We start from the raw sequence: 57,671 nt of genomic DNA on the forward strand, positions 1-57,671 counted from the left end.
AGTCGTCACCACCCGACGTACCGCCCGTGGTGTCACCGCCCGTGGTGCCACCGGTCGCATCGCCAGTCGTCGCACCGCCGATGATCGCGCCGCCGGTCGTATCGCCGGTCGTCGCACCGACCGTGGTGTCCCCACCGCCGGTCGTGTCACCAGTCGTCGTACCAACGATGGTGTCGCCACCGGTCGTCGTGCCACCGTCGTCACCGGCGCCGTCGTTCACGTTGACACTGATCGGCCCTGCTTCGATGTCGACGTCCAGAGCCGAAGCGGCTCCTGCGGCGGTCAGCGAGGCGCCGGCGGCGATCACGGCACCAGCGGCTATCCGTGCCACACGGATCCGCGTCTTCTTCGTCATTCGGCTGCTACCCCCAGTAGCTAAATCGTCAATGGAGCAGCGCCCGGGGCCACGGCGTCACAGGTGGCTTCACTCAAGCCCCCCGGTTCACATGCGCCCCAGAGATACGCATGCCACGCGCCACCATCCCCACTTTTCAAAGTAACGTCAAGGTCGTTGCGTACGCGATGTCCGGATCAACATCATTTGACTGGCGTGAGTCATGGGACTGTGATGTAAAACCCAGACATCCCACACACAAAAGGCAACTGCCGTCTGCGTGACGGCAGTTGCCTTGTCGACAAAGCGGTGCTAAAGCTCCCGCTTACTTCTCCTGCTGCTTGCGCCAGCGAATTCCGGCCTCGAGGAAACCGTCGATCTCGCCGTTGAACACACCCTCGGGGTTACCGACTTCGAACTCGGTGCGCAGGTCCTTGACCATCTGGTACGGGTGCAGGACGTACGAACGCATCTGGTTTCCCCAGGAGTTGCCGCCGTCGCCCTTCAGGGCGTCCATCCTGGCCTGCTCCTCCTGGCGGCGCCGCTCGAGCAGCTTGGCCTGGAGGACGTTCATCGCGCTGGCCTTGTTCTGGATCTGGGAGCGCTCGTTCTGGCAGGAGACCACGATCCCGGTGGGGAGGTGGGTGAGGCGGACCGCGGAGTCGGTCGTGTTGACACCCTGGCCGCCGGGACCGGACGAGCGGTAGACATCCACCCGCAGCTCGGACTCGTCGATCTCGATGTGGTCGGTCTGCTCGACGACGGGCAGGATCTCGACACCGGCGAACGACGTCTGGCGGCGTCCCTGGTTGTCGAAGGGGGAGATCCGGACGAGCCGGTGGGTGCCCTGCTCCACGGAGAGCGTTCCGTAGGCGTACGGGACGTGCACGGCGAAGGTGGTCGACTTGATGCCGGCCTCTTCCGCGTACGAGGTCTCGTAGAGCTCCGTCTTGTAGTTGTGGCGCTCCGCCCAGCGCAGGTACATGCGCTGCAGTTTCTCGGCGAAGTCGGAGGCGTCGACGCCGCCGGCCTCGGCACGGATGGTGACGACGGCCTCGCGGGAGTCGTACTCGCCGGAGAGGAGGGTCCGGACCTCCATCTCGTCCAGCGCCTTCTTGACGGCCGTGAGTTCGGTCTCGGCCTCGGCGCGGGTGTCCGGGTCGTCCTCCTCCTCGGCCATCTCGAAGAGCACGCTCAGATCGTCGATACGCCCGCGCAGCGCCTCGGCCTTCCTGACCTCCGCCTGGAGGTGGCTCAGCTTGCTGGTGATCTTCTGCGCCTCGTCCGGGTCGTCCCACAGGGACGGCGCGGCCGCCTGCTCCTCGAGCACGGCGACATCTGCCCTCATCGTGTCGAGGTCCAGGACGGCCTCGATCGACTCCATGGTCGAGGAGAGGGACTTGAGCTCTTCGGATACATCGACGACTGCCACGCCTCCAGCGTAACGGCAACGACAACCGGGGCCGCCCCCTCGGTCCGGGGGCTGCTTTTCAGCCCGTCGGGCGCGGGAGGTTTTCAGCCTGTCCGCTGCTGGACATCTTCCGCCCGTCCGGCGTTTGAGGACGAGGCCCTTCAGGCCGAAGCGGGGGTCTGGGGGCGGCAGCCCCCAGGTACGGGACGGGCAGGGGCGGAGGGGGCGAAGAAGACCACGGTCACGGAGCCGAGGGCGCCGAGTTCTTCGTGTCCGGCGACGGCGTGGACCCGGCGTCATCCCCCGAGGTGGCGAGCCAGGTACCGACACCCACGGCGGCCACCAGCACGGCAGCCGCCGTCCCCAGGGTGATCCGGCGCCGCCGAGCCGAGGCACGATGCCGCGCGGACCCCGGCCGCGCCGCACCCGCGGCCCGCGGCACCCGAGCCGTCCCCCGCGCGCCCCCCGCCAGCTCATCAGGACCCGGCACGCGCATCGACGTATGGGTGTCCCGGTTCGAGTCGGACACAGCCCCGGGCACGAGCGGCACGGCCCCCCGCCGCACCGGCGACGGATCCCGCGGCGCAGCCGGCTCCGCCTCCTCGTACCCCTCGTCCTCCCCGGACTCCGCGTCCGGCGAATCGACGTCCAGCGGCGGCATACCCGCCAGCGTGGGGAGCTGCTCCCGCAACCGCGCCGCCAGCTCGGACGCCCGCAGCCGCGAGGCCGGCGCCTTCGCCAGACACTGCACGAGCAGTTGCCACAGCTCGTCCGGGATCCCGGGCAGCGGAGCGACCGTCTCGGTCACGTGCCGTCGCAGCACCGCCCCGGGATGCCCGCCCCCGAAGGGCGTGAACCCGGCGAGCAGTTCGTACAGCACCGTCGCCAAGGCATAGATGTCGACGGCCGCCCGGGGCGGCAGCCCCTCGATGATCTCGGGCGCGAGATAGTCCGGCGTACCGATGATCTTCGTCGCCCGGGTCCGCCGGGGCGAGTCGATGAGCTTGGCCACCCCGAAGTCGGTCAGCAGCGCGGGGTGCGAGCCGCCGGGCCCGAGCGGTCCCTGCATGTCGAGCAGGACGTTCTCCGGCTTCACATCCCGGTGGACGACGCCCGCGGCGTGCGCGGCCGCGAGCCCGTCCGCGATGTCGGCGACGATCGCGACGGCGGCCTCGGGGGCGAGCCGCCGCTCCCGGTCCAGCCGGGTCCGCAGATCTGTGCCGCGTACGAGATCCATGACGAGCGCGAGGTCGTTGCCGTCCACGACGAGATCCCGCACCGCGACCACGTGCGGATGATCGAGCCCGAGCAGCGCCGTGCGCTCCTGCACGAAGCGGCCCACGAGCTCCTGGTCGGAGGCGAGGTCCTCGCGCAGCAGCTTGACGGCGACGGGCCCGTCGGGCCCCTCACCCAGCCACACCGTGCCGGCGCTACCCCGCCCAAGAATCTGGTTCGCGGTGTACCGGCTACCGATTTTCCGTGCCAAGGCTGCTCCTACGGACGCGTGTTGTCGCTAAAAGTACGCGTCCGAAGAGCCAACCTTCACGCCGGAGCCGGAAATCACCCGCCAGGTGTCGACAAATCTCCAGACTCGGCTCCCGTAGCCCGGGAATTACGGCTGGGTGTCCCCAGAAGTCCCGCCGAGATCCCCGACCCACCCGGAGACGGTCTTGTACATCTCATTCAGCTGGCCCCAGAAACTCCTGGTGGTCCCGATCCAATCCTGAAGGGGACTGAACTCCCAGATCAGCCAGGCGGCGACAAAAAGGATGACGATGGTGAACAGGCACCCCTTGAGGCAGCCGAGTCCGGGAATCCTCATCGGGTTGGCACTGCGCCGCCGCGGCTCGCGGGGTTCACGCGCGGGCTGCTGCGGCTGCTGCGGCGCGGGAGCGTACCTCTGGGGCTGCTGCTGTGAAGGCTGCTGACGCCGGGGCTGCTGCTGAGGCTGCTGCTGAGGCGCGTACTGCTGCGGCTGTTGCTGCGGATATCCGTACCCGGGCGGCGGCTGCTGCCCCTGCTGCGGTCGCTGTTGGGGCCGCGCGACCTGCCGCTGGGGGCGGCGGCGCAGCGGGTCCTGGTTCGGGTCGAGGTACTGGACCTGCGTCGGCTCGTTGCGGTCGCGGGCCGCGCGGAGCTGGTTCTGCCAGGGGTGCGGGTCCTCGGGTCCGCCCGGCTGGTTCTGCGGCACGGGCGGCATGACGGCGGTCGGGTCGGCCGCGCCACGGTTCGGGAGTACGGAGGTGGGGTCGGCGGCGCCGGTGTGCGGGAGGTAGCTGGTCGCAGCGTTCGGGTCGTACGAGCCCGCGCCCTGCGGCAGCACCTGGGTGGGGTCGGCGGCGCCGGGCATGCCGGGGACGGTCGCCGGGGACGGGTCGGGGGCGAGCAGCGCCCCCACGCCCTCCGCGGCCATGATCTGCGCGGAGTTCGCGTGCACTCCGACGCCCGCGGCGACCGTACGCAGCCCGCGCGCGAGGTTCTCGGCGCTGGGCCGCTCGTCCGGGTTCTTGCGCAGGCAGCGCTCGATGACGGTCCACAGGGGGTCAGGGACGGTCGACGGGCGGCGCGGCTCGGCGCTCAGGTGCTGGTGCAGCACTTCGAGCGCGGACCCGCCGCCGAACGGCGGACGCCCGGTGACCAGCTCGTACATCAGAATGCCCGCCCCGTAGATGTCGACGGCGGACGTCTGCGGACGGCCTTCCGCGGACTCGGGCGCGACATACGCGGGCGTGCCGACGAACTCGTGGGTCCGGGTCAGCCCCGGGGAGTCCGCGAGCCGGGCGATACCGAAGTCCGTCAGCATCGGGTGCATCTGGCCTGCGTGCTGGGTGAGCAGGACGTTGGCCGGCTTCAGGTCGCGGTGGACGACGCCGTCGGCATGGCTGGCGGCGAGCGCGTCGGCGACCTGGGCGGTCAGCAGGGCGGCGGCGACGGGACTGAAGGGGCCGTTCTCGCGGAGGTAGCGGTGCAGGTCGGGGCCGTCGATCAGGTCCATGACGAGCGCGAGCAGATCGCCCTCGACGACGAGGTCCCGTACGCGCACGATGTTCGGGTGGGTCAGCCGCAGGAGGACGGAGCGCTCCCGCAGGAACCGCATCACGATGTCGGGGTCGCTCGCGAGCTCTTCCTTGAGGACCTTGATCGCCACGGTCTCGCCGGGCTGGCCCTGGACCGCCGCCTCGGCGCCTGCCGTCTCCCGCTGGCGGGCGCGCCAGACGGTGCCGGTGGCACCGCGCCCCAGCGGTTCCTCAAGGAGGTACTTGCTCCCTACCGGCCGCACGTCATGCGCTCCCTGTTGCTTGCTTCTCGCCTGCTGATTCCGACCCACTCTAGTGCCGAGGTACATAGCACCGGGCTGTCGTCCTCCTGTGCGGCCCCCCTCGTCCCGTGCGCCTCACAGTCGCTTACGTACCAGTTGCCGTAGATGTTCGATGGAAAGACGCTCGGTCCGGTCGGTTGGTTGCCGAGACCCGAGCGTGACCGATCTCAAGCGGGTACCGGTCGGACACAGGTAGGGCACTGGTCAGGAACTTTTACGGGCAGAGCCGACCAATCAAGATCACTTGCCGCTGGGGGGCGGGCGTGTTGTCAGTGGCAGGTGCGAGGATGCTTTCACTACTGGCCGACGTGCCCGTGGGCGGTGGGGGAATCTGCGGTGGAGGGACCACAGCGCAGCCTCGTCCTCGTCGCGGACACCCGCGCGGAAGGGACCTCTGACGGCGATGCAGATCCGGCTGACCGTCGTAGACCCGCTGGGCCCGCCCTCGGAGCCGCGGGGGCGTGCCGCGGCCTGCGATGTGCTGGTCACCGCCCCCGCAGGGACGGCACTGGCGGCGGTGGCGTCCGGTCTCGCCTCGGCGGTAGGCGCAAGCGACAGCCAGGTCGTGCTGTACGCGGGCGCCGAGCGCCTCGACGCCCAGCGCTGCACGGTGGGCGAGCCGCCGCTGACCGACGGCGCCGTACTGTCCCTGGGCTCTCCCGCGGAGCCCGGTCCGGACGTGGACGAAGTCGCGGCCCAGCTCCAGGTGATCGCGGGCCCCGACGCGGGCGGCGTCCACCTGTTGCACGGCGGCCAGATCCGCATCGGCCGCTCCGCCGACGCTGACGTACCGCTGGACGACCCCGACGTCTCCCGCCTGCACTGCGCCATCACGGTCACCCCCGAGGGCCGCGTCTCGGTCGCCGACCTCGGCTCCACGAACGGCACCGTGCTCAACGGCACCCGCGTGGGCGCCCGCCCGGTCCGCCTCGCCCCGGGCGCGCTCCTGCGCGTCGGCGAGTCGGCCCTCAGGCTCGCCCCGCCCGGGGGTACGAAATCGGTGGCAACGACACCCGATGGGGAAGGCCATGTCCGGGTACCCGTCCAGGTCGATGCCGGCAGTGTCGGTACGCGCGGCGACGGCGTCGGACAGGCACGGTCCGTGCCGACGGCGAGCGTGCCCCACGCGCGCGTGGGAGACGCCGGCCCGGAGGCAGGCGGCGCAGTCCCGCCCAACGGGGAGACGCATCACGCCTACGCATCGGCGGAGCGGGGGTCCGCGGCCGACGTCACCGCGGCCCAGGAGCACGGCCCGGTGGTCGTCCCGGTACAGGGCAGGTCCCCCCGGATCGAGAACAGCGAACTCTCCGATACGGCCACCGCCCCTCACCCCCAAGGCACGGACACCGCGGCCGAAGCCGCTGCTCCCACGACCGCGGAGGGCGCGGGCACGCGGAAAGGCACTCCGCCCAGAGGTACGGACATCCCCTCGGGCGCTCGCAAGCGAGCCGGACTCGGCGCCTGGGCCAGGCGGCTGGCCCAGGGACGCGGCGAGCCTGCGGAGTCCGGGCAGGACCCGTACGACGGAGAAGAGGAATCCGCAGAGGAGAAGGACTTCCTTCCGGTGACACAGTCACCGGAGAGCTGGCCCGACCCGGCGACACTGCTGCTCACGGCGCTGGGACCGGGACCCCGGCTGTGGGAACGGGGACCCGGGCACCCGGAGACACTGACGGTCCGGCTGGGTACGGCCGACCGGGCCGCGCCGGACGGTTCCGGCCTGCTGCCCGCCGTGCCGGTCACCGCCGACCTGCGGGAGGCCGGTGCACTGGGCCTCGCCGGCCCACGGGACCGCCTCATGGGGCTGGCCCGCGCGGTCGTGGCGCAGCTCGCCGCGTTGCACTCGCCCGACGTGCTGGAGATCGTCCTGCTCAGTACGGACCGTTCCCGCACAGTGGAGGACCGCACCGCCGAGTGGTCCTGGCTCGGCTGGCTCCCCCACCTCCGCCCCGCACACGGGCAGGACTGCCGCCTCCTCCTCGCCTACGACCGCGAACAGGCCACGGCCCGCACCGACGAACTCCTCCGCCGCCTGGACGACCACCCGCCGACGCCCGAGGCTCCCCGTACCGGCCATACCGTCGAAGCCCGCGGCGGAGTCCGACGCCCCGCGTGGGCCCGCGACGAGGACCCGGCGGACGGCGCCTTCGACGGCCCGTACACGGTCGTCGTCGTGGACGGCGACCCCGGAGGCGCCGACGTAAGGGAGTCCGTGGCACGGCTGGCCCACCACGGTTCACGGGCCGGTATCCATGTCATCTGCCTCGCCGAGACGGCATCGGCGTCACCCGCGTCGCCGGTGACGGACACCTACGAGGCGGCGTGCGAGGCGTCACCACCGTTCCGGGAGTGCGGGGCGGTCGCGCTGCTCAGCGGGGATGTCGCGACGGCGCTACGGCTTCTGCGGGTGGCCCCGGGTGAACGACCGAAGGCGACGATTCCGGGCGGGGGCGAGACCTCGTATTCGGGGTCCGGGAGTTCGGGACCCGCGAGTTCGGGACCCACGCATTCGGGGTCCGCGCATTCGGGGTCCGCTCATCCCGGCGTCCAGCACGCCGGGTCCGCCCTTCCCGGGTCCGCCCATCCCGGCTCCACGCACGCCGGGTCCCCCCTCTCCGGCTCCACGCACGCCGGGTCCGCACGTTTTGGATCCATCCATGGCGGGCCCCGGGACAGCGGCACCGCGGGGAGCGGGCCCGCCCAGGCCGGCCTTTCACACGGTGAACCGTCCCAGGGCGACGGCTCGGCGGCACCACACTCGGGTCGCGCCCACGGCGAAGCCGCGCACGGGGGCTCGGCACGCACCGGATCCCCCACCGGCCCCGGAGCGCTCCATCCCGCTTCCCCTGCCTCTGTGCCCACGGAGCCGGTGTCCGGGGGCCCGATGACCCGTGGGCCCGTGGGCCATGGCACGGTCGCCGCGGTCGACGCGGTGTCGGTGGCGTGGGCGGAGCGGTTCGCCCGGGCGTTGGCTCCCTTGCGCACGGATGGTGCTGGTCCTCAAGGGGGACGGCATGCGCGGGTGTCCGTGCCACTGCCCCAGATGGCAAGGCTGCTGGACGAGTTGGGGCTGGCACGGGCCACCCCGGCTTCCCTGATGGCCCGTTGGGCCGACGCGGGGGACGACGTGGAGACGCTGGGCGGGCGCGGCCGGGCCGTGCTCGGTGCCGGCCCCCGCGGGCCCGTCTGCGTGGACCTCGCGGCCGACGGCCCGCATCTGCTGATCGAAGGCCCGACCGGCAGCGGCCGTACGGAACTGCTGCGCTCCATCGCCGCCTCCCTCGCCGCCGCCGAGCGCCCGGACCGGCTCGGGATCGTCCTGATAGACGGGCGTGACGCCACCGGGGGCAACGCCGCCGGGCAGGGCGAGGGACTGCGCGTCTGTACGGACCTTCCCCACGTCACCACGCACCTCACCGCCAACGACCCCGTACGGATGCGGGAGTTCGCCCAGTCCCTGAGCGCAGAGCTGAAGCGGCGGGCAGAGTTGCTCGGCCGCCTCGACTTCACGCAGTGGCACACCCGGCGCGAGGTGTCGGGGCGGATCGTCACGCAGCGTTCGGCGGGCGGGGGCTCGTCCGGTGCCGGGGATCTCGACGCGCCGCCCAGTTCGACGCTGCGGTTGCGGCCGACGGCGCGGGAGGGTGCGGAGCCGGGGCCGCCACTGGCCCGTCTCGTCGTGGTGGTCGATGACCTGGACGCACTGCTTTCCCCGGCGTTGGGGTCGCTGGGGCGGCCTTCGGCCGGGTCGGTCGTGCGTGCTCTGGAGGCGGTTGCCCGTGAGGGGCAGCGGCTCGGTGTGCATCTCGTGGCGGCGGCCGGTGTGGAGGGACGTACCGCGGATTCCGAGCTGGGTCGTTCCGCGGCGCTACGGGTCATTCTTGACGCGGTGTCGGCGGCGCCCGGGCCGGACGAACCGGCGCCCGGGCGGGGGCGACTGCTCGGCCCCGAGGGCCAGGTCACGCCCTTCCAGGCCGGGCGGGTCACGGGGCGCATCCCCCGTACGGCGACCCTGCGGCCCACGGTCGTTCCCCTGGAGTGGCACCGCATGGGCGATCCTCCGGCGCGCCGGCCCGTCCGCGAGCTCGGCAACGGCCCCACTGACCTGGCCCTCCTGGCCAGCGCCTTGGAACGCGCCGCCCGCTCGGTCTCCGCCACCGAAGTCCCCTCCCTCCTCTGACCCCGGCGCAGGTACCGCCCGACCTTCTTTCGCCCCCTCCGCCCCTACCCGTCCCGTATCTGGGGGCTGCAGCCACCCACCCGGACACCCACCGGCACGCACCCGCACCCACCCGCACAAGGCGCCCCCGCCAGGAAACATCACGACGCGGTCACGATCGCTCACTTGACAGCGTCGGCGCTCTTGCCGCCCTCACAGACACGGGCGTAGACCAGATCGCACGGGACAAGCGCCGGACGTTCGACGAGGAACGATGAACGGGGCAAAGATGCGCAGCACTCTTCGTACACGCAGGTCGCCCAAGAACTCAGCACGCCAGAGCTCAGCACGCCACAGGGCACCCCGAGCCGCACAAACCGCCGCAGCCGCGGTAACCGCAGGCGTACTCGCCCTCGCACTCACCGCATGCGGCGGCGACGGCGACAGCGACGACACGGGCGGCACGGAAAGCAACGGCACGGACAGCTCCGCCTCCGTCCAGCTCCCCAAGCTGAACGGGCAGACCCTCGAGGTCGCGGCCGTCTGGACGGGCCCGGAGCAGGCCAACTTCACCAAGGTCCTCGACGAGTTCGAGAAGCGCACCGGCGCCACCGTCAACTTCGTGCCGACCGGCAACAACACCTCCACCTTCCTCGGGACCAAGATCGAGGGCGGCAAGCCGCCGGACGTGGCGTTCCTCCCCCAGGTCGGCGTCCTGCACCAGTTCGCCGAGAAGGGCTGGCTGAAGGACGTCGGCACCGACGCCCAGGCGCAGCTCGACAAGAACTTCTCAGCGGGCTGGCAGGACCTGGGCGCGTACGAGGGCAAGCAGTACGGCATCTATGTGAAGGCCGCCAACAAGTCGCTGGTCTGGTACAACACCGCGGCGTTCGAGGCCGCGGGCATCACCGAGACGCCCACCACGTGGGCGGACTTCATCTCCACCGCGCAGACACTGTCCGACGCCGGTTCCCCCGCCGTCTCCATCGGCGGAGCCGACGGCTGGACGCTCACGGACTGGTTCGAGAACGTGTACCTCTCCCAGGCGGGCCCGGAGAAGTACGACCAGTTGGCCACGCACGAGATCAAGTGGACGGACCCGTCCGTCAAGGACGCGCTCACCACGCTCGCCGAGCTGTGGGGCAAGGACGACCTGATCGCGGGCGGCCGCTCGGGCGCGCTGCAGACGGAGTTCCCGAAGTCGGTGACGCAGACGTTCTCCGGCGACACCCCGGCGGGGATGGTCTTCGAGGGCGACTTCGTGACGGCGAACATCAACGCGGACACCGACGCGAAGGTCGGCACGGACGCCAAGGTCTTCCCGTTCCCCGCGGTCGGTGACAAGGCCCCGGTGGTCAGTGGCGGCGACGTGGCCGTGGCGCTGAAGGACGGCGCAGGCGCCCAGGCGCTGCTGACCTTCCTCGCCTCGACGGACGCGGCGGAGATCTGGGCGGCCCAGGGCGGTTTCCTCTCCCCCAACAAGGAGATGGACCAGGGGACCTACAAGGACGCGGTCACCCGGGACATCGCCAAGGCGCTGCTCGCCGCGGGTGACGACTTCCGCTTCGACATGTCGGACCAGGCCCCGGCGGCCTTCGGCGGCACGCAGGGCATCGGCGAGTGGAAGGACCTGCAGGACTTCCTGAAGAACCCCTCCGACATCGCGGGCGCCCAGAAACAGCTAGAGGCCGACGCCGCCAAGGCGTACAAGAGCAGCTGACGGCACGCGGGATGTCGTCTTCGACGCTGAAGGTGGGCGGTGCCGGCGGACTGCCGGCGCCCTCCGCCGCGAAAACGCGCAAGAGCGTGACCGGGACCAAGCTGTGGGTGGCGGTGCTTTTTCTGCTCCCCGCGCTGATCCTGCTCGGCGCGCTCGTGGTCTACCCGATCGGGTACTCGATCTGGCGGAGTCTCTACGACGCCGGAGGTTCGGGCTTCGTGGGCCTGGACAACTACATCGACATCTTCACCACCGACTCGACGCTGACCGCGGTGCGGAACACCGCGATCTGGGTCGCCGTGGCCCCGGCGGTCGTCACGGTCCTCGGCCTGATCTTCGCCGTGCTGACCGAACGGGTGCGCTGGGGTACGGCGTTCAAGCTGATCGTCTTCATGCCGATGGCGATCTCGATGCTCGCCGCGGGCATCATCTTCCGGCTGGTGTACGAGCAGGACCCGGACCAGGGTGTCGCCAACGCGGTCGTCACGTCGGTGCACGACGCCTTCGTCGACTCCTCGGTCTATCCGAAGGCGAGGCCGAACGCCCAGGTGAGCGACCTGAAGGCGTCGGGCGGCGGTTCCTTCACGAGTACGGGCACCGTCCAGGCGGGCTCTCCGGCCCTGCTCCCGCTGGTCGGCATCGCACCGAACACGCTCCCCGGCACCCCCGAGGACGCCAGGACACCGGCGGCCGGCAACGGCATCACCGGCACGGTCTGGCTCGACTTCAAGCTCGGCGGCGGCGGTGAGAAAGGCAAGATCGACCCGGGCGAGAAGGCCCTGAAGGGCGTCAAGGTCGAGGCGGTGAAGGACGGCAGAACCGTCGCCTCCGCGACCACCGGCGCCGACGGCACCTTCACGCTCCCCCAGGAGGCGGACGGAGCCCAACTCCGGCTCCCGGGCTCGAACTTCGCCGCCCCCTACAACGGCATCGACTGGCTCGGCCCGACGCTCGTGACACCGTCCATCATCCTCAGTTACGTCTGGATGTGGGCGGGCTTCGCGATGGTGCTGATCGCCGCGGGGCTCGCGGGGGTCGACCGCAACCTCCTCGAAGCGGCGAGGGTGGACGGCGCGAACGAGTGGCAGGTGTTCAGAAGAGTCACCGTTCCCCTCCTCGCACCGGTCCTGATCGTCGTCCTGGTCACGCTGATGATCAACGTGATGAAGATCTTCGACCTGATCTACATCATCGCGCCGCAGCCCAGTCAGGACGACGCCAACGTGCTCGCCCTGCAGCTGTTCCAGTCCTCCTTCGGCGGCGGCGGCAACTACGGCGTGGGCAGCGCGATCGGCGTCATCCTGCTGCTGCTCGTGCTGCCGATGATGTATGTCAACCTCCGCCGTCTCAGGAAGGAGCGCCAGCGGTGACCGCACTCGACACATCCGTACGCGCCAAGCGCTCCCTCGCCGCCCGGGTGGCGAGCGGGGCGGCCGGCGGAGCACTGCGCGTCTTCCTGCTCCTGGTCGCGCTGTTCTGGCTGGTGCCCGCCTTCGGCCTGCTGGTCTCGTCGTTCCGCGACCCGACCGACATCGCCGCGTCGGGCTGGTGGAAGGTCTTCACGGCCCCCGCCCAGCTGACCACCAAGAGCTACCAGTCGCTCCTGGAGAACGACGACGTCACCAGCGCCCTGGTCAACACCATCTACATCACCGTCCCGGCGACCCTGCTGGTCGTCATCATCGGCGCGATGGCCGGATACGCCTTCGCGTGGATGGACTTCAAGGGCCGCGACTGGTGGTTCATGGCAGTGGTGGCGCTGCTCGTCGTACCCGTGCAGGTGGCGCTGATCCCGCTCTCCAACCTGTTCGGAAAGATCGGGATCTTCGGCGACATCATCGGTGTCGTCCTCTTCCACGTGGGCTTCGGACTCCCCTTCTCGATCTTCCTGCTGCGCAACTTCTTCGCGGAGATCCCGCGTGAACTCCTGGAGGCGGCACGCCTGGACGGTGCGGGAGAGGCCCGGCTCTTCGCGACCGTGGTCCTGCCGCTGGGCGCGCCCGCGATCGCGTCCCTGGGGATCTTCCAGTTCCTGTGGGTGTGGAACGACATGCTGGTCGCCCTGGTGTTCTCGGACTCCAACTCGCAGCCGCTGACAGTCGCCCTGCAGCAGCAGGTTCGGCAGTTCGGCAGCAACATCGAGGTCCTGGCGCCAGGCGCGTTCATCTCGATGGTGATCCCGCTCGCCGTGTTCTTCGCGTTCCAGCGGCAGTTCGTGTCGGGGGTGATGGCGGGCGCGGTGAAGTAGGGGCGAAACCTTCGAGTTGCGGCACCCAGCGTTCCCCCGGATGCCGCAACTCGCGTAACCAGGTCACCCCTTGGGCCGTTCCCGGGCGTAATGCCGCGCCGACCCATGGATGTGCCTTGCCCAGGTTCAGTGTCATCATCCCCGCGTACAAGGTTCAGGCGTACTTGAGCCAATGCCTGGAATCCGTCCTCGGGCAGTCCTGCCCTGACCTCGAACTGATCGCGGTGGACGACTGTTCGCCCGACGCCTGCGGCGCGCTCATCGACGAGTTCGCGGCCCGCGACGCGCGCGTACACCCCGTCCACCTGCCGGAGAACGTGGGCTGTGGCCGCGCCCGCAACGCCGGCCTGAAGCACGCGAGTGGCGACTACCTGATCTTCCTGGACGGCGACGACATCCTCACCCCGGACGCGTTGCGCACCATCGCCGACCGTCTGAAGGAGACCTCCGAACCGGACGTCCTGGTCTACGACTTCGCACGCACGGACTGGTCGGGCGAGGCCGTCCGCAACCAACTCGCGCAGCAGCTCACGGAGGAGGGCACGGCCCCCTTCCGGCTGGACGACCGGCCGGGGCTGCTCAGGGTCCTGCCGGTGGCGTGGAACAAGGCGTACCGCCGGGAGTTCGTCGAGGGCGAGGGCCTCGCCTTCCCACCCGGCCACCACGCGGACACTCCCTGGACGTATCCGGTACTGCTGTCCGCGGAGACGATCGCCACCCTGGACCGGGTCTGTGTCAACCACCGCAGGCGCCGACAGGGCAGCGTCCTCACCACGAGCACCGTCGGGCACTTCGACGTCTTCGACATCTTCGAGCAGTACGACCGTGTCTTCGCGCATCTCGACTCGCACCCGGAGCTGGCCCACTGGCGCCCGGTCCTGTTCCGGCGCATGGTCGACCACCTCTCCTCGGTGTTCGTCACGCGCGGCCGGCTGCCGCGCGGCTCGCGCGCCGGGTTCCTGCGCAAGTCCCGTGCCCACTACCGCCGTTACCGCACACCGGGCGCCCAGATCCGCGTCGGCATCCGCGCGCGGCACGCCCTGGTCCGGTTCGGCGCCCACCGCACGTACCGGCTCCTGTCACTGGCCTCGCACCTCAACAGGCGCTTCCTGAAGCTCGGTTCAAAGACCCTCCGCGCAGCCCACGTCGCCGCCCTCCGCCTCCATTACCGCGTCCAGCGCAGCCTCCCCCTGCGCGCCGACCGCGCCGTCTTCTCCAGTCACCGTGGCCGCGGGCACGGCTGCAACCCGGGCGCCCTGGAATCCGCGTTCCGTGCCCTGGCGCCGCACATCCGCACCGCGTGGATCGCGCGCCCCGAGCACCACCACACGGTCCCGGCCTCGACGCGCCGGATCCGCCCCGGCTCGGCCGCGTACTGGACGGCGCTCGCCCGCTCCAAGTACCTCGTGAACAACGTCGACTTCGACGACAGGCTGGTCAAGCGACCCGGCCAGATCCTGATCCAGACACAGCACGGCACCCCGCTCAAGTTCATGGGCCTCGACCTCCAGGACCGTCCGGCGGCAGCCCGCGACACCGACTTCGCCGAGCTGCTGCGAGACGCCGACAAGTGGGACTACTGCCTGTCCGCCAACCGCCACTCCACCCTGATCTGGGAGCGCGTGTTCCCGGCCTCGTACACGACGCTGGAGTACGGCCTCCCGCGCAACGACGTTTTCCAGCAGGCCACTTCGGCCGACGTGACCCGGCTGCGCGAGTCGCTCGGCATCCCCGCGGGCACGGTCGCCGTCCTGTACGCACCGACGTACCGCGACTACCGCCGCACCCAGCGCCACACTCTCGACCTGGAGCGCGTCCTGCGCCAACTCGGCCCGCGTTTCGTGGTGTTGACCCGCGCCCACCACTCCTACGACGCCCCGCTCACCCAGGCCTCGGGCGGCCGTCTCATCGATGTCTCCGACCACCCGAGCATCGAGTCCCTTTGTCTCGCCTCGGACGCGCTGGTCACCGACTACTCGTCCCTGATGTTCGACTACGCGGGCCTGGACCGCCCGATCGTCGTGCACGCCGACGACTGGGAGGCGTACGAGGCGGCCCGCGGCACCTACTTCGACCTGCGCGCCTTCCCGCCGGGCGCGGTGGCCCGCAGCGAGGACGAGCTGATCGACATCTTCGCGACGGGGCACTGGCGCGGCTCGCGCTCCACCCAGCTGCGGGCCGCGTTCCGGGAGCGTTTCTGCCCGTACGAGGACGGGCGCGCCGCCGAGCGAGTCGTACGCCGGGTCGTGCTGGGCGAAGGTGAGACGCCGGTCGTGCCGCTGTCCGAACGGCATCCCGTCCCGTCGGCCGCCGCGGCCCGTCCGCTCACGCCCCTGCCCACCGTGCCACGGCCCGTTGGGCCGGTGCCCGTCCCCGTCTCCCAGACTCTCTGAACCGGATCGCCGATGTCTTCCAGCAGGCCCACGCCAAGTCGCCCCGTCACCTGGAGACCGGCCGGACGCCCCGGCCGCGTGCACGCCTAGAACCTGGGGACTACTCGAACCTGGGGACTACTCGATGACGAGGTCGACCGGGATGTTGCCGCGGGTCGCGTTGGAGTAGGGGCAGACCTGGTGGGCCTGCTCGACCAGCTTGCGGCCGGTGGCCTCGTCCAGGGTGTCGGGCAGCTCGATGCGGAGTGTGACCTTCAGAGCGAAGCCCTCGCCCTGCTTGCCGATGCCGACCTCGCCGGTCACGGCGGCCTCGGAGACGTCGACCTTCGCGATGCGGCCGACGACGGCCAGGGCGCTGGCGAAACAGGCGGCGTAACCGGCGGCGAAGAGCTGCTCGGGGTTGGTGCCCTGGCCGTTGCCGCCCATCTCCAGCGGGATGCCGAGCTGGAGGTCGAGCTTGCCGTCGGAGCTGACGGCACGACCGTCGCGGCCGTGGGTGGCGGTGGCAACGGCGGTGTAGAGCGCGTCCATGGGGACCATCCCTCTCAAGTCAATGTCCTGCCCTGGCGGCCGGTCCGGCCGCCTCACGGCATTGATTAGAGCACGCAATTCAGTTGTACACAACTGAATGACGGACAGCTTGCTATCCTGGGCCCATGACCGCCACCCCGACACCGACCTCGAGTCCGCCGGCCCCGAGACCCCAGGGCCCGGCCGGCGGGGAGTTCCTGCGTCTCGACAACCAGATCTGCTTCTCCCTGAACGCCGCGTCGCGCGCCTTCGGCGCCGTCTACCGCGTACTCCTCAAGGACCTCGGCCTCACCTACCCCCAGTACCTGGTGATGCTGGTGCTGTGGGAGCACGGCGAAACGCCCGTGAAGAAGCTCGGCGAGCACCTGCGGCTCGACTCCGGGACGCTGTCACCGCTGCTGAAGCGGCTGGAGGCGGCCGGTCTGGTACGGCGTGAGCGCAGCGCCCGCGACGAGCGTTCCGTGCACGTCCAGCTCACCGACGAGGGCGTCGCGCTGCGCGAGCGCGCAATGGCCGTACCCCGCCGGATCGCCGCCGCGACGGGCGCGAGCCTGGAGGAGATCCAGGAGCTCCGGACCCGCCTCGACCACCTGACGGCGGCCCTGGACGCGGCGGCACTGGACGCGGGGGCACTGGACGCGGGGGCACTGGAGGAGACGCCGAGCGGCGACGTGCTCCGGAGCGGGTCCTAGTCGGCGGCCCTGGAGCAGGTCCCATCCGGCCGCTCAGGAACAGGTCTCGGCCCGTCGACCCGTCGGCCCGCCGCCCCGGAACCAGTCCTAGTCAGCCGCCCACCCCATGACGGGGTGCGGTGGCCTGCGCACGTACAGCCGCAGGGTCACGCCCTTGCGGGCGACCTCTTGGCGCGGCACGAACTGCTCTCCGACCACGGTGAGTTTGACCCGCTCGGTGGCGCTCCCCGGATACCAGGTCGGCCTCAGCGCGAACGGCTCCGCCACCACCCACACCCGGTCGAGGCGGTCGAGCCGCCGCCGCAGTTCGCCCGGGTCCGTCTCCTGCCCGTACAGGGTCCCGGACGCCGGCCCGGGCTCCCTGAGCGCGATGTCCCGCACTCCGCGGAAGCCGTTCGGATACGCCAGCGCCGAGCGCCGCACGATCGACGGCAGGAACAGCACCGGGTCCCCGGGCCGCAGTTCCCGCCCGGCGAGGGCGGAGACGGCGGCGAGGTTGTCGGGGCGGCGGTCGGGAGTGCGGTCCTGGCGGAGGACGGGGAGCTGCCAGACGAAGACGAGGGCGATGGCGAGGACGCCGGTGAGCGAAGTGACGGCCGGCCTCGGCACCAGCTGCACCAGGCGTTCGGCTCCGGCCGCGGCCAGCAGCGGCGCCCCGGCGAGGGCGTACAGCACATAACGCTCGTCGTACAGCGGCCAGAAGCGGGACACGGTCATCAGTACCGCGGGCGGCACGACCATCAGGGGCAGGGCGACCGAGCGGAGCGCCAGCTCGGCGCGCCGCTCACCCTCCTTCTCGCCGCGCCGCTCACCCTCCCGTTCGCCGCGCCGCTCTCCCTCCAGCTCGCCCTGCCGCTCACCCTCCCGCTCGCCCTGCCGCTCGGCCTCCGGCTCGCCCTCCCGCGCTCCTCGCCGCGCGAGCGGGAAACACAGGGCCAGCGCGATGAGGGCGAGGTACGGCACGAGAACCAGCCGCTTCGGCCCCGCGAACGCCCGCACCAGGTGGTCCACGCTGTCGAGGCCGGGCGCCGACAGCCACGCGACCTGCGCGGACTGCCCCTTGGAGACGACGGCGAGCGGCAGCAGCACCAGTACCGCGGCGCCGGCCGCCTGTCCCCACCCCCGCCACACCCGCGGCGGCACCCGCGTGAGCGCCAGGGTCACCGCGTGCGCGAGCAGCGCAAGCACCGCGAACTCGTGCAGCAGGCACGTGACGGCGACCGTCCCGCCGTACGCCCACCAGACTCCCGTCCGCACGGCTCGCACCAGCAGCAGCGTCGCTCCCGCGACGCCGGCGGCGACCAGCGCGTAGGACCGTCCCTCCTGCGCGAAGTACCCGGCCATGGGCGTGACGGCGTACAGCAGGCCCGCCCACAGACCGACCCTCGGGCTGCCGAGGCGGACGCCGAGGGCGGCGACGAGGCCCGCGGTCGCGGCGGCCCCGCAGACCGAGGGAAGTCGCAGGGCGACCTCGCCGGGGTGCGGGGCGAGAACGACGTGCATGAGGAGGTAGTACAGGCCGTGCACCGCGTCCACGCTGTGCAGCAGTTGCCAGATCTGCGGGACCGAACGCCGCGCGACCTGGAACGTGACGGCCTCGTCGCGCCACATGCCGCCGCGGTCCAAGCCCCAGAGTCCGATCGCGAACATGACGGTCACGGGCACGAGCACGGCCACGACCTCGGTACGTCCGATTCCCGACCGCCTCGCCCACGAGCTCACCATGAGCAAGATCTTGTGCGATTAAACAACCTTTGAGGGGTATTGACGGCGTATCAACCCTTTTGCCCCATCCATGCGGCTTACGATCCGGCCTTGATGAGCACCCTGAAGAGCACACTGATGCGCACCCTGCTGCGCACATTGATGAGCACGTTGATGAGCACCTGGACGAAACACCGCCGCGCGCTCCTCCTGGCCGCCGGCTGGCTCGCCGGCCGGGCCCTGATGCTGGAGCTGCTCGCCCACGACCACCTCCGCCTGCTCGGGCGGGGCGGGGTCTCACGCGAGGTCAGCAACCTCTACTTCCGCTGGTACGGCGTGCTGTCCCACGGCACCTTTCCGGCGGACGACCGGCTGTGGCAGTACCCACCGGGCGCCGGCCCCGTACTGCTCGCGCCGGCGCTGCTGCCGGCCCTGACGTACTTCACGGCCTTCGTGGCGTTCGCCCTCGCCTCGGACGCCGTGATCATGATCGCCCTCACGCGCGCGGGCACCCGCCCCGGCCGCACGCTGGCCGGCGCGACCCTGTGGGCGGCGGCGCTGCCCCTCCTCCTCCATCTCCCGCTCGTTCGCTACGACGTCCAGGTCACGGCGCTCGCCGTCATCTCTCTGTTGACGTTGTCGCGCTCCACGCGCGCGTGCGGTGCGTTCGCGGCGCTGGGGGCACTGGTGAAGGTGTGGCCCGCACTGACGCTCATCGGCACGCCGAAAGGCCGTACGACACGGCAGGCCTGGACGTCGGCGGTGGTCACAGCGGCCGCCATGCTCCTGGTGCTGGTCGCCGCGTTCAGCAACCCCTTCGGCTTCCTGCGCCAGCAGGGCGGCCGGGGCGTGCAGATCGAGTCACTCGGCGGCACGGTCCTCGGCTTCGCGCGCCACGCCGGGTGGCCGGGCACCGCGCGCTACCAGTACGGCGCGATGGAGTTCGTGGGCCCCTACGTCTCCTCCGTCGCGGCCGTCTCGCTCGCCCTCACCGTCGCCTCCTTCGGGCTCCTGCTGCTGTGGCGGGTACGCGCGCGGCACTGGACGGCTGCGACACCGTACGACGCCGCCCTCACCGCCGTGCTCCTCTTCACCGTGACGAGCCGGGTGATCAGTCCCCAGTACATGGTGTGGCTGCTCGGCCTGGCCGCCGTGTGCCTGACCTCACGGCACACCACCCAACGCCCGGTGGCGGCGCTGATCGTGGCGGCGACGGCGGTCAGCTCCGTCGTGTACCCCGTCATGTACGGGGAGGTCATCCACAGCACGTGGACCGGCTGCCTGCTGATGCTCGTACGCAACGGTCTGCTGGCGGCTGCCGCGGCGCTGTCCTTCATGCGACTGTGGCGGTCGGGCTCGACCGTGCCCGCTGGAATCGCCTCGGATGTTTCCTACCGGAATCCGCTCCCCGTTCCCGCCGCCTCCCGCGCCAGGAACTGAGGGCGCCTGATTCACTGATACGCGACCGCAGGACACGGGCGGGACCACGGGTTTCACGGGCCCATCGAGTTCACCAAGCTCACCGAACTCACCGAGTTCGCCGAGTTCACCGAGTTCACCAAGCTCACTTCACGAGGGGACGGCCGCACATGACCTGGCTGATCACCGGCGGCGCCGGTTACATCGGGGCGCATGTCGTCCGCGCGATGCTCGACGCGGGCGAACAGGCCGTGGTCTACGACGACCTGTCCACGGGCATCGAGGAGCGGGTGCCCTCCGGTGTCCCGCTGGTGGTCGGCTCGACGCTGGACGCCGGACGCCTGGCCCGCACGCTCAAGGAGCACTCCGTCACCGGCGTCGTCCACCTGGCGGCGAAGAAGCAGGTCGGCGAGTCGGTGGACCTCCCTCTGCACTACTACCGGGAGAACGTCGAGGGCCTGCGGGTGCTGCTGGAGGCGGCGACCGCCGCGTCCGTCGCCTCCTTCGTCTTCTCGTCCTCGGCGGCGGTGTACGGGATGCCGGATGTGGACCTGGTGACGGAGGAGACGCCGTGCGCGCCGATGAGTCCGTACGGCGAGACGAAACTGGCGGGCGAGTGGCTGGTCCGCGCGACGGGCCGCGCCACCGGTCTGTCCACCGCGTCCCTCCGCTACTTCAACGTGGCGGGCGCGGCGACGCCCGAACTCGCGGACGTCGGTGTCTACAACCTGGTCCCCATGATCTTCGAGAAGCTCACCGAGGGCGCGCCGCCGCGTATCTTCGGCGACGACTACCCCACCCCTGACGGGACCTGCGTCCGCGACTACATCCACGTGGTGGACCTGGCCGAGGCGCATGTGGCCACGGCCCGCGCCCTGGAAGCGTCGCCGGGGAAGAACCTGACCCTCAACATCGGCCGCGGGGAGGGCGTTTCGGTCCGCGAGATGATCGACCTCGTCAACGCGGTCACCGGCTACGACCGCCCTCCGGTGACCACTCCCCGCCGTCCCGGCGACCCCGCCCGCGTGGTGGCCTCGGCCGACCGCATCGCCGTGGAACTGGGCTGGAAGGCGAAGTACGGCGTCCAGGACATGATCACGTCGGCGTGGGCGGGGTGGGTGCGGCTGCATCCGGAGGCGGAGCGCGGTTAGACGCTCAGCGCCCGGGTGAGCTGGGGGAAGGTGACGCCGGTCAGTTGCTCGGAGGCCAGCCACAGGCGGACGGCGGACTCGGGGTCACTGGCCGCGGCCGACCGGCCGACGAGCGCCGGACCGCCGCGCATCTCGGCGAAACCGTCCGGTCCGACGTAGCTGGCGCCGGGCAGATCCTGGGTGGCGGCGTACAGCGTGGGCAGGGCGCCGGCCGCGCTGTCCTGGGCGATGAACCGGTTGCCCACCGCCATGAAGACCCGCCGCGCGATGCTCGCGTCGTGACCCTGGAGGTTGGTGGCGGCCCAGCCGGGGTGCGCGGCGAGGGCCCGTACGGACGATCCCTCGGCGGCCAGCCGGCTCTGGAGTTCCAGGGTGAACAGCAGATTGGCGAGCTTGGACTGGCTGTAGGCGGCCATGGGTGAGTACTCGCCGGTCAGGTTCAGGTTGTCGAAGCGCATGTGGTTGCTGCTGGGGATCTTGTGGGCGCCGGACGCGACGGTGACCACGCGGTCGGTGACGTACGGCAGCAGCAGGTTGGTCAGGGCGAAGTGCCCCAGATGGTTCGTCCCGAACTGCATCTCGAAGCCGTCCTTGGTGGCGGCCTCGGGGATGTTCATCACACCCGCGTTGTTGATCAGCAGGTCCAGGTCCCCGTGCCACCCCTCGGCGAACTCCCGCACGGAGGAGAGGTCCGCGAGGTCGAGACGGCGCACCTCCACGGTGCCCTTGGCGCCCTGGACGGTACGGGCGGCGGCCTCGCCGCGCTTCGGGTCCCGTACGGCGAGCACGACGTGCGCGCCCGCCCGGGCCAGGGCGTCGACGGTCGCGATACCCAGCCCGCTGTTGGCGCCGGTCACGACGGCGGTACGGCCGGTCTGGTCGACGAGGTCGCTTGCGTTCCACTTCTGACTGGTAGCCATGCCCATGAATGTAGGCGTCGCCAACAATGCTGTCAATGCCAACAATGGTGTCGGCGTCAACAATGGTGTCGGCGTCAACAATGCTGTCGATGCCAACAAAGTTGGCGTCGACAACAATGTAGCCAGCAGTCACATGGCCATTACACTGAGGGCCATGCAGACACGCCAGACACGCCGCTACCACCACGGAGACCTGCGCGCCGCGCTGCTGACCCGCGCCGAGGAGACCCTCCGGGAGAAGGGCCCCGGGGCCCTGTCCCTGCGCGAACTGGCCCGTGACCTGGGCGTCAGCCACGCCGCGCCGAGCCGTCACTTCAAGGACAAGCAGGCCCTGCTGGACGCGCTGGCGCAGGTCGGTTTCGAGCGGATGAGCGACGCGCTGGCCGTGTCGCAGGCGGCGGCGGGCGAGACCTTCGCCGACCGCATCGCCGCACTGGCCCGTGCCCACGTCGGCTTCGCCACCGCCAACGCGGAACTCCTCGACCTGATGTTCTCGATCAAGCATGACCCTGCGGCCTCCGAAGCCCTCGTCGAGGCCTCGCAGAACATGTCCGTACTGGCCATCCGCCTCATCGAGGAGGGCCAGCGGCGGGGCGAGGTCCGCGCGGGCCCCGTCGAGAGCGTCGCCGTCCCGCTCTTCACCACCATCCACGGCTTCGCGAGCCTCGCCGTGAGCGGCACCCTCTCCACCGAGGCCGCGGACTCGGACCTGGAGAACGTCATCGCCTACGCCCTCAGGGGCTGCGCCCCGGACGCCCGCCATCCGACCGAACACCTCCGCACGCCCGCCCAGTGACCACCGCCCGCGCCGTCGGAGCGATCCTCGGCTCCGCCGTGGGCGACGCCCTCGGCGCCCCTTTCGAGTTCGGCCCCGAAGGCGCGTTCACGGAACGCTTCCCCGCCCCCTGCCACGGCGGGGAGATGTGCGGAGGAGGTGGCTGGGACCCGGGCGAGGCCACCGACGACACGCAGATGGCGATCCTGGTCGGCGAGTCGCTCATCGACCACGCAGGCCTCGAACTCCCGGACATGTTCAGCAGGTTCCAGCGATGGGCGGCAGCCGACCCCAAGGACATCGGCCTGCAGACGGAGGCGGTCCTGACGAGCGGGGGCCCTGGGACCTGGCCTCCGCGATCCACTTCCAGCACAACCAACGAGCGGCGGGGAACGGCTCCTTGATGCGGGCGGCCACCTCCGCCGTGTACTTCGCCCCACACGGCCGTACGGCCACCATGGCCGCCGCCCGCCGCATCGCCGCCCTCACCCACGGCGACCGGGCGGCCTGGGAAGGCACCGCGATCCTCCACGAGTTGATCCGGGTCGCGCTGGAGGGCCACGACTCCCTCACCGCGATTCCGGAAACCCTCACCGCCACTCACCCGGACCACCGGGCCCGCTATGCCACCGTCCTCGCCCCCGACTGGCGTCCCGACCAGGCCACCGAGTTCAACGGTGCGGTGTGGCCCTGCCTGGGCTCCGCCGTGTGGGCGCTGCGGACGACCGGGTCGTACGAGGAGGCCGTGCGCGCCGCGATCGACCTCGGCGGTGACACGGACACCGTCGCGGCGGTGACGGGCGCGCTGGCAGGAGCCGCGTACGGAGCAGATGCCATTCCGGCCCGCTGGACCGAGCCCCTGCACGTACCTCTGCCTGGCTCCGGCGGACGGATACTCCGGGCGGCAGAACTCACCCTCCTGGCAAACAAGTTGGCGTGCTGAAGCCCTGGATTCCTGGCAGTGCAGGCCTAGAGCGGCGGCAGGGCAGGACTCCAACGCCAAGCCCTGCGCCGACGCCAAGCCCCGCCCCGATGCCAACTCCGGCACCGGCACCCGCCCTCACAACGCCTTGAGCGCCGCCGCCGTTGCCCTGGCCAGGCTCGCCAGATATCCCTTGGGCAGCTTCGGGCTGCGTACCACCACCGCCCGCCAGTACAGCGGCCCGGACATCAGGTCGAGCGCGAGGTCGAGGCTGATTCCCTCGCGGACCTCTCCCCGCGCGGCCGCCGCCTCGACGATCCCGTTCGCCACACCCTGCTGGCCCTCGCGCAGGGCCTTCTGCATGGCGTCGGCGATCTCGGGGTTGCGTGCCGCCTCGGCCTGGAGGTCGGGGATGATCTGGCCGGCCACCGGATGGCGCAGGGCACGTGAGGTGACCTCGTACAACAGCCGCAGGTCGCCCTCCAGGGAGCCCGTGTCCGGCGCGGGCAGGCCCTGGACGGCTACGGCCGAGACCAGGTCGAGGACGAGGTGGAGTTTCGAGCGCCAGCGCCGGTACACCGCCGTCTTGCCGACGCCCGCGCGACGGGCGATGCCCTCGATGGACATCCGGGCGTAGCCGACGGCCGCGAGTTCCTCGAAGACGGCGGCGCGGATGGCTTCGGTCACATCCTCCCGGAGGACGGCCGCGCCCGCGGGGGCCCGGCGGCGCGGGGCCTTCCCCGGGGCAGACCCGGCCCCGGCCTCGGCTCCGGCCCCGGCCCGGGTCGCGGTGCCGGTCACGGTCCCGGTGGCATCGGCGTTCGTCGTCATGCGTTCCAGCATAGGGCGTGACGACGAAACGGTTGCGTCCCGACGTGGAAAAGGCCTAGGCTCGCGTTGCGACGATACGGTCCCGTCCCGACGTAAGAAGACGGCAAAGACGACGTAAGAGTCAGGTCAAGGACGAATCGGACCGCTTCGCCCCCCACCCCCGAGCGAAAGCAGCGGATGTGAGCCAGGTCCTCGACACACCGCCCCCCGTGTCGGCCTCCCCCGCCGACAAGACAGCCGGCCGGCCCGCCGCGGAGAGCGCCGAGGCGCTCGCCGCCAGGTACGGCCTCACTGTCAGCGGCGCACGCCCCTCCCTGCCCGAGTACATCCGCCAACTGTGGGCGCGGCGCCACTTCATCACCGCCTTCGCCACCGCCAGGCTCACCGCGCAGTACAGCCAGGCGAAGCTCGGCCAGATCTGGCAGGTGGCGACCCCGCTGCTGAACGCGGCGGTCTACTACTTCATCTTCGGCATCCTGATGGGCACCAGTAAGGGGATCCCGGACTACATCCCGTTCCTGGTCACCGGGGTCTTCGTGTGGACCTTCACACAGAGTTCGATCATGGCGGGGACGCGGGCCATCTCCGGCAGCATCGGACTCGTACGGGCCCTGCACTTCCCGCGGGCCGCGCTGCCGGTGTCGTACTGCCTCCAGCAGCTCCAGCAGCTGCTGTTCTCGATGTGCGCGCTGGTCGTGATCCTGCTCGCCTTCGGTGTGCCGGTCAGCATGTCCTGGCTGCTCGTCGTCCCCGCCCTCACGCTCCAGTTCGTCTTCAACGCGGGCGTGGCGATGATCATGGCCCGGATGGGCGCGAAGTTCCCCGACATCTCGCAGCTCATGCCGTTCCTGCTGCGCACCTGGATGTACATGTCGGGCGTCATGTGGAGCATCGAGCATGTCCTGAAGAACAAGGACCTGCCCGGCTGGGTCCTGATCGCGCTCCAGTCCAACCCCGCCGCCGTCTACATCGACCTGATGCGGTTCGCGCTGATCGACAGCTTCCACGCCAGTCAGCTGCCGCCGCATGTGTGGGCGGTCGCGACAGGCTGGGCGCTGGTCGCCGGCGTGGGCGGGTTCCTGTACTTCTGGAAGGCTGAGGAGACGTACGGCCGTGGCTGACATCATCACGAAGAGCGCCCCAGAGAGCGCACCCGTCGACACCTCCGTCGACACCTCCGTCGACACTGTCGGCGAGCTGATCCCCACGGTCGTCGTCGACCAGGTCGACATCGTCTACCGCGTCAACGGCACCGGCGGCGGCCGCGGCTCCGCCACCGCCGCGCTCAACCGCATCCTGCGCCGCGAGAAGTCCGAGAAGGCCGCCGGCGTCCGCAAGGTGCACGCCGTCAAGAACGTGTCCTTCACCGCGTACCGGGGCGAGGCCATCGGCCTCATCGGCACCAACGGCTCGGGCAAGTCCACGCTGCTCAAGGCGTGCGCGGGTCTCCTCCCCGTGGAGAACGGCAGGATCTACACCGACGGCCAGCCCTCGCTCCTCGGCGTCAACGCGGCCCTGATGGGCGACCTCACCGGCGAGCGCAACGTCTACCTCGGCGGCCTCGCGATGGGCATGTCCAAGGAACAGGTGCGCGAGCGCTACCAGGAGATCGTCGACTTCTCCGGCATCAACGAGAAGGGCGACTTCATCACGCTGCCGATGCGGACGTACTCCTCCGGCATGTCGGCCCGTCTCCGGTTCTCCATCGCCGCAGCGAAGGACCACGACGTCCTGATGATCGACGAGGCTCTCGCGACCGGCGACCGCTCCTTCCAGAAGCGCTCCGAGGCCCGCATCCGCGAGCTGCGCAAGACCGCGGGCACCGTCTTCCTGGTCAGCCACAACAACAAGTCGATCCGGGACACCTGCGACCGGGTGCTGTGGCTGGAGCGCGGCGAGCTGCGCCTGGACGGGCCGACCGAGGAAGTCCTCAAGGAGTACGAGAAGTTCACGGGGAAGTAGAGCCCGGCGCAGACGGAACGGGGGCGCCCCCAGCCATCACGGCTGGGGGCGCCCCCTTCGGCGTACCGCCTGAAGAGCGGGTTACGAGTGCGTCCGCAGCAGCGTCCGCATCGTCCGCATGGCCACCGACAGATTCGCCAGGTCGAACGCGTCCGAGCTGCGGATCTCCTCCAGGGTCGTGCGGGCCCGGGTGAGGATCGCCGCGTTCTTCTCCTCCCAGGCCTTGAAGCGCTGCTCGGGGGTCGAGGTGTCGTTGCCCACCGTCAGGACGTCGGCGGTGAGGGCGGCGTGGGCCGCGTACAGGTCCTCGCGGATGGAGGCGCGGGCCATGGACTGCCAGCGGTCGGCACGCGGGAGCTCGATGATCCGGTCCATGAGCTGGGTGATGCCGAGGCGGTCACTGATGTCGTAGTAGACCTCGGCGACGGCCAGCGGGTCCTTGCCGGTGCGGTCGGCCACCGCGACGATGTCCAGCGTCGGGAAGGCGGAGGAGAACCCGGCCACCCGGGTGGCGAGTTCGTCCGGGACGCCGGCGCCCGACAGCTCGTCGTAGATCCGCTGGTACCACTCCGAGTCCGCGCCGCGCAGCAGCTTGGGCAGCTGGGACCAGACCTGCTCGACCCCGGCGCTGAAGAAGCTGATCGTCTCGGCGAGCTGGAGCGGCTGCGGCCGGTTGTTGAGCAGCCAGCGCGTGCCACGCTCGACGAGACGGCGGGAGTGGAGGCGGATCCGGGTCTGGACGTCGGCGGCGACGACATTGTCGAGCGCCTCCACCGCGTCCCACACCTGGCTCGACTCGAAGATCGCGCGGGCCGCGGTCTGCGCCCGGACGATCTCCTCCAGCGAAGCGCCGGTCTCCTCGCGCAGGCGGTGCAGGAAGCTCGTACCGCCCGTGTTGACCGTGTCGTTGACCAGGACGGTCGTCACGATCTCGCGGCGCAGTGCATGCCCGTCGATCTGTTCGCGGAACTTCTCGCGCAACGCGGTCGGGAAGTACGCGTGCAGCAGGCGCTGGAGATAGGGGTCGTCGGGCAGCGAGGTGGCGAGCAGCGCGTCGGAGACGGTGATCTTCGTGTAGGCGAGGAGGACGGCCGTCTCCGGACCGGTCAGCCCCTGCCCGGCGGCCAGCCGCTCGCGGATCTGCCGGTCGGTGGGCAGGAACTCCAGGGCGCGGTCGAGGTGGCCCTCCCTGACCAGGGTGCGCAGGAAGCGCTGCTGGGCGTGGAGCATGTCGGGCGACTGGGCCAGCGCGTTGGCGATCGCCACGTTCTGTGCGTAGTTGTTGCGCAGGACCAGGGCACCGACCTCGTCGGTCATCTCGGCGAGCAGCTTGTTGCGCTGCTTGACGGTCAGGTCGCCGTTGGTCACCACCGCGTTGAGCAGGATCTTGATGTTCACCTCGTGGTCGGAGGTGTCCACGCCCGCGCTGTTGTCGATGGCATCGGTGTTGAGCCTGCCGCCGTGCTGCGCGAACTCGATCCGGCCGAGCTGGGTGAGCCCCAGGTTGCCGCCCTCGCCGACGACCTTGACCCGCAGGTCGGCGCCGTCGACGCGGATGGCGTCGTTGGCCTTGTCGCCGACGTCCGCGTGGGTCTCGGTGGACGCCTTCACATACGTACCGATGCCGCCGTTCCACAACAGGTCGACCTGCGCCTGGAGGATCGCCCGCATCAGGTCGGCCGGGGTCATCTTGGCGACGCGGGACTCGATGCCGAGGGCCTCGCGGATGTGCGCGTTGATCGGGATGGCCTTGGCGGTACGCGGGAAGATGCCGCCGCCGGACGAGATCAACTGGCTGTTGTAGTCGGCCCACGAGGAGCGCGGCAGCTCGAAGAGACGGCGGCGCTCGGCGTACGACGTCGCGGCGTCCGGCGTCGGGTCGATGAAGATGTGCCGGTGGTCGAAGGCGGCGACGAGGCGGATGTGCTCGCTGAGCAGCATTCCATTGCCAAAAACATCTCCTGACATGTCCCCGACGCCGACCACGGTGAAGTCCTGCGTCTGGGTGTTCACGCCCAGCTCCCGGAAGTGCCGCTTCACGGACTCCCAGGCACCGCGCGCGGTGATGCCCATCTTCTTGTGGTCGTAACCGGCCGAGCCGCCGGAGGCGAAGGCGTCGCCGAGCCAGAAGTTGTAGCTCTCCGCGACCCCGTTGGCGATGTCCGAGAAGGTCGCGGTGCCCTTGTCGGCGGCGACGACGAGGTAGGTGTCGTCCTCGTCGTGCCGTACGACGTCCGCGGGCGGGACGACCTCACCGGCCACCATGTTGTCGGTGATGTCGAGCAGCGCGGAGATGAAGGTCTTGTAGCTCGCGATCCCCTCGGCGAGCCACGCGTCGCGGTCCACGGACGGGTCGGGCAGCTGCTTGGCGACGAACCCGCCCTTGGCCCCGACGGGCACGATGACGGTGTTCTTCACCATCTGCGCCTTCACAAGACCGAGGATCTCTGTCCGGAAGTCCTCCTTCCGGTCGGACCAGCGCAGGCCACCACGTGCCACCTTGCCGAACCGCAGGTGAACGCCCTCCACGCGCGGCGAGTACACCCAGATCTCGTACGCCGGCCGCGGCGCCGGAAGGTCCGGGATGGCCTGCGGGTCGAACTTCATGGAGACGTACTCATGGGGCTTCGCGCCCAGCGCCTCCTGGAAGAAGTTCGTGCGCAGGGTCGCCTTGATGACGGTGAGGAAAGAACGCAGGATCCGGTCCTCGTCCAGGCTGGCGACCTGGTCGAGCGCGGCGTCCAGCTCCTCTTTCAGCGCGTCGGTCAGCTCGACACCCGCGCGCTGGCGGTCCGGCGACATCCGCGCCTCGAAGAGCGAGACGAGCAGCCGGGTGGTGTGGACGTTGTTGCGGAGGGTGTCCTCCATGTAGTCCTGGCTGAAGGTCGAACCCGCCTGGCGCAGGTACTTGGCGTACGCGCGCAGCACCATCGCCTGGCGCCAGCTGAGCCCGGCGCTCAGCACGAGCGCGTTGAAGCCGTCGTTCTCGGCCGCGCCGGTCCAGGTGGCGGCGAAGGCCTGCTGGAAACGCTCGCGGCCGTCTTCACCGAGGGAGTCCCCGTTGCCGTTCAGGGACTTGGGCAGGCGCAGCCCGAAGTCGTAGATCCAGGCGGTCGTCCGGTCCGAGCAGCGCAGCTCGTACGGACGTTCGTCGGTGACCTCGACGCCCATGCGGTTGATCGCGGGCAGCACCGCGGAGAGCGAGACCTGCTCGCCGGTGCGGTAGATCTTGAAGCGGCGCTCGCCGGGTCCTGCGCCGACCGGCTCGTACAGGCTGAGCGCGAAGTCCTTGGTGTCGTCCTTGGTCAGCGCTTCGAGGTGGACCAGGTCGGCGACGGCGGCGCGCGGGTTGTGGTCGGCCTTGTAGCCCTCGGGGAACGCACCCCCGTACCGGCGTACCAGCTCGGCGGCGCGCTCCTCGCCCAGCTCGGCGGTCAGCGCCTCCCCGAAACCGTCGGCCCAGGAGCGGGCGGCCTCGACTAGCCGCGCCTCGATGCGCTCCTTGTCTACGTCGGACAGCTGCGGCAGCTCGGTGCCCGGCTCGACCCGGACCACGAAGTGCAGCCGGGACAGGATCGACTCGGTGTTCCAGGCCGTGAAGTCGACGCTGGTGCCGTTCAGTTCTTCCTTGAGGATGTCGATGATCCGCAGGCGTACGCCGGTGGTGTAGCGGTCGCGCGGGAGGTAGACGAGCGCGGAGTAGTAACGCCCGTACTCGTCCTGGCGCAGGTACAGCCGCAGTCGGCGCCGCTCCTGGAGGTACAGGACGGAGGTGACGATGGACCGCAGCTCGTCCGCCGGGGTCTGGAACAGCTCGTCGCGCGGGTACGTCTCCAGGATCTGGAGCAGGTCGCGCCCGTCGTGGCTGTTGGGCGAGAACCCGGCGCCGCGCAGGACTTCCTCCACCTTGCGGCGCACCACGGGAACCCGCCGCACCGACTCGGTGTACGCGGCCGAGGAGAAGAGCCCGAGGAAGCGCCGCTCGCCGACCACATTGCCCTCGGCGTCGAACTTCTTCACACCGACGTAGTCGAGGTACGACGGCCGGTGCACGGTGGACCGGCTGTTGGCCTTGGTCAGCACCAGCAGCTTGTGCTCACGGGCCTTGGCGCGGGCGTCCGCGGGCAGCCGCTCGAAGGAAGGGCTGACCGGGTGGCTGTCCTCGCCGGTGTGGTGCGGGTCGGAGCGCAGAAGGCCGAGACCGGTACCGGCCACGGCGGCGAGCGAGTCGTCGTTCCGCAGCTCGTACTCCCGGTATCCCAGGAAGGTGAAGTGGTCGTCCGCGAGCCAGCGCAGCAGCTCCCGGGCCTCCTCGACCTCCTGGTCGCGCAGGTCGTCCGCGGTGGGCTCCTTGGGCAGCTCCTCCGCGATGCGCAGCGCGGCGTCGCGCATCTTCTCCCAGTCCTCGACGGTCTCGCGGACGTCGGAGAGCACGCGCAGCAGATCGGCGGTCATCTGCTTCAGATCCGCGCGGTCGGTCTCGCGGTCCACCTCGACGTGGATCCAGGACTCGACGGCGGCGTCGTGCGGGAGGTCGCCGGTGGGCCGGGTCGGCAGCACCTCGATGAGCTTGCCGGTCAGGTCACGCCGTACGACGACCTGCGGGTGGATGACGAGGTGGATGCCGCGCCCCTGGCGCGAAAGCTCGTTGGTGACCGAGTCGACGAGGAAGGGCATGTCATCGGTCACGACCTCGACGACGGAGTGGCTGCACGTCCAGCCGTTCTCCTCGACGGTCGGTGTGTGGACCCTGACGTTGGCCGTGCCCTGGGGGCGGTTCTCGGCCAGTCGGTAGTGCGAGAAGGCGGCTCCGAAGACGTCGACCGGGTCACGGTCGGTCAGGTCCTCCGCTGCGGTGTGCAGGTAGTAGCGCTGGAGGAACGCGAGCACGGTGTCCCGGTCAGGGGTGCCCTCATCCGTCGTCCCAGTCGGTAGGTGCGCCCCGACCGGGCTGTTCTCAGCTACCCGTGCGGCCCGTTCGAGCAGCTCGGCCTTGGCTTCGTCCAGCTTGGTCTGCATTGTCCTCTGGCTCCTGTCGCGCGCCATTGCGTGACGTAGAAGGAAGTACGGTCTCTTCTCCGACGTAGCGCCGTGACGCGGGGTGTCCGGTCTGGTCCGACGCTATGCCGCACGGAGAGATGAGCGGGGGGTTATCAGCCATTCTCGGCACGCGCGGCGACTGTGACGCTGCTCTCCGCACCGCCGGTGCCTCAGGCGCCCCAGGCGCTGCCTCGGGTGCCCTCGGCGCTCTGGATGTCGCTCCGGGTGTCCGTGCTGTCCTTGACTCCCCGACCCGCCCGCGAAGATCAACGACCGCCGCCCGGTGACGGATGTCGTCCGTGCTGTCCGGGCGCGAAGCAGGGGCGTCAAGGCCCCCGCGAGATATCGCGCTGATCACGCCCCCAGGCTATCGCTCTCCACCCGGGGGTCGTCATGAGCCGTATGTGTACAAAAGCAGGGGTCGAACTTTGACACTCTGCACAGGGACGAAAGGGACGCAGGCGTGCAGTGCGGGCGGCCCCCTGCCTGGCGGGCGACTTCCCTGCGGGGCGGGCGACCTCCCTGCGGGGCGGGCGACTTCCCTGCGGGGCGGGCGCGTTGACGGCCCCTCCCACAAGAACGGGATGCCTGTTGGTGGTTGCCTGCTGCCGCTCCCCGCTGGGGTTGCCCGCTCCCTGCTGCCCGCTGGTCGCTTCCCGCTTCCCGCTGGTCGTTGCCGCCGCCCGCTGGTCGCTTCCCGTGCCGGCGGGCAGCGGCTGCCCCGCCGACGAGGGCAGCCGCCATGACACCACCCGGGACGAGACGGCCGGGCGCCTGCCATGACAGCCAAGGCCCGTGGGGACGGGAACCAACACTGCCGACACCCAACCGCCCTACGGATCCCTCACCCCGGACAGCTCCACCAGAGACTCCCCCACCACCGATGCCCCCACGGCCGGTACCCACGAAGATCCGTATACCTATAGGGGGATCGGGCCAAGGGATAGGGATACCTAGCGATGCCGCGGTGGTTACGGGCATGCATGCCGCTGCAACCGCCTCCGCTGAGGGCATGCGTGCCCAGTGAACTGTCGTAGCTGAGGGCATGCGTGCCCAGTGAACTGTCGTAGCTGAGGGCATGCGTGCCCAGTGAGCTGTCGTAGCTGTGGGCATGCGTGCCGCCAGGGGCGGCACGGGTGGGCACAGCGGCACCCCGCAAGCGCCGGGCTACGCGACCCACCCCGACCCCAGCCGCCACACCGGGCACCTGGTCAACGCCGGCAAGCAGACCGCACCCCCACCCCGGGCCCCGGCCAACGCCGGTAAGCGCACCCCCAGCACCCAGGCACCCAGGCACCCAGGCACCCAGACACCCAGACACCCGGGCATCCAGGCACCCGGGGCCCAGCAACACCCCCCCAGCCCGCCGCTAGGCGTCCGGCACCGCAGGAATCTCCCCCCGGGAACCCACCCCCAACTTCGCCAGAATGTGCTCGACATGCGCATCGGCGGTCCGCTTGGAGATGACAAGCCGCTCAGCAATCTCCCGATTGGAGAGCCCCTGCGCCACCAGCGCGGCGACCTCCCGCTCGCGCCGGGTCAACGCATCCGCCCCACCCCGCCGGACCCCGCCCCGGGGCCCCGGCACCGACCCCGGCGTATCCACATCCCCCCGCACCGCCTCCAGCACCTCCGGCCCGCTCAGCCGCGCCCCCACCAGCCGCCACCGCTCGAACTGCGGGCCCCCCAGCGCGCCCCTGATCTTCCTGCGCACCGACTCCTGTTCCTGCAGCACCGAGGGCAACAGCCCGATCGGCGCACTGTGCAACCGCTGCGCGTTCTCCGCGTAGCCAAGTAACCAGGCAGCCCTGACATACCGCTTCTCGTACGCCGCCGACCAGGAGAGCCCCAGGCAGCACAACCCCGCCACCAGCACCTCGCCGATCCCGGCCACTTCTTCGAATGCCTGCCGCAGCCGGGCGGGGCTCTCCGTCCGGTCCCCGGCGAGCCACGAAATCAGCCCGTACGCCCCGAGCGTCGAAGCGTGCATCTGCCGCTCACCGGTCTCCTCCAGCCGGGCGAGCCCCACCTCGCACAGCTCCAGCGCGCCGGGAACATCGCCGAGTACGGCCCGCACGAGCGCCCCCTCGTAGTGGTGCAGCGCGATGCCCAACAGGTCGTCGCGCGCGAGCAGAACCCGCCGCTCCGCCTCCACCATGGCCAGCCCCTCCTCGTAACTCACCTCCCCGCACAAGGCCCGCAGCCCGCCGATGTAACCGCGCGCGATCGGCCCCACCGTCTCCGTCTCCGCACCGATGCGCGCGGCGACCTCGTCGGCCTGCCGTGTCCGCTCCAGCGCGAGCGCCAGATCGGAGTTCCACACCCCGAACATGCCGGTCACCAGCAGCCCCCAGGCCCGCGCCGGGCAGTCCCCGGGGACCCGCTCCAGCCCCTTCTCGATCCAGTACCTCCCTTCGGACAGGGCTCCGCGCGCCCGCCAGTGCGGCCACAGCCGGGCCGCGAGCCACAGCCCCTCCGCCGCCGTGCCGGGCACCCCGCTCCCGTACGCGTACTCCAGCGCGGCCCGCAGATCGGCGATCCCGGCGCGCACCTCGTGGTGCAACTCCGTCTGGCGTGGCGTGAAGAAGCCGTCCTCGAAGCGGACTCCCAGGTCCCGCAGGTAGGCGAAGTGCCGCTCCCGTACGGCTGCCCCGCCACCCGACTCCTCCAGCCGGTCGGCGCCGTACTCCCGAAGGGTGTCCAGGAGCCGATAGCGCCCGCCGGCCTGCCCGACCCGCTGCACCACCGACTTGTCGACGAGCCCGATCAGCGGCTCAAGGACGCCGCCCGCCTGCAACTCGCCTCCCGCGCACACCTGCTCCGCCGCCGCCAGCTCGAAGGAACCCGCGAATACGGACAGCCGCGCCCACAGCGTCCGCTCCTCGGGGGTGCACAGCTCATGCGACCAGCCGATGGCCGTACGCAGTGTCTGGTGCCGTGTCAGCGCGGTGCGCCGCCCGCCGGTGAGCACCTCGAACCGGCGGTCGAGCCGGGCCACCAGCTCCGCCAGCGGCACCGCGCGCAGCCGCACCGCGGCCAGCTCCAGCGCCAGCGGAATCCCGTCGAGCCGGTCGACGAGCGCCGCCAACTGCTCCTGGTCGCCGTCCACCACGGCGAACCCCGGCACCACCGCCCGCGCCCGCTGCACGAACAGTTCCAGCGCGTCGTCATGGGCGAGCGGCGCGATCTGCAGGCAGTGCTCGCCCGGTACGTCCAGGGGCTGTCTGCTGGTGGCGAGGATGCTCACGCCCCCGGCCTCCCGCAGCAGGATCTCGGAGAGCGTCGCGCAGCCGTCGATCAGGTGCTCGCAGGTGTCGAGGACGATCAGCAGACGGCGTCCCTGGAGATGGGCGACCACCGCGTCGAGCGGCTTCATGCCGGACTGCTCGGGCAGTTCGAGCACCGCGGCGAGCGTCGCCGGTATCAGCTCCGGGTCGCGCAGCTCCGACAGCTCGGCCAGCCATACCCCGTCGGGGAACCGCTCCCCGACCCCGGCCGCCACCCGCAACGCGGTACGGCTCTTGCCGACCCCGCCGGGCCCCACCAGCGTGACGAGCCGCGCCCGCTCCAACGCGCCCCGCGCCAGAGCGAGTTCCTCGGTCCGCCCGACGAAACTGGTGAGTTCGACGGGAAGGTGACCACCCCGCCGCTGCCCGAATCCGAACCCGAATCCCATCGCGCCCCCCGCAGCACGCGCCACCGTTCACACCAGGACCCTGGTCCCGCACAGCGTACGCACTCAGATGCGGAGCGTTAACGTCTTCGCCTCAAGTCCCCACCCCTCTCGCAGCACACCCCGCCGCACCGCCCGGCTCACCCCGCCACACTCTCGGCTCACTCCCCCACACGCCCGGCTCACCCCGCCGCACACGCCCGGCTCACCCTGGCGCCCAGTCCCGAGGATCACCAGTGAGACCACGGGACCACGGCCCACCCTGGTCAGGCCGCCAGCCGCTGCGCCTCCACGACCGCTTCCTCCAGGCTGTCCACCACGGGCACGCCCACCTCCTCCAGGCTGGCGCGGCCGTGCGAACCGCCGGTGTAGAGGACCGCCTGCGCTCCCACATGGCGGGCGGCTATCGCGTCGTCGGCGGCGTCACCGATCACCACCACGCGGGCCGGCTCCAGGCCGGCGAGCGCGCCCAGGTGCCGCACCATGTGCTCGGCCTTGCTGCCGCCGGAGGGGCCGGTCCGCCCGTCGACCCGCAAGAAGTGCGGCTCGATCCCGAACCCCCTCACCAGCGGGACCAGTTCGTCATGCCCGTACATGCTGAGGATCGACTGGCTGTGCCCCGCCGACCCCCACTCCGTCAGGAGCGTCGGCACACCCGTGGTGAGCTCGCACACCGCCCGCTGCTCCGCGTAGTACCGATGGAAGGTCTCGTCCATGATCTGCCACTCGGCGTCGGTCGGCAGTCGCCCCATGAGCCGCTCGTAGAACTTCGGCACCGGAACGCAGTACAGCGCCCTGTACCGCTCCAGCGTGATCGGCTCAAGACCCAGCTCGGCGAACGCGGCATTCGTCGCCCCGATGATTGCGGCATTGTCGTGGAACAGAGTCCCGTTCCAGTCCCACACAATGTGCGCTGCTCCGTACTTCCCCATGACAAGAAAGTACCCGCCCCCACTGACAACGCTCCAGACAGCCCGTCCGCAGCACGCCTCTGCCGCCGCGGCCACCGCGGCCACCACGCAAGGACCGCGCAAGGAGCAGCGAAGCCTCAGTCCCCCAGGCCCACCAGATTGGGGATCTCCTGCGTGGCGAACCACAGCAGCTCGTGGTCCTCCGCCCCGTCCACGATGAACTGGGCGTCGTCGTCCCCGTGGTCGGCCGCCCCCAGCGCCTCCACCGCCGCGGTGATGTCCACCTCCGCGTCCGCCAGGTCGACATGGACGGCAGCCGCCTTGGCCAGGGACACGGCCCCGGAAACCCGCACCTCGCCGAGCGCCGCCGGTTCCAGCCCCCGGTCGGGGTCGGCGACCGCGTCCCGGTCGGCCACGTCGACCGCGACGACCACCCGGCGGCGCACGGCACCCGGATCGACCGCGAGCAGCCGCAGCGACGCCAGCGCGGCACGGTTCAGCGCCGCGTACTCGAGCTCCTCGATGTCGTCGGAGAGATACCACTCCCGCAAGGCGGGCGTGACGGCGTAGGCGACGAACGGTCCCGACCCCAGTTCCCCCGTCTTGTACGCCTCGGCGAGACCGGAGAGGGTCAGGGGGACGTAGACGCGCATGGCTGGCCGCTTTCGTAGTCGGAGAGCTCCGGGAAGGGCGGTCCGGCGCCTCCCTGGAGGACCTTCAGGATACGTGCGGGCGTCCCCTTTCGAGTCCCCGGCCGCACCCTCCGGAGCGTCCACCCCCGGGCCGCGATTCACCCGGTACATCCCGGCCCCGCCAAGGCTCCCGCACCGCCCGGCCACTCTGATGAGTGAACATTCCGGACGCCCCGACGCGGGCCTCACGTCCTTGCGGAGGTCCGCCCCCGCCTCGTACAAGATCCCCAACGCAAAAGTTACCGCCCGGTATCGAGCCGGGCCCAGCGAGCGGGGACCCACGCATGAACAAGGTGATGACCAGGACGACGCGCTACCCGGGCACCCGCCCGCCCGGTCGCCAGGACCCCCGCCGCCCGGGTAACACGTCACCGCGCACACCGGGCGGAGGCACCACACCTCGTACGCCCCCGGGAGGCAGCCCGCCACCGACGCCTCCCGGCGGACGCGCGTCCCGCACCACTCCACCCGCGTCCCGAACCACAGCGCTCCCCTCCCGCACCACACCACCCGCGTCCCGAACCACAGCGCCCCCCTCCCGCACCACACCACCCGCGTCCCGAACCGCGCCACCCGCAAGCCGCCCACCCGCGGCCCAGGCCGGAGCCGTGCCGCTCTCCGCGCCGCTCTCCGCGCCCCATGAGGCTCCCCACAGGCCGGTTCCGGCTCAGGCCCTTCACAGGCCCGCTCCCCGCCCCCGGCCCACCGACCTCTTCGCCGACCTCCTCCTCGCCGTCCTGAGCGGCCAGCGCCCCGTCCACTGCATGCTGCGCCACACCGCGGGCCGCGCGTACGACGAACTTGCCTGGCTCGCCGAACGCGGCCTCCTGCGCACCCGCGGAACCCGCCCGGTCGTCCGCGACATCGGCTACTACGTGCCGCGCCCGGGCGCGATCGAGGCCTTCGCGCGCATCGGCGCCGGCGAGCAGCTCCGCGCCATGGCCTTCCGCCTGGAACAGGCCGCCGACCTCCGCTGGCGCTGCACAGCGGTCGAACTGGGCGGCCCCCGCATGCCGCACACCAACGACGACTGAGCCGGGGGCAGCGCAAAGGGCCGAACACCCAAAGGTGCCCGGCCCTCAGCCGACTTCTGAACCGCTCAAGCCGCGGTCACTTCTTGCGGCGACGCGTGCCCTTCTGCTGCTTACGGCGCTCCGCGCGCGTAAGGCCGTCCGACTCGGAGCGCACGGGCTCGTCGTCGTCGTTGGCGAAGTCGCCCTCGATGATGCCGCCCTCGCCGTCCACGGTGGGGGCGGAGAAGTGCAGCCGGTCCGGGCGCTGCGGGGCGTCGAGCCCCTTGGCACGGATCTCGGGACGCGCACCCGCGGGAACGGCATCCGACTTCTTGTCCAGCGAAGGCGCGGCGTCCGCGACCGGGACCTCCTCGACCTGCTGCTCGACCTGGACCTCCAGGTTGAACAGGTAGCCGACGGACTCCTCCTTGATGCCGTCCATCATGGCGGTGAACATGTCGAAGCCCTCGCGCTGGTACTCGACCAGGGGGTCCTTCTGCGCCATGGCGCGCAGGCCGATGCCCTCCTGGAGGTAGTCCATCTCGTAGAGGTGCTCACGCCACTTGCGGTCCAGGACCGACAGCACGACCCGGCGCTCCAGCTCACGCATGATCTCGGAGCCGAGCTGCTCCTCGCGGGCCGCGTACTGCTCGTGGACGTCGTCCTTGATGGACTCGGAGATGAAGTCGGCGGTCAGACCGGCACGGTCACCGGCGGCCTCCTCCAGCTCCTCGACGGTGACCTTCACCGGGTAAAGCTGCTTGAAGGCGCCCCACAGCCGGTCGACGTCCCAGTCCTCGGCGAAGCCCTCGGCGGTCTCCGCCTCGATGTACGCGTCGATCGTGTCGTCCATGAAGTGCTGGATCTGCTCCTGCAGGTCCTCGCCCTCCAGAACGCGGCGGCGCTCGCCGTAGATGACCTCTCGCTGCCGGTTGAGGACCTCGTCGTACTTCAGAACGTTCTTACGGGTCTCGAAGTTCTGCTGCTCGACCTGCGACTGGGCGGACGCGATCGCGCGCGTGACCATCTTGTTCTCGATCGGTACGTCGTCGGGAACGTTGGCCATCGACATGACCCGCTCGACCATCTGGGCCTTGAAGAGGCGCATCAGGTCGTCACCCAGCGACAGGTAGAAGCGGGACTCGCCCGGGTCGCCCTGACGGCCGCTACGACCGCGCAGCTGGTTGTCGATACGCCGCGACTCGTGCCGCTCGGTGCCCAGCACGTACAGCCCGCCGAGGTCCTTGACCTCCTCGAACTCGGCCTGCACCGCCTTCTTGGCCCTCTCCAGGGCGGCGGGCAGCGCGGCGGCCCACTCCTCGATGTGCTCCTCGGGGTCGAGGCCGCGCTGACGCAGGTCCGCCTCGGCGAGGTCTTCCGGGTTGCCGCCGAGCTTGATGTCCGTTCCACGGCCGGCCATGTTCGTGGCCACGGTCACAGCACCCTTGCGGCCGGCCTGGGCGATGATCGGCGCCTCACGGTCGTGCTGCTTGGCGTTGAGCACTTCGTGCTGGATGCCGCGCTTGGAGAGCTGCTGCGAGAGGTACTCGGACTTCTCGACCGACGTCGTACCGACGAGGATCGGCTGGCCCTTCTCGTGCTTCTCGGCGATGTCGTCGACCACCGCGTCGAACTTGGCGACCTCGGTGCGGTAGATCAGGTCCGACTGGTCCTTGCGGACCATGGGCTTGTTGGTCGGGATCGGGACGACGCCGAGCTTGTAGATCTGGTGGAACTCGGCGGCCTCGGTCATCGCCGTACCGGTCATGCCCGAAAGCTTGTCGTAGAGGCGGAAGAAGTTCTGCAGGGTGATCGTGGCGAGCGTCTGGTTCTCGTCCTTGATGTCCACCCCTTCCTTCGCCTCGATCGCCTGGTGCATGCCCTCGTTGTAGCGGCGGCCGGCGAGGATACGGCCGGTGTGCTCGTCGACGATCATGACTTCGCCGTCGATGACGACGTAGTCCTTGTCCTTCTTGAAGAGTTCCTTGGCCTTGATGGCGTTGTTCAGGTAGCCGACGAGGGGGGTGTTCACCGACTCGTACAGGTTGTCGATACCCAGCCAGTCCTCGACCTTGGCGACGCCGGACTCGTGGATGGCGACGGTGCGCTTCTTCTCGTCGACCTCGTAGTCCCCGGTCTCCTCGATGCCCTTGAGGGTGTTGCCCGCCTCGCCCCTCTTCAGCCGCGTGACCAGCTTGGCGAAGTCGCCGTACCACTTGGTGGCCTGGTCGGCGGGGCCGGAGATGATCAACGGCGTACGGGCCTCGTCGACGAGGATGGAGTCGACCTCGTCGACGATCGCGAAGTTGTGGCCGCGCTGGACGAGTTCCTCCTGGGACCACGCCATGTTGTCGCGCAGGTAGTCGAAGCCGAACTCGTTGTTCGTGCCGTACGTGATGTCGCACGCGTACTGCTCGCGGCGCTGGGCCGGCGTCATGTTGGCGAGGATGCAGCCGACGCTCAGGCCCAGGAACTTGTGGACGCGGCTCATCAACTCGGACTGGCTCTCGGCCAGGTAGTCGTTGACCGTGATGAGGTGAACACCGTCTCCGGTGAGGGCGTTCAGATACGCGGGCAGCGTGCCGACCAGGGTCTTGCCCTCACCGGTCTTCATCTCTGCCACATAGCCGAGGTGGAGCGCGGCGCCACCCATCATCTGCACGTCGTAGTGGCGCTGGCCAAGGACGCGCTTGGCAGCCTCACGGACGGTCGCGAAGGCCTCGGGCAGCAGGTCGTCCAGGCTCTCGCCGTCGGCGTAACGCTGCTTGTACTCATCGGTGAGGGCCCGCAGCTCGGCGTCGGAGAGGTCGACGAAGTCCTCTTCGATGGAGGTGACCTGGTCCGCGATGCGGTGCAGTTTGCGCAGGATCTTGCCTTCGCCTGCACGCATGATCTTTGAGAGGACGGACACTGGGCTATGTCTCCTTGCCGGTCGGGCCTGGGACGGTCGGTTGCAATGACAGATTCAATTAGCAGCTTGAGCAACGGCCATCGTAAGCGAGGACCCCACCGCGCCGGGAGGCCTGCTCGTGACAGCCACTAGGACAACGGCCAGGGGTTGCCGAAGGTGCCGCGTTCCCATCGCGAAAAGTAATCAAGAACTCACCCTCAGCAAAGGAATGGCGTCCTCGCGCCCGCCCGAGCAGAATCGGCCGATGGACCCCGTCACACTGACCACTGACCGGCTTCTGCTGCGCACCGTCGGCCCGCACGATACGGACGCCGTGTACGACGCCGTCCAGGACCCCGACATCCAGCGCTGGACCACGATCCCGTCGCCCTATCTCCACGAGCACGCGGTGGGTTTCACGGACCAGATGGTGCCCGACGGCTGGGCGGACGGCTCCATGTTCACCTTCGGTGTCTTCCTGCCCTCCGAAGAGTTGGTGGGCATGCTCGCCATCACGATGCGGTCTCTGGGCGTCGGCGAGATCGGCTTCTGGGCGAAGAAGGAGCACCGAGGCAACGGCTACATCACCGAGGCCGCACTCGCCGCCTCCCGCTGGGCCTTCACCGCCGCCTCCCTCGACCGCGTGGAATGGCGCGCCCAGGTGGGCAACACAGCGTCCCGCGCCGTCGCCGAACACGCCGGCTTCATCTTCGAAGGCACCCTCCGCTCCGCCATCAACAACAAGGGCGTACGCCGAGACTGCTGGGTAGCCTCCTTGCTCCCGTCGGACCTGGGCCTCCCTTCGACGGCGCCGTACTTGCCGACGCCGACTCCCTCCAGCCCGTGAGATCCTTCAGCCCGTCCGGCGCTGGAAATCTTTCAGCCCGTCCGGCGCCTGAGATGCCTCAGCCCGTCCGGCGCTGGAGATCCTTCAGCCCGTCCGGCGTTTGAGGACGAGGCCGTTCAGGCCGAAGCGGGGGTCTGGGGGCGGCAGCCCCCAGGAACAAGGGACGGGCAGGGGCGGAGGGGGCGAAAACTGCCCCACCCCAGCCCACGCCGGGCACCCTATGAAGCCGGAGCGCGCCCCCAACGAGCGCCAAGGCCACCCCCACTGTCAGTGGCACCGCCTACCGTGAGGACATGGCCACCCTCCCGCCCCCCACCACCGAGCTCTCCGCAGACGAAGCCCGCCGAATCGCCCTACGGGCACAGGGCTTCCTGGGCGCCCCGGACCGCAGGACCGGCGTACGCGGAGTCCTGCGACACCTCGGCGCGGTCCAACTCGACACGATCTCCGTCCTCGCCCGCTCCCACGAACTCATCCCGTACGCCCGCCTGGGCGCGGTGGGCCGCAAGACGGTGGACCAGGCGTACTGGACACCGGGTTCCGACGGCGCACCCCACGCCTTCGAGTACTGGTCCCACGCGGCCTGCATCCTCCCCGTGGAGGAGTGGCCCCACTTCGCCTTCCGCCGCCGCGCCTACCGCGCCCGCCCGCACTGGAACCACGACCTGCCTGACGGCACCTACGACCAGGTCATCAAACAGCTCCGCGCCGAAGGCCCCCTCACCGCCACGGATTTGGGCGGTGCGAAGAAAACCAGCGAGTGGTGGGACTGGTCGGGCACCAAGGTCGCCGTGGAGCGCGCGCTGATGTACGGCGAGGTGGTGTGCACCGAACGCCGCGGCTGGAAGCGGGTGTACGACCTCGCCGAGCGCGCCATCCCCGGCACGCTGCTCCATGACGAGCTGGACGACAGGGAGTGCCTGCGCCGCCTCGTCCGCCTCGCAGGCCAGTCTCTGGGCGTGGGCACGCGCGCGGACATCGCCGACTACCACCGGCTCAAGGGCGAGCAGGTCGACGCCGTGATCGCGGAATCGGGCCTGGTCCCGGTGACGGTGGAGGGCTGGGGCAAGCCCGCAATCGGGAGGAGCGGCGCGAAGCGCCTCGCCGGAAGGGTGATGGCGGGAGACGCGTGGGCGGACCCGGCTGCCCTGGAGTCCACCCCGCGCGGCCGCCACCGTACGACACTGCTGTCGCCGTTCGACTCCCTCGTCTGGGAGCGGGCCCGCACGGAGCGGATCTTCGGCTTCACCCACCGCCTGGAGGCGTACACCCCCAAGCCGAAGCGGGTTTACGGCTACTTCGCGATGCCGGTCCTCGCCGGCGGCCGGCTGGTCGGCCGCGTGGACCCGGCCCGCGAGGGCCGCACCCTGGTCGCCAAGCAGGTCACCCTGGACGGCCCCAAGGCAGTCCCCGCGGTGGCCCAGGCCCTGGTGGAGGCCGCGAGCTGGGTGGACTGCACGGACGTACGGGTGGAGCGGGTGGATTCCCCGGAGCTGCGCGCCCCGCTCACCCTCGAGCTGTCCCACGCCCTCGGGTGATCAGCGATTCACACGTGACCGCCCAACTCACCCGATCCCACCCGACTTACTAGCGAATCTCGAGGATCTTCTCCCGCATCGCGTACACCACGGCCTCCATCCGGGAGTGCAGCTGCAGCTTCTCCAGGATGTTGCGCACGTGGTTCTTCACCGTGTTCTCGGAGATGAACAACTCCTTGGCGATATCCCGGTTGTTCATCCCCGTGGCGACGAGCTTGAGAACTTCCAGCTCGCGTTCCGTCAGCCGCGGCGCGGGAACCAGTCGTCGCTCGTCGGTGCGCTGGATCATCGACTTGAACTCGGTGAGCAGTTTCGACGCCATGGAGGGGCTGATCTGCGACTGCCCGTCCGCGACCGCGCGAATGGCCGTCGCCACTTCGTCCGTGGAAATCTCCTTGAGGAGATAACCGGTCGCGCCCGCCTTGATCGCGTCGTAGAGATCGGCCTCCTCGTCGCTGATCGTCAACATGATGATCTTCGCGCTGGGGGCCACCTCCTTGATGGAGGTGCACGCCTCGATACCGCCCCGTTTCGGCATGCGTACGTCCATCAGCACGATGTCGGGCAGCAGGTCGGCCGCTTTGTCGACCGCCTCGGCACCGTCACCCGCCTCACCGACGACCTGGATGTCCTCCTCGGCCGCGAGCACGATCTCCAGACCGCGGCGGAAGAGGGCGTGGTCGTCCACGACCAGGACCCGGATGGGCTCCTTGCGTGGAGACCCCGCGTCCGGGCCCATGCCGGTGACGCCGTCGTCGGCATCCCCGTCACGCATCGGTCCGAAGCTGTCCGCCATCGTTCCTCCCCCTGAAGGCCGTGGCCTGTGTTTCTGTGCCATCGCCAACCCAAGGCAGCGGCCCACCGGTTGGGCCGGTGCGGCCATGATTCCATGCCCGGGCGCCAATGCGGTGACAGAGCGGGGCGCGAGACGTCGCACACCGGTGCCCCTGGGGGCGCATGAGCGCTCCAGGGGCACCGGCTCAACTGTCACCGGCGTGGGTCAGCCGCCGAGCGCTCCGCCGGGCGCGGCCGAGCCGGCCTGGGCGACCATCGGGTCCGTGTTGAGGTGGATGACGCCGTAGTCGTACGCGTGCCGCCGGTAGACGACACTCGGTTCCTTGGTCTCGGAGTCGACGAACAGATAGAAGTCGTGTCCGACCAGTTCCATCTCGTAGAGAGCCTGGTCGAGCGACATGGGTGCGGCCACGTGGGACTTCTCGCGGACGACGAGGGGGCCTTCGCCCATGACCTCGAGAGGGCCGACCTTCTTGGTCGGCACGCCGTCGGGTTCCTCGTCGTGGACGATGCTGCCGTCTCCGTTGAGCGTCGCGGCGTCCGGGACGCGGTCGGCGACCTCCGCGGCCGAGATCCTGCCGGTGCCACGGCGGGTGTAGCGCTTGTCGTGCTGCTTGCGCAGCCGGGCTTCGAGTTTGTCCGCCGCCAGGTCGAGTGCCGCATACGGATCGCTCGCCGACGCCTCCGCCCGGATCACCGGACCGCGGGAGCGAAGCGTGATCTCCACTCGGTCACAACGGTCGGCCTGCCGGGGGTTGGGCTCCTTGGACACCTCGACGTCGAGGCTGATCACCTTGCCATCGAGCTTCTGGATCTTCTCCAGTTTCAGCTTCTCGGCCACGTGCTTGCGGAACCTCTCGGGCACCTCGGTCTTGCGGCCCTTGACGACGATGTCCACGCAGAACTCCGTTCCCGGATAGCCCCGCTCCACTGGCGGAGCATCTCCCTTTTGCACCAGGCTCCGGTGAGTCCCGGAACCTCGGACTCGGTGACTTTCACCTCCTCCTCCCCCATGGGCAAGATCTACACCCCAACCGAAGCGGGTGATTGCAAAAAACCCGCGGTACGGCATTCGGATAATGCGAGGCACGGCCCGCGCCATTGCCTCACAACCGAACATATCTCGCCCGGACGGATGACGTCACCCTCTACTACGGCGTACCTCCGTTCAGGTGAATTAACCGTCTCGTTACCTGCAACGATGCAAGTTCCCAGTCAGTTCCGGTTTATTTCGAACGAGTCCGGAGGCGCCGCAACCACGGCCGCGCAGATCATGACTCCCGAGCCGCCCGCACCCGTCCTCGCCATGTCTCCCGCTCCGCCCGTACCCGTCACGCCTCCGAGCTGGCGCCTACCCACAATTCCCCGGTCCACCTGTGGCCCGGCCGCCGTCTCCGCCATCTCTGCCGGCGTCGCCCGAACAACCGCCGCCCGTACGGCCCGCGCCGCCTCCGTCAACGAGGCGCCCGTCGTCATCAGGTCGTCCACCAGCACGATGCGACTGCCGGCCGCCAGCAGCCGTTCACCCCCGGCAGCGACCTCCAGCGCGCCCTCGAGATTGTCCAGCCGCTGCCGGGAGTTGAGCCCCGACTGGTCGGCCACGGCACGCCGCTGCCGCAGCACGGCGAGCACCCGGGCCCGCGTTCCCGCGCGACGCAGTTCACCCGCCGCGGCGAGCGCGATCCGCCGCGCCGGATCATGACCGCGCGCCCGCACCGCCCACCGCGAGGACGGCACAGGAACCAGCAGGACGGCCTCAGTCCCAGGCAACCCGCACCCCACTCCCGACCGACCCTCCGTCCTCAGCTGCCCGTTCCCGGCTCTCAGCAGCCCCTCTGCGGCCATGAGCCGCCCGCCCGGCCCTGGGAGGCGTCCCTGCTCCAGTCCTGCCCGCACGGCCCCGGCCAGCGCAGCGCCGAGGGGCACCGCGAGCGGCAACGCACCCCGTTCCTTGTGGGCGAGGAGCGCCGCCCGCACCTCGTCCTCGTAGGGAGCCGCCGCGTGCACCACAGGCAGCCCTACCGGCTCCGGCACCGGTCGCACCCGGCTCGGTGCGGCCCCTGTCAGGGCGGCACGGCACTCAGGGCAGAGCACCGCGCGCGGCCTCCCGCAGCCTCCGCACTCGGCCGGCAGCACCAGATCGGTGAGGTCCTGCCACCACCCCCGCATGCCCACCACTGTGCCAAGGCACGGGCAGCCCGGCCACCCCTGTGGACAACTCCCTGTGGACAACCCGCGCAGCCGTCGGACACCGCGGTCGCCCCCGTGGGCCGGGCTGCTCGCCGCCCACCCGACGTCACCCGCGGACCGGCGCGTCACCCGGGATAGACCGGCGCCGTCCCGTCCTTGACCACCGTCTGCCACTGCTCCCCGGACGACAGCCGCACGATCCCGTCCTCCTCCGAGTGCGCCACCAGGGGCAGCCGTTCGTCCTCGGACGCGGCGATCTCCTTCACACCCGTGAGCGCGGAGGGCGCGGTGCCCGCCGGAGTGGAGCCGTCGACCTGGACGTACGCCATCTGCTGGACGCCGCCCTCCTCGCGCCCGACCACCACCAGACGGCTGTCCCCGGCCCACGACATGGCCGTGACATCCTCCAGTTGCGGTGCCGCGGCACGCAGTTCCAGGATGGAGACGACGGGGCGTTCGGCGGACTCGGTGTCCCGCTCGATACGGCCGATCTGCAGCGAGCTCTTGCCGTTCTTCTCGATGATCAGCGCGATCCGCACCCCGTCGGCGGAGACCCGTACCGCCTCGATGCGTCCGTCAAGGCCCGGCGCCGAGACCACCAGCGGTTCACCGGCGCCCTTCTCCAGCAGAAGCAGCCGGGGGTTCTCCGGATCGCGGTCGGCCACCCACAGGTCACCCCGCCCGTCCCAACTGGGCGTCGTCAGCCGGTCCTGCGGAGTCTTGCCCGCGCTGTGCAGCACCGCCTCGCCGAGCGAACTGCCCGACACCAGCGACCCGACGTACAGCGAACTCCCGTCGGTCGAGACTCCGGCCGCGACGTCCTCGTTCCGCGACACCGCGGCCGACCGCAGCTTGGTGTCGCCCTCACCCAGCGCACCGGGCACCGGCTCGGGCTGCTTGTCCCCGTTGCCGCTGGGCATCCGTACGAGGCGCTGCTTGCCGTCGATGAAGTACTGGTACTCGGGGGCCTGTCCCGTGCCGTGCGAGGCGGCGCTCTCCTCCGGGTCCTCGGCGAGCTCACACAGCTGGGAACCGTCCGACCTCTGCAGCGCGACCTCGTCCACCCCCGTGGGCGTCAGGTCCTGCAGTGTGAAGAGAAGCTGGGTCGCCATCCTGGTGCACTGGGACTGTCCGACCCGGTCGGCCTTGCTGTTCAGCGGAACCGTGACCTTGTTGCGGTCATCGGGCGACAGGGACTTGACGCCCTTCTTCAGTGCCGTACCGGAGGGGAAACTCGACGTCACCACCGGGTCCAGCCAGCTGGTGGGCCCCTGCAGGAGGGTGCGGACCATCTCCGTCATCGGGTCCACCTCGCCGCGCACGTAGACCGGGTCGGCGACGGTCACCTGCTGTCCGCCCTCCCCCGAGGACCCGTTGGAAGCGAAGTAGTACTTGTTGACGGAGTCGTAGTTGCGCTCGAAGTCGGACTTGCCCATCACCACACCCGGCGGCAGCTCGTCGATGCGCCACTGCTTGTCCGGCTGCTGAGTGAGATGCACGGTCTCGGTGTACGAGCCGGACTCCGGCGCGTACGCGTGCTGTGTGTCCACCGTGGCGACCTTGTCGCCGCTCAGCTGGTACAGGAAACCGTCGTCGGTGCCTTCTCCGGTCCCCGTGTGCACCACTTCGGTGTTGGGTCCGTCCGCGAGGACGTTCGTGGACTCGTAGGGGTCCCACGTCTTCTGGGCGCTCGCGGACAGGTACAGGCGCGCCGTCGCATACTCCGGGTCGTCGCTGGTCAGCGCCTCCAGGAAGCCCCGCACGATCTCCGCGGGCTGGGCCTCCTCACGCGGTGGCACCGCGAACACCCGGACCTGCGAGTCCGCACGTGGCGTGGACTCGACGTCACGCAGGTCGCCGCTGTCCGGCATCGAGGCGCACCCGGCCAGCAGCAGCGCACCGCAGCCGACGTACGCCGCGATACGCACTGGACGTCGTCGACCGCCTCTTGCCTCGCGGTCAGCGCCCACGAAATGCCTCCCCTTGTCCGAGCCCCTCCGGCTCTCCGTCGGCTGCTCCGCGCTCCCGCACGGCCCGCTCCCCGTCCGCGGCAGGTGGGCCGTCCGGCCGTCGCGAGCCGCCGGTGAGCCGCGGCACCACGCGCGCGCCGTTGCCCGGCAGCGCCGTCGGGTCGGCCGTGGGCGAAGCACCGGCCAGTCGCGGACCCATGGTCGTCCGAGGCGGCACACTCCCGCCGACGGGCTGCTGCACCGGCACCGTCGCGAGCTTGCCACCACCACCGGGCGGCAGACCGGCGTCGTCAAGTCCACGATTTCGCCGCGAGTCCTTGGGCTCCAGCGGTATCGGCGACCCGCGCAGCGGTTCGTCCGCCGTCCGGGGCAGCGTGAGCCTGAACTGCGAACCGCCACCCGGCTCGCCCCATGCCTGCAGCCAGCCGCCGTGCAGCCGCGCGTCCTCCAGGGCGATGGACAGCCCGAGTCCCGTTCCGCCCGTCGTACGCGCGCGTGCCGGATCCGCCCGCCAGAAACGGCTGAAGACCCGGGTCGCCTCGCCGGGCTTGAGGCCCACCCCGTAGTCGCGCACCGCGACCGCGACCGCCCCGCCCGCCGCGGCCAGCTTGACCAGCACATCCTTGCCCTCGCCGTGCTCCACTGCGTTGACGACGAGATTGCGCAGCACCCGCTCCACCCGCCGGGCATCCGCCTCGGCGATCACCGGCTGCTGGTCGCCGAGGACGCGTATGCGCGTGCCCTTGCGGTCGGCGAGCGGCTCCGCCCCGCTGACCACGCGTCGTACGACCACACGAAGGTCTATGGGCTCGGCCTCCAGCGCGGCCGCGCCCGCGTCGAAGCGGCTGATCTCCAGCAGGTCCGCGAGCAACGTCTCGAAACGGTCCAGCTGGTCGGCGAGCAACTCGGCCGACCGCGCGGTCATCGGATCGAAGTCCACGCGCGCGTCGTGGATGACATCGGCCGCCATCCGGACGGTCGTCAGCGGCGTACGCAGCTCGTGCGAGACGTCGGAGACGAACCTTCGCTGCATCCGCGACAGTTCCTCCAGCTGCTGGATCTTCAACTGCAGGTTCTGCGCCATCTTGTTGAAGGCCTCGCCCAGCCGCGCGATGTCGTCCTCACCGGTGACCTTCATACGTTCCTGGAGGCGCCCGGCGGAGAGCCGCTCGGCGATGCCCGCCGCCATCCGTACGGGGGTGACGACCTGGCGCACCACGAGCCAGGCGATGGCTCCGAGCAGCACCACGACGAACAGCCCCGCCGTCGCGAGCGTGCCCTTGACCAGGCTCAGCGACTTCTCCTCCTGGGTCAGCGGGAAGAGGTAGTAGAGCTGGTACGAGTCGCTGTTGGGGTCGCTGAGCTCCTTGCCGATGACCAGCGCCGGCTGCGGATCCTTGGCGTCCTTGTAGACGACCCGTGTGTAGCTCTGGGCCGCCACCGTGCTGCCCTCGACACGGTCACGCAGGTCCTCCGGGACGCTCAGCGTCGGGTCGACGTTGCCGGAGGAGCGCGGCCCGAGTCCTCCGCCGCCGTCACCGGCCGTGGTGGAGCTGAGCGTCACGACGTCGAAGGCGCCCTGACCGCCGCTGGAGAGGGACACCACGAGGTCGCTCATCCACTGGCTGACGTTCTTGGCGGGGCGGCCGTCCGGGCTCGACGTGTCGGCGCCGTTCGCCGTCGCCGCCGCGTCCGCGTTCTGCTTGGCCACCGAGAAGCCGCCGGTCGCCTGGCTCTGCGACGCCTTCACCTTGGCGTCCAGCAGGCCGTTGCGCACCTGCCCGATGACGACGAAGCCGAGCAGCAGCACCACGCCGAGGGACATCAGCAGCGTGGTGACGACGATCTTGAGCTGAATGTTGCGCCGCCACAGCCGTATCACCGGCAGCAACGGACGCCGCACCCAGCGCGTGAACAACCGAAGGACCGGGCTGCCCTGGACTCCGCCCTGAAGCAGCCCGCCCTCGACGAACTGCACCCAGCGGGAGCCGGGAGAACCCGTCACCTTCCGGCCGACAGGCCGCCCCGAGCGGCCCCCCGGCTCACCGGGTGCCGAAGCGGCCCTGTCCCGGGACATGTCAGCTCGGTCCTGCCTTGTAACCGACGCCACGGACGGTCACCACGATCTCCGGCCGCTCCGGGTCCTTCTCGACCTTGGAGCGCAGCCGCTGGACATGGACGTTGACCAGGCGGGTGTCGGCGGCGTGCCGGTAGCCCCAGACCTGCTCCAGGAGCACCTCTCGCGTGAACACCTGCCACGGCTTACGGGCCAGCGCCACCAGCAGGTCGAACTCCAGCGGCGTCAGCGCGATGGACAGCCCGTCCCGCTTCACGGAGTGACCGGCCACGTCGATGACAAGGTCACCTATGGCCAGCTGCTCGGGCGCCGGCTCCTCGGAACGGCGCAGCCGCGCCCTGATCCGCGCGACCAGCTCCTTTGGCTTGAACGGCTTCACGATGTAGTCGTCCGCGCCCGACTCGAGGCCCACCACGACATCGACGGTGTCGCTCTTCGCCGTGAGCATCACGATCGGCACCCCGGACTCCGCCCTGATCAGGCGGCACACCTCGATACCGTCCCGGCCGGGAAGCATCAGGTCCAGGAGCACCAGATCGGGCTTGCTCTCACGGAAAGCGGCCAGCGCCTTGTCGCCGTCGGCTACGAAAGACGGCTCAAAACCTTCACCACGCAACACAATGCCGAGCATCTCGGCCAGTGCGGTGTCGTCATCGACGACAAGGACTCGTCCCTTCATAAACGACATCATCCCATTAACTAAATCGTTACCTGGCGTGACCTGTCACACAGCTCGGCAAGCGCCTCAGCTGTCACGGGCGACACAGCGCCCGCTTCGGTCACGATCGCCGTCACCAACTCGGGCGGCGTCACATCGAACGCCGGGTTGTACGCCTGGGTCCCCAGGGGTGCCACCGGTATCCCGCCTCCCGCTTCCACTCCCGCCACCGACACCTGCGGTGCTGTGATCTCCGTCACTTCATGACCGGCACGCTGCTCGACCTCGATGGACGCCCCGTTCGGAGTGTCCAGATCCACCGTCGTCAGCGGCGCCACCACGATGAACGGCACATGGTGGTAACGGGCCAGCACCGCGAGCGGATAGCTCCCCACCTTGTTCGCCACCGAACCGTCGGCCGCGATCCGGTCGGCTCCGATCAGTACCGCGTCCACCTCTCCAGCCGAGAACAGCGAGCCCGCCGCGTTGTCCGTGAGCAAGGTGTACGCCATTCCGTTGCGCGCCGCCTCGTAGGCCGTCAGCCGAGCACCTTGCAGCAAAGGCCGCGTTTCGTCCACCCACAGCCTGCGCAGCCGGCCCGCCCGATGTGCCAGGAGGGCCACCGCGAACGCCGTGCCCTCCCCACCGGACACCAGCGCTCCGGTGTTGCAGTGCGTCAGAATCCGGTGCCCACCGCCCGGCAGCAACTCGTCGAGCAGGGCCAGCCCGTGCCTGGCCATCCGCGCGCTGGCCTCGGCGTCTTCCTTGTGCAGCGCCCGCGCCTCAGCGAGCGCCGCCCCGGCCGCCCGCTCCGGATCACCACCGCCGGAGAGCGTGGCCAGGTACGCCGTCTGCGCCCGGCGTACGCCGACAGCGAGGTTCACCGCGGTGGGCCGGGCCCCGGCCAGCGCTCGGGCGGCATCGTCCACATCGAAGCCGCGTACGGCGGCGAGCGCGACGCCGTACGCCCCGGCGATACCGAGCAGCGGCGCCCCGCGCACGGCGAGCGTACGGATCGCCTCCACCAGCGCGGGCGCGTCCGTGCACACCAGCTCGACTTCCTCCGCCGGCAGTCTCCTCTGGTCGAGAAGGACCAGTACGGGGCCTTCGGGGGGCTCGTCCCAGCGGATCGCGGGTATCTCCGTCGGCCCGCTGTCCTTGCGGGATTGCGCGTACTGATCAGCCATCTGCCCAGTCTGCCCCGTACCCGGCAGACAATTGAAGGTGTGCAGCTCATACGACCGCAGGTCCCCAGCGGCGCACACCGTGGCACGATGGCTGCCAACCTGCCGCCGCGCCCGCGGACGGGCACCGTGAAGGAGCGACGATGAACGACACTCCGGGCTGGGCCTCGCCCGGATCTGCCCCCTCCGACGGGCAGGAGCCGGACACCTCCGGCTCCGCCCGGCCCACGGAGCAGCCCACGGAGCAGCCCGCGGACCAGGGCAGCACGGACCAGCCGAATGCCCCTTCGCAGTGGTCCAAAGAGCAGCCCCTGCCCGGTCAGTGGTCCGCCCCCGGTCCGCAGGACGCTGTCCCCGGCCAGACGCCGCCTCCGCCCGGGCCGGGCCGAGGCGACCAGCACCCCGGCGGCCCTGGCGGCTACGGGGCTCACGGGGGAGGCGGCTGGGGAGGCCCCGGTCCCGGCTACGGCGGCCCGGGAGGTCCCGGCGGCTGGGGCGGCAACTGGGGTGGCCCGCCGCCCGCGGCCAAGCCCGGCGTGATCCCGCTCCGTCCGCTCGGCGTCGGCGAGATCCTCGACGGCGCGGTCTCCACGATGCGCACGTACTGGCGCACCGTCCTCGGCATCTCGCTGACCGTCGCGGTCGTCACAGAGATCGCGGTCATCCTGTTCCAGGGCTTCGTCCTGGACGACAGCTCCACCGCGGACACCCTCAACGACTCGACCGCCACCTTCAGTGAGGTGAGCAGCGCCCTCGGGAGCACCCTGCTGGGCTCCGGCGCCGTCCTGCTCATCACCCTGCTCGGCACCATCGTCGCCACGGCTCTGCTCACGACCGTGACCAGCCGTGCCGTGCTCGGCAAGCCGGTGACCACCCCGGAAGCCTGGCGGGATGCCCGTCCTCAGCTTCTGAAGCTGTTCGGCCTGACCATCCTGCTGCCGCTCATCGCCGTCGCCATCGTCACGGTCGGCATCCTGCCCGGAGTGATCGTCGGGGTGACCGCCTCGAGCGACGCGGGCATCGCACTCGCCGTCATCGGCGGACTCGGCGCGGGGATTGCCGCCGTCTGGCTGATGACCCGCTTCTCGCTCGCCTCGCCCGCCCTGATGCTGGAGAAGCAGGGCGTCGTCAAGTCGATGAGCCGCTCCGCGAAGCTCGTGCGCGGTTCCTGGTGGCGGGTTTTCGGCATCCAGCTGCTCGCCACGATCATCGCCAACATCATGGCCTCGATCATCGTCATCCCGTTCACCTTCCTCGCGGCGGCCCTGAGCGGCGACGGCGTCACCGGTTTCCTCGACAGCGACGGCGGCTCCCTCGGCTGGACGTTCCTCATCATCAGCGGGATCGGCTCGGTGATCGGATCCATGCTCACCTTCCCCGTCACCGCCGGCGTCACGGTGCTCCTCTACATCGACCAGCGCATCCGCCGCGAGGCCCTCGACCTCGACCTGGCCCGCGCCGCCGGCGTCGAGGACTACGGCTCCGCAGCCCCCGGCCCCACCCCGGGGAGCTGACGGGGTGAGCCTGGCGGGGGGAGTTCTCACAGCGGTACTGGCACTACCGCGCAACGGCGCCACAGCTGTTCCGGCACTACCGCGCAACGGCCTTACAGCCGTCCTGGCACGTCCGCTCACCGGTGACGAACCGCCGGTGACGATCCCACGCGACCCCGCGCGGGAGGCGGCCGAACGCGAGCTGTCCAAGCCGATGTACCACGAGAACGACCCCAGCCTGGCCCAGCGCGCCCTGGACGCCTTCTGGGACTGGGTCGACAAACTGTTCGGCGCGGCCTCGACCGCGACTCCCGGGGGAGCGCTCGGACTTGTCGTCATCGTGCTGGCCGTGCTGGCAGTCCTTGCCGCCCTGTGGTGGCGCCTGGGCACTCCGCACCGCGCCCCCACATCGGCCCCGGCCCTCTTCGACGACCGCCCCCGCAGCGCCGCCGAGCACCGCGCCTCGGCCGAAGCACACGCCGCCCAGGGCCACTGGAACCAAGCCGTCCAGGAACGCATGCGCGCCATGGTCCGGTCCCTTGAGGAACGCGCCCTTCTCGATCCGCGCCCCGGCCGCACCGCCGACGAGGCAGCCGCCGAGGCTGCCCGCACCCTGCCCTCCCACGCGGACCGACTGCGCGCCGCGGCACGGGACTTCGACGACGTGACGTACGGCGGCCGAACCGCGGAACCGCGCACATACCACCGCCTCACCGAGCTCGACCGCGACCTGGAGCGCACCAAACCCGTACTCGCGAACAGCAGCCCCCAGAGCCCGGCCCACAACGCCCGCCAGGGGGCGTCCCAATGACCGAGGCCACCCTCCCGACCTCGACCTCGACCCCGCCCCAGACTTCGGTCTCGCCCACCGTCCGCCAGCTGTGGACGCGCGCCCGCGGAGTCGTCCTCGCGCTCGTGCTCCTCCTGGCGGCCGCCATCGCGATCGCCGCCATCCGCTCCAACGCCCAGCACGGCCGCCTCGACCCCCGCTCCGCCGACCCCTCCGGCAGCCGAGCCGTCGCCGAACTCCTGACCGACCAGGGCGTCTCGACGCGCGTGGTCAGCACCCTGGAAGAGGCCCGCGCCGCGGCCGGCCCCGACACCACTCTGCTGATCGCCGTCCCGGACCTGCTGACCGACCGACAGCAGACCCTCCTCCGCGCGGCAACCGAGAACTCCGGCGCACGTACGATCCTGATCTCCCCGACATCGCCCTCCCTGGGCACCCTCGCCCCGGGAGTCACCGCCGACCCGGTGACCAGCTTCGACTCGACGCTCTCCCCGAGGTGCGACCTGCCCGCCGCCGAGCGCGCGGGCACCGCCGACACCGGCGGCATCCGCTACACCACCACCGCTCCCACCGCCGATGCGTGCTACTTCAGCGAAGGCCTGCCGACCCTGCTCCGCATCCCGGCACTCGAAGGGGACGGCGACACCGTCGTACTCGGCGCCCCCGACATCCTCTACAACTCCCGCCTCGACGAGCACGGCAACGCCTCGCTCGCCCTCCAACTGCTCGGTTCCCGTCCCCACCTGGTCTGGTACCTCCCCTCGCTCTCCGATCCCTCGGCCACCGACGCGGGCGACCAGAGCTTCTTCGACCTGCTGCCTTCGGGCTGGCTCTGGGGCACGCTGCAGCTCTTCATCGCGGCAGGCCTGGCCGCCTTCTGGAGGGCACGCCGACTGGGCCCTCTCGTACCCGAACGCCTCCCCGTAGCGATCCGTGCCTCCGAAACCGTCGAAGGCCGCGCGCGTCTGTACCGCAAGGCCAACGCCCGCGACCGCGCGGCCAACGCCCTGCGCTCCACCACCCGCACCCGCCTCGCCCCCCTCGTAGGCGTCGCCGTAACCCAGGCACACGCGCCCGAGTCCTTGCTCCCAGCCCTGTCCGCCCAACTCCGCGGCCAACGCGACGGACAGGCCCTGCACTCCCTCCTCTTCGGGCCGCCACCCCGCGACGACGCGGCCCTCATCTCCCTCGCCGACCAACTCGACGCCCTCGAAAGAGAGGTACGCCATTCATGATGGACCCGACCACTGACAACGCCGGGAACACCGGGGACCAGGGCACCGCCCGCGCCTCCCTGGAGGCCCTGCGCGCCGAGATCGCCAAAGCCGTGGTCGGCCAGGACCCCGCAGTGACCGGTCTCGTCGTCGCCCTCCTGTGCCGCGGACACGTCCTCCTCGAAGGCGTCCCGGGAGTCGCGAAAACACTGCTCGTGCGCGCCCTCGCGTCCGCACTCGAACTCGACACCAAACGCGTCCAGTTCACCCCCGACCTGATGCCGAGCGACATCACCGGCTCCCTCGTCTACGACGCCCGCACCGCCGAGTTCTCCTTCCAGCCGGGCCCGGTCTTCACCAACCTCCTGCTCGCCGACGAGATCAACCGCACCCCGCCCAAGACCCAGTCCTCCCTCCTCGAAGCCATGGAGGAACGCCAGGTCACGGTCGACGGCACCGCACGCCCACTCCCCGACCCGTTCCTGGTCGCCGCGACCCAGAACCCGGTCGAGTACGAGGGCACGTACCCCCTGCCCGAAGCCCAACTGGACCGCTTCCTCCTCAAACTGACGATCCCTCTGCCGTCCCGCCAGGACGAGATCAGCGTCCTCACCCGCCACGCCGAGGGCTTCAACCCGCGCGACCTGCGCGCCGCCGGCGTACGCCCCGTAGCGGGCCCCGCAGACCTGGAAGCCGCCCGCGCCGCCGTCGCGAAGACATCGGTCTCACCCGAAATCACCGGCTACGTAGTGGACATCTGCCGGGCCACCCGCGAGTCACCGTCCCTCGCCCTCGGCGTCTCCCCCCGTGGCGCCACGGCTCTCCTCGCCACCGCCCGAGCCTGGGCCTGGCTGACAGGCCGCGACTACGTCATCCCTGACGACGTAAAGGCCCTCGCCCTCCCCACGCTCCGCCACCGGATCCAGCTCCGTCCCGAGGCCGAGATGGAAGGCGTAACCGCCGACGCGGTCATCACCGCGATCCTCACCCACGTCCCCGTCCCCCGCTGATGCCACTCACCGGCCGCGCCGCCCTCCTGGCAGCACTGGGCACACTCCCCATCGGCATCTGGGAGCCGAGCTGGGCGGGCATTCTCGCCGTCAACGGCCCGCTTGCCCTGGCCTGCGCCTGCGACGCCGCCCTGGCAGCCCCCGTACGCCGCCTCGGCCTGACCCGCTCCGGCGACACCTCGGTACGCCTCGGCGAAACCGCCGACGTCGCCCTGACCGTCACCAACCCTTCCAGCCGCCCCCTTCGCGCCCAACTCCGCGACGCCTGGCCGCCAAGCAGCTGGGAACCCGGTACCGAAGTGGTCGCTTCCCGCCACCGCTTGACGGTCCCCGCCGGCGAACGCCGACGCCTGACCACCCGCCTACGCCCCACCCGCCGCGGCGACCGCCAGTCCGAGCGCGTCACCATCCGCTCGTACGGCCCGCTCGGTCTCTTCTCCCGCCAGGGCAACCACAAGATCCCCTGGACCGTACGAGTCCTGCCGCCCTTCACCAGCCGCAAGCACCTCCCTTCCAGGCTGGCCCGGCTCCGGGAACTCGACGGCCGCACCAGCGTGCTGACCCGCGGCGAGGGCACGGAATTCGACAGCCTCCGCGAGTACGTCCCTGGTGACGACACCCGTTCCATCGACTGGCGCGCCACAGCCCGCCAGACCACAGTCGCCGTACGCACCTGGCGCCCCGAACGCGACCGCCACATCCTTCTCGTCCTGGACACGGGCCGCACTTCGGCAGGCCGCGTCGACGACGCCCCGCGCCTCGACGCCTCCATGGACGCGGCCCTGCTCCTCGCGGCCCTCGCCTCCCGAGCCGGCGACCGCGTGGACCTCCTGGCGTACGACCGCCGGGTACGTGCCCTTGTCCAGGGACGGGCGGCAGGCGAACTCCTCCCGTCCCTCGTCAACGCGATGGCCCCCCTGGAACCGGAACTCGTCGAGCTGGACGCACGCGGCCTCACCGCCACAGCACTCCGTACGGCCCCACGCCGCTCCCTGATCGTGCTGCTGACGAGCCTGGACACAGCCCCCATTGAGGAAGGCCTGCTCCCGGTGCTCTCCAGCCTGACGCAACGCCACACAGTTCTCCTGGCATCCGTGGCGGACCCGCACATCGCGCGCATGGCAGCGTCCCGCGGCAACACCGAAGCGGTGTACGAGGCAGCAGCTGCGGCCCAGGCCCAGACAGAACGCCATCG

38 protein-coding genes and 2 pseudogenes (1 of these 40 only partly in view) are annotated in these 57,671 nt (G+C 70.5%); 20 read left to right on the top strand and 20 right to left on the bottom strand.

From position 1 onward, the window contains the following. The 4 genes and pseudogenes from ACFYPC_RS14805 to ACFYPC_RS14820 all read right to left on the bottom strand — a co-directional run. Positions 1-355, bottom strand: a pseudogene (locus ACFYPC_RS14805) (hypothetical protein); the annotation flags it as partial. 304 nt (positions 356-659) lie between these two features. Beyond that, entirely contained in the window at positions 660-1,766 is a 1,107-nt protein-coding gene (prfB, locus tag ACFYPC_RS14810; protein ID WP_388675130.1) for a peptide chain release factor 2, read from the bottom strand. Between the two features lie 220 nt (positions 1,767-1,986). Beyond that, positions 1,987-3,231: a serine/threonine-protein kinase gene (locus tag ACFYPC_RS14815; protein ID WP_388675133.1), complete on the bottom strand. Its 1,245-nt coding sequence runs from the start codon at positions 3,229-3,231 to the stop codon at positions 1,987-1,989. Between the two features lie 126 nt (positions 3,232-3,357). Then, positions 3,358-5,025 (bottom strand): protein kinase, encoded by a 1,668-nt coding sequence (locus tag ACFYPC_RS14820; RefSeq protein WP_388675136.1) that lies wholly within the window; start codon positions 5,023-5,025, stop codon positions 3,358-3,360. Positions 5,026-5,467: 442 nt separating this feature from the next. On the opposite strand from ACFYPC_RS14820, the gene ACFYPC_RS14825 reads away from it, so the two are divergent. The 5 genes from ACFYPC_RS14825 (at position 5,468) to ACFYPC_RS14845 (ending at position 15,584) form a co-directional block, all read left to right on the top strand. After that, complete coding sequence (locus tag ACFYPC_RS14825) at positions 5,468-9,244, top strand: FHA domain-containing protein (RefSeq protein ID WP_388675139.1); 3,777 nt, start codon at positions 5,468-5,470, stop codon at positions 9,242-9,244. Between the two features lie 268 nt (positions 9,245-9,512). Then, positions 9,513-10,943, top strand: a complete 1,431-nt coding sequence (locus tag ACFYPC_RS14830; RefSeq protein WP_388675141.1) for an ABC transporter substrate-binding protein — start codon at positions 9,513-9,515, stop codon at positions 10,941-10,943. Between the two features lie 11 nt (positions 10,944-10,954). Further along, a complete protein-coding gene (locus ACFYPC_RS14835; RefSeq protein WP_388675143.1) occupies positions 10,955-12,313 on the top strand; it encodes a carbohydrate ABC transporter permease in 1,359 nt (452 codons plus the stop codon). Next, positions 12,310-13,191 carry a carbohydrate ABC transporter permease gene (locus tag ACFYPC_RS14840; protein ID WP_388675146.1) on the top strand — a complete coding sequence of 294 codons (882 nt, stop codon included), beginning with the start codon at positions 12,310-12,312 and terminating at the stop codon, positions 13,189-13,191. Before ACFYPC_RS14835 ends, ACFYPC_RS14840 begins: the two co-directional genes overlap by 4 nt. A gap of 116 nt (positions 13,192-13,307) precedes the next feature. Further along, positions 13,308-15,584, top strand: coding sequence for a CDP-glycerol glycerophosphotransferase family protein (locus tag ACFYPC_RS14845; RefSeq protein ID WP_388675149.1), 2,277 nt, complete (start codon positions 13,308-13,310; stop codon positions 15,582-15,584). A gap of 117 nt (positions 15,585-15,701) precedes the next feature. Here the strand turns inward: ACFYPC_RS14845 and ACFYPC_RS14850 are convergent, their stop codons facing one another. Then, positions 15,702-16,115 carry an organic hydroperoxide resistance protein gene (locus ACFYPC_RS14850; RefSeq protein WP_388675151.1) on the bottom strand — a complete coding sequence of 138 codons (414 nt, stop codon included), beginning with the start codon at positions 16,113-16,115 and terminating at the stop codon, positions 15,702-15,704. Positions 16,116-16,240: 125 nt separating this feature from the next. On the opposite strand from ACFYPC_RS14850, the gene ACFYPC_RS14855 reads away from it, so the two are divergent. Continuing rightward, positions 16,241-16,807: a MarR family winged helix-turn-helix transcriptional regulator gene (locus ACFYPC_RS14855; RefSeq protein WP_388675154.1), complete on the top strand. Its 567-nt coding sequence runs from the start codon at positions 16,241-16,243 to the stop codon at positions 16,805-16,807. An 87-nt stretch (positions 16,808-16,894) separates the two neighbouring features. On the opposite strand, the gene ACFYPC_RS14860 is transcribed toward ACFYPC_RS14855, so the two are convergent. After that, complete coding sequence (locus tag ACFYPC_RS14860; RefSeq protein ID WP_388675156.1) at positions 16,895-18,532, bottom strand: hypothetical protein; 1,638 nt, start codon at positions 18,530-18,532, stop codon at positions 16,895-16,897. Between the two features lie 141 nt (positions 18,533-18,673). On the opposite strand from ACFYPC_RS14860, the gene ACFYPC_RS14865 reads away from it, so the two are divergent. Both ACFYPC_RS14865 and galE read left to right on the top strand, forming a co-directional pair. Beyond that, positions 18,674-19,951: a glycosyltransferase 87 family protein gene (locus tag ACFYPC_RS14865; RefSeq protein WP_388675279.1), complete on the top strand. Its 1,278-nt coding sequence runs from the start codon at positions 18,674-18,676 to the stop codon at positions 19,949-19,951. Positions 19,952-20,100: 149 nt separating this feature from the next. After that, positions 20,101-21,081: a UDP-glucose 4-epimerase GalE gene (gene galE, locus ACFYPC_RS14870; RefSeq protein WP_388675158.1), complete on the top strand. Its 981-nt coding sequence runs from the start codon at positions 20,101-20,103 to the stop codon at positions 21,079-21,081. On the opposite strand, the gene ACFYPC_RS14875 is transcribed toward galE, so the two are convergent. Then, entirely contained in the window at positions 21,078-22,001 is a 924-nt protein-coding gene (locus ACFYPC_RS14875; protein ID WP_388675160.1) for an oxidoreductase, read from the bottom strand. The genes galE and ACFYPC_RS14875 overlap by 4 nt on opposite strands. Before the next feature lie 154 nt (positions 22,002-22,155). Between ACFYPC_RS14875 and ACFYPC_RS14880 the strand changes: the two genes are divergently transcribed. Together ACFYPC_RS14880 and ACFYPC_RS14885 are read left to right on the top strand one after the other, a co-directional pair. Beyond that, positions 22,156-22,797, top strand: a complete 642-nt coding sequence (locus ACFYPC_RS14880) for a TetR/AcrR family transcriptional regulator (protein ID WP_388675162.1) — start codon at positions 22,156-22,158, stop codon at positions 22,795-22,797. Continuing rightward, a pseudogene (locus tag ACFYPC_RS14885) lies at positions 22,794-23,719 on the top strand (ADP-ribosylglycohydrolase family protein). Before ACFYPC_RS14880 ends, ACFYPC_RS14885 begins: the two are co-directional and overlap by 4 nt. 117 nt (positions 23,720-23,836) lie before the next feature. Here the strand turns inward: ACFYPC_RS14885 and ACFYPC_RS14890 are convergent. Next, positions 23,837-24,541 (bottom strand): TetR/AcrR family transcriptional regulator, encoded by a 705-nt coding sequence (locus tag ACFYPC_RS14890; RefSeq protein WP_388675165.1) that lies wholly within the window; start codon positions 24,539-24,541, stop codon positions 23,837-23,839. A 167-nt stretch (positions 24,542-24,708) separates the two neighbouring features. On the opposite strand from ACFYPC_RS14890, the gene ACFYPC_RS14895 reads away from it, so the two are divergent. Both ACFYPC_RS14895 and ACFYPC_RS14900 read left to right on the top strand, forming a co-directional pair. Beyond that, a complete protein-coding gene (locus ACFYPC_RS14895; protein WP_388675168.1) occupies positions 24,709-25,650 on the top strand; it encodes an ABC transporter permease in 942 nt (313 codons plus the stop codon). Continuing rightward, positions 25,643-26,491 carry an ABC transporter ATP-binding protein gene (locus ACFYPC_RS14900; RefSeq protein ID WP_388675170.1) on the top strand — a complete coding sequence of 283 codons (849 nt, stop codon included), beginning with the start codon at positions 25,643-25,645 and terminating at the stop codon, positions 26,489-26,491. The genes ACFYPC_RS14895 and ACFYPC_RS14900 overlap by 8 nt, the downstream gene beginning before the upstream one ends. An 81-nt stretch (positions 26,492-26,572) precedes the next feature. Here the strand turns inward: ACFYPC_RS14900 and ACFYPC_RS14905 are convergent, their stop codons facing one another. From ACFYPC_RS14905 to ACFYPC_RS14920, 4 genes are all read right to left on the bottom strand, one after another. Then, on the bottom strand, positions 26,573-31,510 hold the full coding sequence (locus ACFYPC_RS14905) for an NAD-glutamate dehydrogenase (protein WP_388675173.1): 4,938 nt from the start codon (positions 31,508-31,510) through the stop codon (positions 26,573-26,575). A gap of 1,390 nt (positions 31,511-32,900) precedes the next feature. After that, positions 32,901-35,207: a LuxR C-terminal-related transcriptional regulator gene (locus ACFYPC_RS14910; protein ID WP_388675176.1), complete on the bottom strand. Its 2,307-nt coding sequence runs from the start codon at positions 35,205-35,207 to the stop codon at positions 32,901-32,903. A gap of 263 nt (positions 35,208-35,470) precedes the next feature. Next, on the bottom strand, positions 35,471-36,136 hold the full coding sequence (locus ACFYPC_RS14915; protein WP_388675179.1) for an HAD family hydrolase: 666 nt from the start codon (positions 36,134-36,136) through the stop codon (positions 35,471-35,473). 116 nt (positions 36,137-36,252) lie between these two features. Beyond that, on the bottom strand, positions 36,253-36,768 hold the full coding sequence (locus ACFYPC_RS14920; RefSeq protein WP_388675181.1) for a DUF6912 family protein: 516 nt from the start codon (positions 36,766-36,768) through the stop codon (positions 36,253-36,255). A gap of 647 nt (positions 36,769-37,415) precedes the next feature. Here ACFYPC_RS14920 and ACFYPC_RS14925 point away from each other — a divergent pair. Then, positions 37,416-37,841 (top strand): Rv3235 family protein, encoded by a 426-nt coding sequence (locus ACFYPC_RS14925; RefSeq protein ID WP_388675184.1) that lies wholly within the window; start codon positions 37,416-37,418, stop codon positions 37,839-37,841. A 76-nt stretch (positions 37,842-37,917) separates the two neighbouring features. On the opposite strand, the gene secA is transcribed toward ACFYPC_RS14925, so the two are convergent. After that, positions 37,918-40,731, bottom strand: a complete 2,814-nt coding sequence (gene secA, locus ACFYPC_RS14930) for a preprotein translocase subunit SecA (RefSeq protein WP_388675186.1) — start codon at positions 40,729-40,731, stop codon at positions 37,918-37,920. Positions 40,732-40,975: 244 nt separating this feature from the next. Here secA and ACFYPC_RS14935 point away from each other — a divergent pair, with 244 nt between their 5' ends. Both ACFYPC_RS14935 and ACFYPC_RS14940 read left to right on the top strand, forming a co-directional pair. Continuing rightward, positions 40,976-41,557: a GNAT family N-acetyltransferase gene (locus ACFYPC_RS14935; protein WP_388675188.1), complete on the top strand. Its 582-nt coding sequence runs from the start codon at positions 40,976-40,978 to the stop codon at positions 41,555-41,557. Positions 41,558-41,850: 293 nt separating this feature from the next. After that, on the top strand, positions 41,851-43,095 hold the full coding sequence (locus tag ACFYPC_RS14940; RefSeq protein WP_388675190.1) for a winged helix-turn-helix domain-containing protein: 1,245 nt from the start codon (positions 41,851-41,853) through the stop codon (positions 43,093-43,095). Between the two features lie 49 nt (positions 43,096-43,144). Here the strand turns inward: ACFYPC_RS14940 and ACFYPC_RS14945 are convergent, their stop codons facing one another. The 7 genes from ACFYPC_RS14945 to mtnA form a co-directional block, all read right to left on the bottom strand. Further along, positions 43,145-43,891: a response regulator gene (locus ACFYPC_RS14945; RefSeq protein WP_384393188.1), complete on the bottom strand. Its 747-nt coding sequence runs from the start codon at positions 43,889-43,891 to the stop codon at positions 43,145-43,147. A 204-nt stretch (positions 43,892-44,095) separates the two neighbouring features. Continuing rightward, positions 44,096-44,788 carry a ribosome hibernation-promoting factor, HPF/YfiA family gene (gene hpf / locus ACFYPC_RS14950; RefSeq protein ID WP_388675193.1) on the bottom strand — a complete coding sequence of 231 codons (693 nt, stop codon included), beginning with the start codon at positions 44,786-44,788 and terminating at the stop codon, positions 44,096-44,098. Between the two features lie 317 nt (positions 44,789-45,105). Then, a complete protein-coding gene (locus ACFYPC_RS14955) occupies positions 45,106-46,059 on the bottom strand; it encodes a ComF family protein (protein WP_388675195.1) in 954 nt (317 codons plus the stop codon). 146 nt (positions 46,060-46,205) lie between these two features. Continuing rightward, complete coding sequence (locus tag ACFYPC_RS14960) at positions 46,206-48,050, bottom strand: LpqB family beta-propeller domain-containing protein (RefSeq protein WP_388675198.1); 1,845 nt, start codon at positions 48,048-48,050, stop codon at positions 46,206-46,208. Further along, complete coding sequence (gene mtrB, locus ACFYPC_RS14965) at positions 48,040-50,127, bottom strand: MtrAB system histidine kinase MtrB (protein WP_388675200.1); 2,088 nt, start codon at positions 50,125-50,127, stop codon at positions 48,040-48,042. The genes ACFYPC_RS14960 and mtrB overlap by 11 nt, the downstream gene beginning before the upstream one ends. Position 50,128: 1 nt before the next feature. Further along, on the bottom strand, positions 50,129-50,818 hold the full coding sequence (gene mtrA / locus ACFYPC_RS14970) for a two-component system response regulator MtrA (RefSeq protein ID WP_199820881.1): 690 nt from the start codon (positions 50,816-50,818) through the stop codon (positions 50,129-50,131). An 8-nt stretch (positions 50,819-50,826) separates the two neighbouring features. Continuing rightward, positions 50,827-51,972, bottom strand: coding sequence for an S-methyl-5-thioribose-1-phosphate isomerase (gene mtnA, locus ACFYPC_RS14975; protein ID WP_388675204.1), 1,146 nt, complete (start codon positions 51,970-51,972; stop codon positions 50,827-50,829). Positions 51,973-52,112: 140 nt separating this feature from the next. On the opposite strand from mtnA, the gene ACFYPC_RS14980 reads away from it, so the two are divergent. The 5 genes in view from ACFYPC_RS14980 to ACFYPC_RS15000 are tightly spaced (at most 4 nt apart) and all read left to right on the top strand, a layout consistent with a single transcriptional unit that may run on beyond the window. Then, complete coding sequence (locus tag ACFYPC_RS14980; RefSeq protein WP_388675206.1) at positions 52,113-53,483, top strand: hypothetical protein; 1,371 nt, start codon at positions 52,113-52,115, stop codon at positions 53,481-53,483. A 4-nt stretch (positions 53,484-53,487) separates the two neighbouring features. Continuing rightward, the gene (locus ACFYPC_RS14985; protein ID WP_388675209.1) at positions 53,488-54,273 is read left to right on the top strand and encodes a DUF4129 domain-containing protein; all 786 of its coding nucleotides are present in this window, start codon (positions 53,488-53,490) and stop codon (positions 54,271-54,273) included. After that, positions 54,270-55,487, top strand: a complete 1,218-nt coding sequence (locus ACFYPC_RS14990) for a DUF4350 domain-containing protein (protein WP_388675212.1) — start codon at positions 54,270-54,272, stop codon at positions 55,485-55,487. Before ACFYPC_RS14985 ends, ACFYPC_RS14990 begins: the two co-directional genes overlap by 4 nt. After that, a complete protein-coding gene (locus tag ACFYPC_RS14995) occupies positions 55,487-56,476 on the top strand; it encodes an AAA family ATPase (RefSeq protein WP_388675215.1) in 990 nt (329 codons plus the stop codon). The genes ACFYPC_RS14990 and ACFYPC_RS14995 overlap by 1 nt, the downstream gene beginning before the upstream one ends. Beyond that, on the top strand, positions 56,476-57,671 hold the 5' portion of the coding sequence (locus tag ACFYPC_RS15000; protein ID WP_388675218.1) for a DUF58 domain-containing protein. The gene runs 115 nt beyond the window's last position; only the first 1,196 of its 1,311 coding nucleotides appear in the window; it begins with the start codon at positions 56,476-56,478; the stop codon falls past the right edge of the window. The genes ACFYPC_RS14995 and ACFYPC_RS15000 overlap by 1 nt, the downstream gene beginning before the upstream one ends.

Source organism: Streptomyces sp. NPDC005808 (genome assembly GCF_042871385.1).
Lineage (GTDB): Bacteria > Actinomycetota > Actinomycetes > Streptomycetales > Streptomycetaceae > Streptomyces.

What these genes read in the sequence shown, in the direction of transcription:
- mtrA (WP_199820881.1), bottom strand. Translation starts at nt 50,818, where the DNA reads ATGATGTCGTTTATGAAGGGACGAGTCCTTGTCGTCGATGACGACACC.
- ACFYPC_RS14875 (WP_388675160.1), bottom strand. Translation starts at nt 22,001, where the DNA reads ATGGCTACCAGTCAGAAGTGGAACGCAAGCGACCTCGTCGACCAGACC.
- mtnA (WP_388675204.1), bottom strand. Translation starts at nt 51,972, where the DNA reads ATGGCTGATCAGTACGCGCAATCCCGCAAGGACAGCGGGCCGACGGAG.
- ACFYPC_RS14830 (WP_388675141.1), top strand. Translation starts at nt 9,513, where the DNA reads ATGCGCAGCACTCTTCGTACACGCAGGTCGCCCAAGAACTCAGCACGC.
- ACFYPC_RS14850 (WP_388675151.1), bottom strand. Translation starts at nt 16,115, where the DNA reads ATGGACGCGCTCTACACCGCCGTTGCCACCGCCACCCACGGCCGCGAC.
- ACFYPC_RS14990 (WP_388675212.1), top strand. Translation starts at nt 54,270, where the DNA reads ATGACCGAGGCCACCCTCCCGACCTCGACCTCGACCCCGCCCCAGACT.
- ACFYPC_RS14865 (WP_388675279.1), top strand. Translation starts at nt 18,674, where the DNA reads ATGAGCACGTTGATGAGCACCTGGACGAAACACCGCCGCGCGCTCCTC.
- ACFYPC_RS14890 (WP_388675165.1), bottom strand. Translation starts at nt 24,541, where the DNA reads ATGCTGGAACGCATGACGACGAACGCCGATGCCACCGGGACCGTGACC.
- ACFYPC_RS14825 (WP_388675139.1), top strand. Translation starts at nt 5,468, where the DNA reads ATGCAGATCCGGCTGACCGTCGTAGACCCGCTGGGCCCGCCCTCGGAG.
- ACFYPC_RS14995 (WP_388675215.1), top strand. Translation starts at nt 55,487, where the DNA reads ATGGACCCGACCACTGACAACGCCGGGAACACCGGGGACCAGGGCACC.
- ACFYPC_RS14860 (WP_388675156.1), bottom strand. Translation starts at nt 18,532, where the DNA reads ATGGTGAGCTCGTGGGCGAGGCGGTCGGGAATCGGACGTACCGAGGTC.
- ACFYPC_RS14945 (WP_384393188.1), bottom strand. Translation starts at nt 43,891, where the DNA reads ATGGCGGACAGCTTCGGACCGATGCGTGACGGGGATGCCGACGACGGC.
- ACFYPC_RS14920 (WP_388675181.1), bottom strand. Translation starts at nt 36,768, where the DNA reads ATGCGCGTCTACGTCCCCCTGACCCTCTCCGGTCTCGCCGAGGCGTAC.
- ACFYPC_RS14880 (WP_388675162.1), top strand. Translation starts at nt 22,156, where the DNA reads ATGCAGACACGCCAGACACGCCGCTACCACCACGGAGACCTGCGCGCC.
- ACFYPC_RS14905 (WP_388675173.1), bottom strand. Translation starts at nt 31,510, where the DNA reads ATGCAGACCAAGCTGGACGAAGCCAAGGCCGAGCTGCTCGAACGGGCC.
- ACFYPC_RS14955 (WP_388675195.1), bottom strand. Translation starts at nt 46,059, where the DNA reads ATGCGGGGGTGGTGGCAGGACCTCACCGATCTGGTGCTGCCGGCCGAG.
- galE (WP_388675158.1), top strand. Translation starts at nt 20,101, where the DNA reads ATGACCTGGCTGATCACCGGCGGCGCCGGTTACATCGGGGCGCATGTC.
- ACFYPC_RS14935 (WP_388675188.1), top strand. Translation starts at nt 40,976, where the DNA reads ATGGACCCCGTCACACTGACCACTGACCGGCTTCTGCTGCGCACCGTC.
- ACFYPC_RS14835 (WP_388675143.1), top strand. Translation starts at nt 10,955, where the DNA reads ATGTCGTCTTCGACGCTGAAGGTGGGCGGTGCCGGCGGACTGCCGGCG.
- ACFYPC_RS14910 (WP_388675176.1), bottom strand. Translation starts at nt 35,207, where the DNA reads ATGGGATTCGGGTTCGGATTCGGGCAGCGGCGGGGTGGTCACCTTCCC.
- ACFYPC_RS14915 (WP_388675179.1), bottom strand. Translation starts at nt 36,136, where the DNA reads ATGGGGAAGTACGGAGCAGCGCACATTGTGTGGGACTGGAACGGGACT.
- ACFYPC_RS14855 (WP_388675154.1), top strand. Translation starts at nt 16,241, where the DNA reads ATGACCGCCACCCCGACACCGACCTCGAGTCCGCCGGCCCCGAGACCC.
- ACFYPC_RS14940 (WP_388675190.1), top strand. Translation starts at nt 41,851, where the DNA reads ATGGCCACCCTCCCGCCCCCCACCACCGAGCTCTCCGCAGACGAAGCC.
- ACFYPC_RS14980 (WP_388675206.1), top strand. Translation starts at nt 52,113, where the DNA reads ATGAACGACACTCCGGGCTGGGCCTCGCCCGGATCTGCCCCCTCCGAC.
- mtrB (WP_388675200.1), bottom strand. Translation starts at nt 50,127, where the DNA reads ATGTCCCGGGACAGGGCCGCTTCGGCACCCGGTGAGCCGGGGGGCCGC.